Raw genomic sequence first — 56,583 nt, 5'->3', positions numbered from 1 at the left:
GTGCGCCATTTGCAGCGCCTGTACGACGACCTGATCGCGGCCTCGCAGAACAAGCCGGGCCTGCTCGGCAAACTGTTCGGCAAGAAAGACCAGGTGCCGGTCAAGGGCCTGTATTTCTGGGGCGGCGTGGGGCGTGGCAAGACCTACCTGGTGGACACCTTCTTCGAAGCGCTGCCGTTCAAGGAAAAGACCCGCACGCACTTCCACCGCTTCATGAAGCGTGTGCACGAAGAAATGAAGACCCTGAGCGGCGAGAAAAACCCGCTGACCATCATTGCCAAGCGCTTTGCCGCCGAGACCCGGGTGATCTGTTTCGACGAATTCTTCGTTTCCGACATCACCGACGCGATGATTCTCGGCACCTTGATGGAGGAGCTGTTCAAGAACGGCGTGACCCTGGTGGCCACTTCGAACATCGTGCCGGACGGCTTGTACAAGGACGGCCTGCAACGTGCGCGCTTCCTGCCGGCCATCGCCCTGATCAAGCAGAACACCGAGATCGTCAACGTCGACAGCGGTGTCGACTATCGCCTGCGTCACCTGGAGCAGGCCGAGCTGTTCCACTTCCCGCTGGACGAAGCGGCTCACGAGAGCCTGCGCAAGAGCTTCCGGGCGTTGACGCCGGAATGCACCCAGGCCGTTGAGAACGACGTGCTGATGATCGAGAACCGCGAGATCCGTGCGCTGCGTACCTGTGATGACGTGGCCTGGTTCGACTTCCGCGCACTGTGCGACGGTCCGCGCAGCCAGAACGACTACATCGAGCTGGGCAAGATCTTCCACGCCGTGTTGCTCAGCGGTGTGGAGCAGATGAGCGTCGCCACTGACGACATCGCCCGTCGCTTCATCAACATGGTCGACGAATTCTACGACCGCAACGTCAAGCTGATCATCTCGGCGGAAGTGGAACTCAAGGATCTCTACTCCGGCGGGCGTTTGAACTTCGAGTTCCAGCGCACCCTGAGCCGCTTGCTGGAAATGCAGTCCCACGAGTTCCTGTCGCGGGCGCACAAGCCTTAAGCGATACCCGGCGCGGCCGGCCACGAGCCGCGCGGTGTTCAGGATGCGGGGAAGGTCAACACTTCTCCGTCCCTGGGGATCCGCAGGCGTGCCTCGACGCCGGCCAACTGCGCCGCATCGGCCAGCGACCGGCGTGTCACGGGGCAGTGGCTGAGGGCTTCCAGGTGATTGGCGATCACCTGGCCCGCTGACAGCCGGGTGAATTCGATGACCTCTTCGATGCCCATGATGATCTCCCCTCCCAGATCGAAGTGTGCACCGCCCGCCGGCACGACGGACAGCTGCGGCCGATGCTCGGCAACGAACGCCTTGACGGCGGGTGTGAGCAGGGTGTCGCCGCTCAGGTAGAGGCTGGGCTCGCCCGGCATTTCAATCAGATAACCCACCCCATGTTCCATCAGCTTGCCGACCAGTCCTTGCCCGTGGGTGCAGCGTACCGTGCGAATCCGGCCGTCAAGGAAGGGGCTGGGGTGTTCGTGGTCGCTGGGCAACGGCTGCACATTCAAGTCATGGGTGGCCAGGTAGGCGGCGTCGTGGGGCGTGCAGATCACCGGCGTGCCGGTATCGCGCAGCCACTTTTTCGCGGCGCGATCCAGGTGATCGAAGTGACCTTTCTGGCAGTGGGTGATCAGACAATGGGTCACCGACTGCAGTGCCGCCGTTGCCGCGTCCGGCAAGTCGACCAAGGGGTTGCGCTGCCTGGCGCTGAATACCCGCAAGGGTGGTAGGGAGCGTTTTCGCGCCAGCATCGGGTCGACCAAAATACGGTGACGGCCAAACTCCAGGATAATCGTCGCATTGCGTAGCTGATGAATGTGCATGGTCATACCTCGGTAGAGAGGCTGCATTGTGTCCGGCCGGGCCATCACGCAGAATGGCAGGATTGGACATAATGGATTCTGTTTCTGCCATGCACCGCCCCCTTCGAATCGGTTTGCTTCTTTATCCCGGCTGCATACCGGCGGGGCTGTTGGCCTTTGCCGATTTGCTGCGCGCGGCCAATCGTCGTGCCGGGCAAGAACGCTTTGAAACGGTATTTGTCGCCTTGCAGGCGGGTACGGTGGCGTGTGCCGAGGGCTTGTCGCTGCTGGTGTCCGGGAGCCTGGCGGAGGCTGATGTCGATGCGCTGCTGGTCGCCGGTTTCTGGGCCGAGTCGTCCCAGCAGGTGGAGAAAGTCGTGGGCGACAACCAGGCATTGGTATCGGCCCTGTCGGCCTGTTCGAAGCAGATGCAGTTATGGAGTTACTGCACGGGTGTCTGCCTGATCGCCGCGAGCGGGCGCCTGGATGGCCAGGCGTCGACGGTGACATGGTGGTTGGCCGGCGCCATGGCCCAGCGTTATAGGAAAGTGAATTGGCAAAGCGAGCGTCACTGCGTGATCAACCCGTTGACCGCGACGGCGTCCGGAGTGAATGGTTATCTGCCGATTGCGCAGGCGTTGATCGAACGGGCTATCGGCGAGGAAATGTTTCACGACCTGGCCAAGCTGATGGTGCTGGCGCGTCCGGTCCAGGCTCACCCGGCCTTTGCGGCCATGAGCCTGATCGAGCAGTCCAGTCCTCTGCTGCGCCAGTTGCACAGGTGTGTCGAGAAATCGCCGGCGGAGCAGATCACCGTGCAGCGGCTGGCGGAGCAGCTCAGCCTGTCCCCGCGGACCTTGGCGCGAAAGGTCAGTGCCGAGACGGGCATGGCCGTGGCGGCTTATGCCCGCTGTATCAAGCTCAACCAGGTCAGCGAGCGGTTGATGCTGACGTCCGCGGCGGTCAATACCATCAGCGCCGACCTGGGTTTCAGCAGTGATTCCAACCTGCGTCGGATGTTCAAGGAACTGACCGATTTGACCCCGCTTGAGTACCGGCAGCGGTTTGGGCGGGGCTGAAAAAACACCAGGGTGACGGTGCTCGCCTACTCGCCAAAGTGGCAGAGATAGTCGGGTAGCTCAGCGGTCCGCTGACTGCCAATCAGCAGCCACAACAGAATCCTCGCCTTGCGCGGACACAGGAACCCCGCCATCTGCGCGCCGCGCTCGATCAGGTCGATTTCACCGCCGATAAAACCGTAGGAACGGGTCGCCGTTGAACCGGCACCGGTGCGCGTGGCGATGACCACCGGCATTTTCAGCGCCAATGGCGTGATCGCCCGGGCCCAGCCTTCGCTGACGTGACCGGCGCCGAAACCGGCGATCACCAGGCCGTCGTAGCCCAGCTCCGGCAACTTCTCCAGTATCAGCGTATCGGCCGACAGCGACGCTTCGAGCAGGGCGATCCGTTGCCCGGTGCGCGTCGGTGGCGGCAAGGTTTTCCTCGGGGCCGGGGCGTGCAGGTAACGGACCGTGTTTTCGACGATCAGGCCGCTGGGGCCGAACAGCGGCGAACTGAAAGCCTCCAGTGCCAGGGCATCGGTCTTGCGCACGCGGCTCGCGCTGTGGATCTGGCCATTGATCACCACCTGGACGCCACGTCCGCGGCTGGTGCTCGCCAGGGCGACCAAGCCGGCCTGCAGCAGGTTTGCCGGGCCGTCGGCACTGATCTCGGCGGTCGAGCGCATGGCGCCGGTCAACACCAGCGGCTCATCGTGGTCCCAGAGCAGTTCGAAAAGGAACGCGGACTCCTCCAGGGTGTCGGTGCCCTGGGTGATCACCACACCGTTGGCGCCTTGTTCGACTTGGCGCCTGGCCCAGTCCAGTACGCCGAGCAGAAAGTCGAAGTCCAGCGAAGCGCTGGGTTGCAGGCACAAGGTCTCGACGTGGATCCGTGCCCGTGTGGCGAGCAGGGGCACCTGTTCCAGCAGGGTCTGGCCGTTGACGCTGGGGATCACGCCCTGGTCCGGATGGGCGGCTTGCATGCTGACAGTGCCGCCCAGGGCGGCGATGGAAAGTTGAGGCAGGGACATGGTGCTCTCGCTGATAGAGGTCGGGAAGAGGCTCAATGTCGATCCGACTGGGATTTGAATGCAATGTTGAACCTGTAGGAGCCGGCTTGGTGCGGGCGGCGTTCCGACGATGGGGCCCTTGAGTCTTGCAGCGTCTATTCGGACGCCATCGCCGGCAATCGAGCGTCGACCGGCCGTTCCTACAAGATCCGTGTCAGCCAGCCGATCAAGGGAACGATCAGTAGCGTACTGAGCGCCATCGACAGCACATTACCGATGTACGGGTGCATGTGCCCGGGAACCCGCCGCGACAGGGCGACGGCCAGCGGCGGCGCGATCAGGGCGCCGAGCAGGGCGCTGACGATCACCACCAGTGCGCCGCCACCATGGACCAGCACGGCGGCCGGGGCGACCGAGACAATCGGGATGTAGGTCGGGTACCAACCCCGCGCCATCCATTGTCGCCGCCAGACCATCACGCCGATGGCCGAGGCCAGGGCCTGGGCCGCGAGTATCGGCAGCAACAGGTCCGAGCCGTAGACCGGTCCGGCGGAGTTGAGCCCGTAGGCCAGCAGGACCCCCAGCAGCAACCCCAGGCTCGCCCATTCATTCCCGAAGAACGGCGCTTCGGAAAAGTCGGCGAGTACCCGGCGCAGGCCCCAGATCAGCCCATGCCTGCCGGTTGGCTGAGCAGGCGCTGGCGCTGCGGCCACTGGCGCCTCGGGTTTCACCAGCACCGGCCAGTGCCGACAGAGGGTGAAAGCAATCACGCTGCCCATGGCCATTCCCAGCACATTGCCGATGACCGCCGGCAGGTTCAACGGATTGCAGACGAAATTGACCAGTAGCAGGCACAGCGGCGTCACCAGCAGCGCGCCCATGACGGCACCGTTGACGGCGATCCTCATGCCCGCGCCGAACAGCAACACGGTGGCGGCGGGCACGGAGACGAAGGCGGCGAAGGTCGGTTGCCAGCCATAACGGGGCACGGTCCAGCCCCACAGCAGGTTGCTCAACAGCAGGCCCAACAGCGAACTGCCGATCAGCCAGGGCCACAGGCCGCTGCCGTAGCAAATGGCAAAGCCCTGCCAGGCCTTGCCCCGGCGATGAGCCCAATGGGCCAGGCCGGCACCGGCCAGCAGGCCCAATGAGGCCAACTCATGCTTGTAGAACACCATTTCGCTGATATCGCCCATCACCCAGCGCAGCCAGGCACTGGGGGCGGGCAGGTTCTCCATCATGTGCAGGTAGCCGGCTCCGCCGAATGTATTGCCGAACAGCGTCAGCCAGGCAATCAGCAGAGCGGGCACGATCAGGCCCAGGATGAGCAGGCAGGCGAGCCGGCTCGGGTTGGAGGCATTGTTCATGTCGATGCCCCCTCAGCGCGGCAGGCCAGGGTGTCGGGTGTAGCCGAGCATGCCATCGTAGAGATCGATCCGGCGGTCCCTGGGCAGGTCGTTCAGGCTGTTCCAGATCGGCGCGCTGCGGGCGCTGGCCAGATCGATATCGGCGAACAGCACGGCCTCATCGACGGGCGAGGCCACCTTGCTGAGCGGCCAGCCGTTGGTTCCGGCGATCAGCGAGCAGCCGAGGAAGCGCTCGCCGCGATCGCTGCCGATGCGGTTGGCGGCGGCGATGAACACATTGTTGACGTGGGCGGCGGTGATGGTCAGGTAGGAGGCCATGCACTTGCCGGTCTCGTCGAACAGTGGCGGCGGGGTCCAGACCCAGTTGTTCAGGCTGCAGATGATATCGGCCCCTTGTTGGCTCAACAGCCGCGGTACTTCGGGAAACCAGATGTCCCAGCAGATCATTAGGCCGATCCGCCCGATGGGGGTGTCGAAGACCGGAAAACCCTGGTTCCCCGGGGTGAACCAGAGCTTCTCCTCATTCCACAGATGCGCCTTGCGGTACTTGCCGATAAAACCGTCCGGCCCGACCAGTACCGCCGTATCGAACAACTGCACGCCGTCACATTCGGCGACGCCGGCCGCCAGGTAAATCCGATGTTCTTGTGCGAATTTTATCCAGGCCTGCACGCTGGGCCCTGCCGGTACCGCTTCGGCATGGGCGAAAGCCTCCTGGCGGTTCTGGAAGCTATAGCCGGTATTGGCCAGTTCCGGCAGCACGATCAGGTCGGCACCGCCACGCATGGCCTGGCCCGCCAGCTCGAGGCTGCGGTCCAGGTTGTGCGGGGTGTGGGCCACACCGGCTTGGGGATCGAACTGCACGACGGCAACGCGGACGGGACTGACGGCGGGGCGGGATTCGTTCATTTGAGGTGCTCTCATTCTTGTTATTCAACCCGAATGGATTGATATGCCTATGAGAAGCCATTCAATGAATGATGTATGTCGGTTGCCCTCTGGTAAGTCAGTCGGGTATTTCCTAGCGCGATCTGGGAATGTTGAACGCTGTGGGTGGGTTGTTGGCAGGCGGTCGTCCGCTGTATTCGGGGTAGTGGTCCAGGCTGAAGCCGCCATTGAACTGTGCGCCGGTGCGTTGGCACAGGTGGATGGTGGCGTCGAGGGCGCCCCGCAGGCAGGGTTCGGTCCAGCCGGCGTCGACCGAGAAGGACTCGCCGCACAGGTAGAGGCCGGAGCGGGCGGCGTAGTGGCGGTTGTAGTTCATCAGGTCGATGGCCTCGTAATAGGTGCCGGGGCGGTAGAGTTTGGCGGCCCCCAGGGCGTTGCGATCACTCATCCAGCGATGCACCGCGGCCTTTTGCGTGTCGATATAAGGCGAGATCCGCCGATTGATGTTGCTGGCGTGCAGCAGTATCCGATCCAGCTCGCCGACGCATTTGTCGACCAGTTCCTGGTCCGAAAACAGCGCGAGTTTGGTCGCGTCGTCCTCCCAGGTATAACTCAGCAGGATGCAGTCGTAAGGGTAGGTGTCGTTGTAGCGGTAGGTGTACATGTCATGGATCAGGCTGTCGGTGACCAGCGCCTGGGGGATGCCGTGGGGCTCGGAGAAAAAGGTTTTTTTCAGCGGTGCAAACACCTTGCAGCTGGTTTCCCAGTGGGCGGTCTTGTAGGCGCTGCGGATGTGGAACGGCAGCATCTGTTCGTCGAACCCCCTGAGCTCCAGGGTGGTTTCAATCAGCCAGGACGGCAGGGTGAGAATCACCGAGTCGAACAGCTCGCTGCGCTGCTCGCGCCGCTGCGGATCGCTCCATTGCCAGGCATAGTCAACGCGAATCTGCTGGTTGGGCAGTTTGCTCAGGCCGTTGACCTGGGCCTGGGTGGCGAACCCGGCGCCGCGCTGTCGGCAATGTTCATAGAAGGACAGGCCGCTTTTTTCCACCGGCATGAACAGCAGGCATTCGTCCAGGGCGGCGACGCCCAGGTAGCGTGGGGCGTCGAAGGCCAGGCCGTTGCTGTCGAGCAGCGTGCCGGCCTGCAGGTGAGGCGAGGGCAGTGGATCGCCGCGTTCATCGACACGGCCGTGCATCAATTGCAGGCGATGGCTGAAGCCGAAGATCGCGGTGCGGATCGGGTACAGGCTGCAGGCGTCGTAGAACGCGCCCCAACTGCCGTCGCCGATACCGATGGCATAGAAGATCGCCGACTCTTCGGCACTCATGCCCACGCCGCCAAAGTTGCCCGGGTCGTCCGCTTGCCAGTGGCTGATGGCCGGCAGGCTGACGAGGTTGCGAAACGACAGGCTTTCATAACGCTGGACAATGGCCGACCACAGGCTTTCCCAACCCTCGCTGGCGTAGTGGGCCTGGACCTGGCGGGTCATGCGTTCGGCGAAGAGGCGCCATTTTTCGTGGACCTGTTTCAGCAGTTTTCCCGGTGGCGGGGTCTGGCCGTCCTGGTTGTCCCAGATCAGCATCCGCGGTGTGTCCTGACCCTCCAGGAGACCGTCGCGCAGAAAGATCCCGGTGCTGCTGACCTGGGCGCTGCCCGGGTTGGCGAAGTCCGAAAGGCGCAGGTCGAACCGCTGGGTGTAGTGCGCCAGCACGGAGCGCCCCTGCAGCGGCGTTTCGTCCGCGCGGTTGAAGTAGGGCAGGCGCATCGCGCCCATTTCGAAGGGCGTGGAACCGCGGGTGGCGGGCTGGCTTCTGTCGATCACGGTCAGGTGCCGGCCGCCGATTCGGCGGGATTGTTCGAGCAGGGTGATGTCGGTGAAGCCGCAGCGCAGCAACTCGTGGGCCGCCGTGAGGCCGGTGACGCCGGCACCGATGATGCAGATCCGGTGGGACTTGTCCGTGGCACGGGCGACGCCGCCGGGCTGCTCGACCAGTCGGCGATAGTCGAAGCACAGGTCCGGCGGATTGGGGAAGCGGGCGCGCCAGGCGCGGTTGTGTTCCACCGTCGGTGCAGGAAAAGAGGGCTGCTGTTGGGCCAATCCAATAGGCATGGTCGACGCTCCTTGTCAGTGGCAATCGGTAGTGATTGCCGGAGCGAGTCTACGAAGGCGAGGGCAGGGCGCTGTGGTAATTAATTATGCAAGGTCGTGCGCCTCTTTCGGCTAGGGTCGAAAGAGGCGCACGGGCTTCAAGCCGCTTGTTGGAACTGCTGGCGATACTGGTTGGGCGACAGCTCGGTATGCTGACGGAACAATCGGGCAAAGAAGCTGGCATCGTCATAGCCAACTTCGTAGCTGATGGTCTTGATGCTCTTGCGCGAGCCCGACAGCAGGCCCTTGGCGGTCTCGATGCGTAAGCGCTGCAGGTAGTGCAATGGCTTGTCGCCAGTGGCGGTCTGGAACCGGCGCATGAAGTTGCGAATGCTCATGCCGTGTTCCCGGGCGACATCCTCGAAGCGGAACTTGTCGGCGAAATGCTCTTCGAGCCATTGCTGGATCTGCAGGATGATCACGTCCTGATGCAGCTTCTGGCCGCCGAAGCCGATACGTCCCGGGGCGTAGCTGCGCTGGACCTCATAAAGGATATCGCGGGCCACGGCCTGGGCGACGTTGGCCCCGCAGAAACGTTCGATCAGGTAGATGTAGAGGTCGCAGGCCGAGGTGGTGCCGCCGGCGCAGTAGAGGTTGTCGGCGTCGGTCAGGTGCTTGTCCTGGTTCAACTGGACGTTGGGGAAGCGCTCGCTGAAGGCATTGAAGAAGCGCCAGTAGGTGGTCGCCTCCTTGCCGTCCAGCAGGCCGGCCTCGGCCAGCCAGAACACCCCGGTGGCCTCGCCACAGAGCACGGCGCCGCGGGCATGCTGCTCGCGCAGCCAGGGCATGACTTGCGGGTAACGCCGGCACAGGGTATCGAAGTCGTCCCAGAAGGCGGGCAGGACGATCACGTCGGCATTTCCCAGGCCGCCGTCCACCGGCAGGATCACATCGCTGAAGCTGCACACCGGCTTGCCGTCGGGGCTGACCAGGCGTGTCTCGAAGGCCTTGGTGAGTCCGTGGCCGAGCTGCTTGCCGTAGCGCAGGCTGGCCAGGTGGAAGAAGTCCTTGGCTTGCATGAGGGTGGAAGCGAACACCCGATCGATAGCCAGGATGCTGACGCGCCGCAAGGGCGTGGAGAGTGGATTAGCCATAATTCCGTTGTTCTTATTAGGATAAAGTTCTTATAGGGGAAAGTGGTCAACTGACGGCTGGATCGTCTTATTTTTTGTCGCATGTGTCCAGTGTTACCCGGCAAAACACTGGCATAGGCTCTGTGGGCCAATCCCGGCTTCAATGTCCTTGCAGGTGCCCCCATGATCCCCAGAACCCTGTTCAGTTCCGAGCACGAGCTGTTTCGCAGCAGTGTGCGCAAGTTTCTCGAGCAGGAGGCGCTGCCCTTCCATGCACAGTGGGAAAAACGCGGCTATATCGACCGTGAGCTGTGGAACAAGGCGGGGGCGGCGGGCATGCTCTGCTCCCATCTGCCGGAGGCCTACGGCGGCATGGCGGCGGACTTTCTCTACAGCGCCGTGGTGATCGAGGAAATCAGCCGGCTGGGCTTGAGCGGCATTGGTTTTTCGCTGCACTCGGACATCGTCGCGCCTTATATCCTGCATTACGGCAGCGAGGCGCTGAAGCTCAAGTACCTGCCGAAGCTGGTGTCCGGCGAGATGGTCACGGCCATTGCGATGACCGAGCCGGGGGCCGGCTCCGATCTGCAAGGAGTGAAGACCACGGCGGTGCTGGACGGTGACGAGTATGTGCTCAACGGCTCGAAGACCTTTATCACCAACGGTTTTCTCGCTGACCTGGTGATCGTCGTCGCCAAGACCGATCCGAAAGCCGGGGCCAAGGGCACCAGCCTGTTCCTGGTCGAAGCCGATACGCCGGGGTTCGCCAAGGGCAAGCGCCTGGAAAAGGTCGGCATGAAGGCCCAGGACACGTCCGAGCTGTTTTTCCAGGATGTGCGGGTGCCCCGGGAAAACCTGCTGGGGCAGGCTGGAATGGGCTTCGCCTATCTGATGCAGGAGTTGCCCCAGGAGCGCCTGACAGTGGCGGTGGGTGGCCTGGCGTCGGCCGAGGCGGCGTTGCAGTGGACGCTGGAATACACCCGCGAGCGCAAGGCCTTTGGCAAATCCATTGCCGACTTTCAGAACACCCGCTTCAAGCTGGCGGAAATGGCCACCGAGATCCAGATCGGCCGGGTGTTCGTCGACCGCTGCCTGGAGTTGCATCTGCAGGGGCAGCTCGATGTGCCGACGGCGGCGATGGCCAAGTACTGGGGCACCGACCTGCAATGCAAGGTGCTCGACGAATGCGTGCAGTTGCACGGCGGCTACGGCTTCATGTGGGAATACCCGGTGGCCCGGGCCTGGGCGGATGCGCGGGTGCAGCGTATCTATGCCGGGACCAATGAGATCATGAAGGAGATCATTGCCCGGTCGCTTTGACGGGCATTTTGTAGGAGCAGCCGGTCGACGCTCGATTGCTCGCGATGGACGTCAACGATGACGCGGGAAACCTGATACCCCGCGGTGTCCCGACTACCATCGCGAGCAAGCTCGCTCCTACAAGGGAGGGGGTTACGGCGCCGGGTTCGGGTGGTCCTTGTGGATCGCCTCGATGCCCGCCAGCACTTCATCGGATAGTTTCAGGTCGATGCTGGCAATATTGCTGTCCAACTGCTCCAGCGTCGTCGCGCCAATGATGTTGCTGGTGACGAACGGTTGTTGGGTCACAAACGCCAGGGCCATCTGCGCCGGATCCAGGCCATGTTCGCGGGCCAGGGCGACATAGCGGCTGCAGGCCGCCTCCGATTGCGGGTTGAAGTAACGGCTGAAGCGGCTGTACAGGCTCAGGCGCGCCTTGTCCGGTCGTGCTCCGCCTTCATACTTGCCCGACAGGAAGCCGAACGCCATCGGCGAGTAGGCCAGCAGGCCGCACTGCTCGCGCAGGGCCACTTCCGCCAGGCCCACTTCGAAGCTGCGGTTGAGCAGGTTGTAGGGGTTCTGGATCGACACCGCCCGCGGCCAGCCGCGGCGCTCGGCCTCGAGCAGGAATTTCATGGTGCCCCACGGGGTTTCGTTGGACAGGCCGATATGGCGGATCTTGCCGGCCTTGACCTGCTCGTCCAGGGCTTCGAGGATCTCCTCGATCGGCGTGAAGCTTTCATCGGCCTTGTGCTTGTAGCCCAGTTGGCCAAAGAAATTGGTGCTGCGCTCCGGCCAGTGCAACTGGTAGAGGTCGATCCAGTCGGTCTGCAGGCGCTTGAGGCTGGCATCCAGGGCTTCGACGATATGCCGGCGGTTGTGCTTGAGCTGGCCGTCGCGGATATAGTTGATGCCATTGCCGGGACCGGCGATCTTGCTCGCCAGGATCCAGTCGGCACGGTCGCCGCGCTGCTTGAACCAGTTGCCGATCATGCGTTCGGTGCTGGCGTAGGTTTCGGCCTTGGGCGGCACCGGGTACATCTCTGCGGTGTCGATGAAATTGATGCCCGCGCTTTTCGCCCGTTCGATCTGGGCAAAGGCTTGATCCTGGGTGTTCTGCTCGCCCCAGGTCATGGTCCCCAGGCAAATTGCGCTCACGTTCAGATCGGTCCGGCCTAGCTGGCGGTATTCCATTGGCTGCTCCTGTGGGAAAGCACCCATAAAAGCAGGTTGAAATTTTTTTGGCAATCTGCATAATTGCGCACCTCTTTATGCAGTGGAAGTGATGCGCCGCCGCCAAAGAATCTTGCCGTTGAACGGACGCGCCGACCCGAGCCCCCGAAAGCGTCTGTATCCGGCTGCCTTTGACCTTGTCAAAGTACGCACTATTCAGTAAGATCCGCCGTCTTATTTACAGGCGGCCCCTGAGGCTATAAAGAATGAAAACTTTTACTGCTAAACCGGAAACAGTTAAGCGCGACTGGTTTATCGTCGACGCTGCCGGTCAGACCCTGGGTCGTCTGGCCACCGAAATCGCGAGCCGCCTGCGTGGCAAGCACAAGCCTGAGTACACTCCGCACGTCGACACCGGTGACTACATCGTTGTGATCAATGCTGAGCAGGTACGCGTTACCGGTGCTAAAACCACCGACAAAATGTACTACTCCCACTCCGGTTTCCCGGGCGGCATCAAGTCGATCAACTTTGAAAAGCTGATCGCCAAGGCCCCTGAGCGCGTGATCGAGACCGCGGTCAAAGGCATGCTGCCTAAGAACCCGCTGGGTCGCGACATGTACCGTAAGCTGAAAGTCTATGCGGGCGCTGCTCACCCTCATACTGCTCAGCAGCCCCAAGAACTGAAGATTTAACGGAATAGTTCATTATGTCGGCGACTCAAAATTACGGCACTGGCCGTCGCAAGACTGCAACCGCACGCGTTTTCCTGCGTCCGGGCACTGGCAACATCTCCATCAACAACCGCTCCCTGGACACGTTCTTCGGCCGCGAAACTGCCCGTATGGTCGTTCGCCAGCCGCTGGAACTGACTGAGACTGTCGAGAAGTTCGACATCTACGTCACCGTCATCGGTGGTGGTGTCAGTGGTCAAGCTGGCGCAATCCGCCACGGTATCACTCGCGCCCTGATGGACTACGACGAGACTCTGCGCAGCGCCCTGCGCAAAGCCGGCTTCGTAACCCGCGATGCTCGTGAAGTTGAACGTAAGAAAGTCGGTCTGCGTAAAGCGCGTAAGCGTCCGCAGTACTCGAAGCGTTAATTCGTTCTTCGTTCCAAAAGAAGCCCGGTTTCCTCGCGAAACCGGGCTTTTTTTATGGGCGAAATATTTTCCTGTGACAACTTGCCACATCCGTAGAGCCCCTATACTACAAGGCTTAGGGCAGGGTGGGCCGGGTAATTACCTTGTCATACGTGGGGCTTTTCATTACCATTCGGCAAAATTTTTATAAGTACAAAGTTTGACTTAGTAGATGCCTGATTTAACAGGCCACAAAGCTGATGGGAGAGGACTGAATGAGTAGCAATGACGGCGTGAATGCGGGCCGGCGTCGCTTCCTCGTAGCAGCCACATCCGTGGTAGGAGCTGCAGGAGCGGTGGGGGCTGCGGTCCCGTTCGTGGGGTCATGGTTTCCCAGTGCCAAGGCGAAAGCCGCAGGGGCACCGGTGAAGGTGAATATCAGCAAGGTCGAACCCGGGCAGCAGATGATTGCCGAGTGGCGAGGTCAGCCGGTGTTTATCGTGCGCCGTACCCCGGAGATCCTGGCAAATCTCAGCAAGATCGAGGGTCAATTGTCTGATCCCGAATCCAAGAGTTCCGTACAGCCCACCTATGTCGACCCGAAAAACCGGTCGATCAAGCCAGAGGTCCTGCTGCTGATCGGTATCTGCACCCACCTGGGGTGCTCACCGACATTCCGTCCGGAAGTGGCGCCCGCCGATCTGGGCAAAGACTGGGTCGGTGGCTATTTCTGCCCTTGCCACGGTTCCCACTACGATCTGGCTGGCCGCGTCTACAAGTCGCAACCCGCGCCTTTGAACCTGCCGGTTCCACCGCATTCCTATGAGTCCGACACGATCATTGTCGTTGGCGTCGATAAGGAGAAAGCGTGATGAGCAAGTTCATGGATTGGGTCGATGCACGTTTTCCCGCCACCAAGATGTGGGAAGACCACCTCAGCAAGTATTACGCTCCAAAAAACTTCAACTTCTTCTATTTCTTTGGCTCCCTGGCGCTGCTGGTGCTGGTCAACCAGATCGTCACCGGTGTCTGGCTGACCATGAGCTACACCCCGTCGGCGGAAGAGGCCTTCGCCTCCGTCGAATACATCATGCGCGACGTCGAGTACGGCTCGATCCTGCGCCTGCTGCACTCCACCGGCGCTTCGGCGTTCTTCATTGTGGTCTACCTGCACATGTTCCGTGGCCTGCTCTACGGTTCGTACCAGAAACCCCGTGAGCTGGTGTGGCTGTTCGGCATGCTGATCTACCTGGCGCTGATGGCCGAGGCCTTCATGGGCTACCTGCTGCCGTGGGGCCAGATGTCCTACTGGGGGGCCCAGGTGATCATCTCGCTGTTCGGCGCGATCCCGGTCATCGGCAACGACCTGACCCAGTGGATTCGTGGTGACTACCTGATTTCCGGGATTACCCTGAACCGCTTCTTCGCCCTGCACGTGGTGGCCTTGCCGATCGTGATCCTGGGCCTGGTGGTGCTGCACGTGCTGGCGCTGCACGAAGTCGGTTCGAACAACCCGGACGGCGTCGACATCAAGAAGCTCAAGGACGAAAACGGTGTGCCGCTGGATGGCATCGCCTTCCACCCGTACTACACCGTGAAGGACATCGTCGGCGTGGTGGTGTTCCTGTTCATCTTCTGTTCCATCGTGTTTTTCTTCCCGGAAATGGGGGGGTATTTCCTCGAAAAACCCAACTTCGAAGTGGCCAACGCGTTCAAGACGCCTGAGCACATCGCCCCGGTCTGGTACTTCACCCCGTTCTACGCGATCCTGCGGGCGGTTCCGGACAAACTCATGGGCGTCATGGCCATGGGCGCGTCGATCGCCGTGCTGTTCGTCCTGCCGTGGCTGGATCGTAGCCCGGTCAAGTCCATGCGCTACAAGGGCTGGCTGAGCAAGATCTGGTTGTGGGTGTTCTGCATCGCCTTCGTGACCCTCGGCTGGTTGGGCGTGATGCCGCCGACGCCGGAGCGTACGCTGCTGTCGCGGGTGTGCACCGTCCTGTATTTCGCCTACTTCATTCTGATGCCGTTCTATACCCGGCTCGAGAAGACCAAACCGGTTCCGGAAAGGGTGACTGGCTGATGAAAAAATTATTTGCAGTGTTGATGCTTGCGGCCCTGCCGCTCCTGTCTTTCGCCGCCGAGCATGGCGGTCCGGAACTTGAAAAAGTCGATATCGACGTTTCCGACAAGGCGGCCATGCAGGATGGTGCGCGGACCTTTGCCAACTATTGCATGGGTTGCCACAGTGCCAAGTTCCAGCGTTATGAGCGTGTCGCCGACGACCTGGGGATTCCCCATGACCTGATGCTCAAGAACCTGGTGTTCACCGGCGCCAAGATCGGCGACCACATGACCATCGGCATGCAGCCGGCTGACGCCAAGGCCTGGTTCGGGGCGGCACCGCCCGACCTGACCCTGGTTGCCCGTGTGCGCGGTACCGACTGGCTCTACGGCTACCTGCGGTCTTTCTACGAAGATCCGACGCGTCCCTGGGGCGTGAACAACAAGGTCTTCCCGAACGTCGGCATGCCTAACGTGCTGGTGGGGCTGCAGGGGCGTCAGGTGATCGGATGCAAGCAGGTTCAAATCGTCGAGGACGGCAAGAAGCAGTATGATCCGCTGACCGGTACGCCTTTGACCCATGAGGCGTGCGATCAGTTGACCATCGTGCCGAAAACCGGCGCCTTGAGCGAAGAGCAATTCGATGAGAAGGTCAAGAACCTGGTGACCTTCCTGGCCTACTCGGCCAACCCGGTGAAGCTGGAGCATCAGCGCATCGGTACCTACGTTTTGCTGTACCTGGCCTTCTTCTTCGTGTTCGCTTATCTGCTCAAGCGCGAATACTGGAAGGATGTGCACTGATAACGTTGTAATATAGCGGTCAATCGTGCGCGCCCAAGGGTGCCTCTGAAGATGTAGCAAGTGGGTACGGACGGGGTGGGGCCGGCAACGGTTTCACCCTGTCCGGCCTGCGGCTACGGGAGGCTTCCCTTGGGCGCGCGCGTTTTTCCGTTTCGACAAATTCAACAAGCGAGGAGGACCGCCATGGGCGTGACCAATCGGTTGGCCTGTTACTCCGACCCCGCCGACCACTATTCCCATCGGGTGCGCATCGTACTTGCAGAGAAGGGTGTCAGCGCCGAAATCATCAGTGTGGAGGCGGGGCGTCAGCCGTCGAAGCTGATCGAAGTGAACCCCTACGGCAGCCTGCCCACCCTGGTCGATCGTGACCTGGCGTTGTGGGAGTCGACGGTGGTGATGGAATATCTGGATGAGCGTTATCCGCATCCGCCGCTGCTGCCGGTTTATCCTGTGGCACGAGCCAACAGCCGTTTGTTGATCCATCGCATCCAGCGTGACTGGTGTGCGCTGGTGGATGTGATTCTGGATCCGCGCAGCAAGGAGCCGGCGCGTGTGCAGGCGCGCAAGGAGCTGCGTGAGAGCCTGACAGGGGCGTCACCGCTGTTTGCCGACAAGCCATTTTTCTTGAGTGCCGAGCAAAGTCTGGTGGACTGCTGCCTATTACCGATACTCTGGCGTCTACCGATTCTGGGTATTGAATTGCCGCGGCCCGCCAAGCCGTTGCTCGATTATATGGAGCGCCAGTTCGCGCGTGAGGCTTTCCAGGCAAGCCTGTCTGCTGTCGAACGCGATATGCGCTAAGGAGCTGTTTTATGAACTCCAGTCGCCCTTATTTGATTCGTGCCCTGTACGAATGGATAGTGGATAACGATTGTACGCCGCACATACTGGTCAACTCCGAGTATCCCTCGGTCCAGGTGCCGCAAGGTTTTGCCAGTGACGGACAAATCGTCTTGAACGTTTCCCCCAGTGCGGTGCGTCACTTGCACATGGACAACGAGGCGGTCAGCTTCGAAGGCCGTTTCGGGGGTGTGCCGCATACGCTTTACGTACCGATCAGCGCCATTCTCGGGATCTACGCCCGGGAGAATGGCCAGGGCATGGTCTTCGAGCTGGAAGCGCCCCTGGAGGGCGATGACGGGGTCGAGCCGGACGACGACGGTCCGCCGCCAGGTTCCGAGCCGCCGCGCCCCAGCGGTCGGCCAAGCTTGAAGGTGGTGAAGTAATAAAAAAGGCGACCCATCCGGGTCGCCTTTTTTTCGTCTGGATCGCAACCCTGTAGGAGCCGGCTTGCCGGCGATGGCGGCCGATCAGGCGATGCAAGGCTCACTGGCCTCATCGTCGGAACGCCGCCCGCAGCAAGCCGGCTCCCACAGTAGTTAGCGAATCAGTCGATGTACTCGAACAGCTTGACGATCTTCTGCACGCCGCTGACGCCCTGCACCAGGTTGGTAGCGCGATTGGCTTCATCCCGGGTGACCAGGCCCAGCAGGTAGACGATGCCGTTCTCGGTGACGACCTTGATGCGCGAGCCGGGAATGGCATTGTCGGCCAGCATCTGGGTCTTGATCTTGGTGGTCAGCCAGTTATCGCTGGTGCGTGCCGCCAGCGAGGACGGTTCGAGGACCTGCAGTTCGTTGTTGACCTTCTTCACCCGTTGGACCGCCGCCGCGGCCTGTTCGGCCTTGGCCTTGAGGTCTTCGCGAGGGGTCTGGCCGGCGAGCAGCACAATCCCGTTGTAGCTGGTGACGACAATGTGCGAGCCGTTTTCGAGGGCGGGGTCGGCCTTGGCGACGTTGACCGCGACCTTGGTGTCGATCAGCGAATCGTCGATCTTGCTGCCCAGGGTACGGGTGCCGCGATCATCGTTGATCGGTTCGTCGCGGGTGGCGGTCAGCACCGAACTGCAGCCGCTGAGGCCCAGGCACAGGGTCACGGCCAGCAGGCTAAGGCGATTGATGGTCATTCTTCACTCCCGAACAATTGGCTGTCGATCAGATCGCAGAGGCAATGGATCGCCAGCAGGTGGACTTCCTGAATACGTGCGGTGACGTTGGCTGGGACGCGAATCTCGACATCTTCAGGCAGCAGCAGGGAAGCCATACCGCCGCCATCGCGTCCCGTCAAGGCTACGACAATCATTTCGCGGTCATGTGCGGCCTGGATGGCCTGAATGATGTTGGCGGAGTTGCCGCTGGTGGAAATCGCCAGCAGGACGTCGCCCGGTTGGCCCAGGGCGCGGATCTGTTTGGAGAAGACTTCGTTGTAGCTGTAGTCGTTGGCGATCGAGGTGAGGGTCGAGCTGTCGGTGGTCAGGGCAATGGCCGGCAGGCTCGGTCGCTCGCGCTCGAAGCGGTTGAGCAGTTCCGAGGAAAAGTGCTGGGCATCGCCGGCGGAACCGCCGTTGCCGCAGGAGAGCATTTTGCCTTCGTTGAGCAGGGCATTGACCATGACCTGGCTGGCTTGCTCGATGTGAGGTGCAAGAACGTCCATCGCCTGCTGCTTGGTGTCGATACTGGCCTGGAAAAGCTGGCGAATTCGGGATTGCATATCCATCTATGTGACCTTAAGTAGGGCGGCTGGTCGAGCGCGGACCGGGTTTTCCCGGTGGCTGCCCGGCACAAGAATGTGCAGCCCGCAAAGCAAAGAGCAAAATCGGTGTGTGAAAAGAGACATCGGGCCGACAGCCTGGATCAGCTGTCGAAGGCATTCCGTAGCCAGTTCAACTGGGGCGCCGTCTCGACCGGGCCGTCTATGGCCACCACGTCGAAACGGCAAGGGCATTGGGCCCAGCGTGACTCGCGTTGCAGGAAATACTGCGCGGCGAATATTACTTTTTTGCGCTTGCGGGCATCGATGCTGCCCAGTGCGCCACCCCATTGGGTGTTTTTCCTGTAACGAACTTCGACGAATACTACTGTATCGCCGTCGAGCATGACCAGATCCAGCTCGCCCCGTTTACATGACCAGTTCTGCGCCAGCAGGCGCAGACCCTGTTGTTCAAGATGCCGCAGCGCGAGGCGCTCGGCATCCTTGCCATGTTCCAGATGGGCGGCTGGCGCCATCAGCGCGGCGTATCCGGCAGGCGCTGGACCTGGCCGCTGACGAACTGCGCCCAAGGCAGCTGGCGTTCGACCCGTTGCGCCGCGTCCATGCTCAGGCTGCCGGAGAGGCCGTCGATGCGGCTGTCGGGCAGGGCCTTGAGCTGGCCCAGGCGCGGAGCCAGGCGATAGGCGTCGACACCCATGGCGTACAGGCGACCGAGGGCGCCGCCGGCCTGCGGCCACTGTGCGGTGACCTGCCGGCGCAGCGGGTCGTTGGCGTCCAGCAGCCAGGGGGTTTCGCAGAAGCGAATGCCGTTCATGTCGTTGTACTGGTTCTGGTCACCGGTGGCGCTGAACACATGGGAGGTGGCGTATACCGGCACGTCACCGGCGTACTGGAAGTTCAGGGTCGGCTTGATCTGTTGCGCCTGCTGCGGAGTCGCGGCGAGGAAGATGAACTCGATGTCCTGGCGACGCGACGGCTGGGCGGCGACCTGGCCACCGACCGTGCTTTGCAGGCTCTTGGCGCGGCCTTCGCTCTGGCGCAGTTGGAACAGCTCGGCGATCTGCTGGGCCAGGGCGACCGGCTGGTCGACGCGCTCGATACCGACCACGGTGCCGCCGTTGGTTTCCCAGTTCTGACGGAAGGCCTTGAGGACGCGATCACCCCATTCGCCTTTCGGCACCATGACGGCAGCGCGGTGCAGGCCGTCGGCGCGGGCGCGACGGGCCACTTCGCGGGCTTCGTCTTCGGCGGCCAGGCCGAACTGGAACAGTTGTGCCGGGTTCTGCGCGCTTTCGCTGTAGTTCAGCGCCAGGGTGGTGATCGGCAGTTGCGGGCGAGCGCTGAGCTGCTTGACCAGTGGCTTCTCCAGCGGGCCGATCACCAGCTGCACGCCGGAGGCCTGGGCCTTGCGATAGAAGTCATCCAGGGAGCCGATGCGCGAGCTGTCGTAGAACTCGATGGCGGGTGGCTTCTGGCCGGCCTGTTGGGCCTGGTAGTGAGCGGCCATGAAGCCTTCACGCAGGGCCTTGCCTACCGAGGCCAGCGGGCCGTCCTGCGGCAGCAGCAGGGCAATCTTGCTCAGCGGCTGGCTGGCCAGTTCCTTGAGTTTCACCAATGCCAGCGGCAATTGCTGGGCGGCCGGGTGCTTGGGGTTCTGTGCGCGCCAGGTGTCGATGGCGGCCTGCTGCTGCTCCAGGGTGCCGGACGACTTCACCGCCCGCGCCAGGCTCAACCAGCCGCTGAGGTCGTCGTTGCCGGTGGGCTGCAACTGGTCGGTCGGCAGGGCCGCGATCAGTGCCCAGATGGCTTCATGGTTGTTCCTGGCCGCGTCGCCGCTGAGCAGCGGGGCGATGAAGATGCGCTCGCGGGCAGCGGCCAGGGTCTGGCCGTCGGCTTCGAGGGCGCGGGCGCGCACGGTCTGGGTACGCACCTGCAGGTCCACCGGGAGTTCGCCGAGGCGTTCCAGGCTCGGATGGCTCAAGGCGGTCAGTGCCGCCTTGGGCTGGTTGCGGGTCATGGCCAGTTCGGCCGCCAGGGTGCTGGCGTACACCTGTTGCGCCGGCTTGAGGGTGTTCAGGGGCACCTGCGCAAGAATCTGCGCGGCACGCCCGCTGTCTTTCTGGTGGTAGGCCAGGTCGGCAGCGCTCAGGCGCAGCATGGCGGCCTGTTCCGGTGTCTTGCTGGAGGCCGCCTGTTCGAGCAACTGCTCGATGCTGGCATTCGGGGTCCGTGGGAGTTCGCCAAGGCTGGAGGAGGGCGAGCTGGCGCAAGCCGCCAGCAGGGCAGCGAGGCAGAGGGCAGAGAACAGCCGCAGGCAAGCGATCATGTAGTGTTCCTGTTACTCGATCATATGAGCGTGGAATTGTACCCAAGCACTGGCCGGGGCGCGATGTTACTGGCGTGAAACGGTCAAATTAGGTCGTACAAAGCGTGTCGCGGCGCACGAATCGCGCGCTTGCCGGGCGTGCACCCGCCGTTGTGAAGCGTATCGGCAGGACGGCTACGCGCTACAATGGCGTTTTCGTTCTTCTCGAGGTGTGCGCTTTGACTGCTCCAGGTGCTTTGAATTCCGCTGTCGGCTCGCTTTATGTGGTGGCGACGCCCATTGGCAACCTGGATGACATCAGTGCGCGAGCCATGAAAGTGTTGCGCGAGGTGTCCCTGATTGCTGCGGAAGACACCCGCCACTCACTCAGATTGCTGCAGCACTTCGGGATTACGACACCGCTTGCGGCCTGTCACGAGCACAACGAACGTGACGAAGGCAGCCGTTTCATCGCCAGGTTACTGGCGGGTGAGGACGTGGCCCTGATTTCCGATGCGGGCACGCCGTTGATTTCCGATCCCGGTTATCACCTGGTGCGTCAGGCGCGGGCGGCAGGTGTCAGTGTAGTCCCGGTTCCCGGAGCTTGCGCGTTGATCGCCGCGCTCTCGGCGGCCGGTCTGCCTTCCGACCGTTTCATCTTCGAAGGTTTCCTGCCGGCCAAGGCGGCGGGGCGGCGCGCGCGCCTGGAGTTGCTGAAGGAAGAGCCGCGCACGCTGATCTTCTATGAGGCACCGCATCGGATTCTCGAATGCCTGCAGGATCTGGAGGCGGTCTTCGGCGCCGAGCGCCCGGCGCTGCTGGCCCGCGAACTGACCAAGACCTTCGAAACCCTCAAGGGCTTGCCCCTGAGTGAGCTGCGCGCCTTTGTCGAGGTGGACGCCAACCAGCAGCGCGGCGAGTGCGTGGTGCTGGTCGCCGGCTGGACGGCGCCGGAAAACGACGACGCGGTCGGTAGCGAGGCGCTGCGTATCCTCGACCTGTTGCTCCAGGAGATGCCGCTCAAGCGGGCCGCGGCCCTGGCGGCGGAGATCACCGGGGTGCGCAAGAACCTGCTGTACCAGGTGGCGCTGGATCGGCAGAAAAATGCCTGACTGATCCGGGTGTGGGTTGGATCCTATCAAGGTGTGGGATCCGTCCTGGCAGTGTTTGCCAGGACAGCGCCGACCCGCGCAACGCCTTTAAAGCTTGTCCTTCAGGGCATGTGTCGGTAACCTTCGCAGCGGAGAGTCGATTGGACAGTCGCTGCCCCCTATGAAAATTAGGGGGGGGAGGAAAGTCCGGGCTCCATAGGGCGGAGTGCCAGGTAATGCCTGGGAGGCGTGAGCCTACGGAAAGTGCCACAGAAAATAACCGCCTAAGCGCTTCGGCGCCGGTAAGGGTGAAAAGGTGCGGTAAGAGCGCACCGCACGACTGGCAACAGTTCGTGGCTAGGTAAACCCCACTCGGAGCAAGACCAAATAGGGTTCCTAGGCGTGGCCCGCGCTGGAACCGGGTAGGTTGCTAAAGATGTCCAGTGATGGCCATCGTAGAGGAATGACTGTCCTCGACAGAACCCGGCTTACAGATCGACTCTCCACCTCTTTCCTTCCCTGCACGCAATCGCTGGCAGAAGCGCATTTGTAATACCGAAAAAATCTTACTCTTGATAAATCACTTTAACTTCCACGCTCAAGATTCTCAGGGTGTTGAAGTTCGTCTCCAGAAACACTCTCCCGATTGTCGAAATACCCCCCTTTATGCTCCTAAATCTCCGTTCTGTAAGGCTTTTCCTTAGGACCGCGCCTTGACGGTGTGGTGGGCGCATTCCTATAGTGTGCGCAAGTGGAGGAAAGTGGCATGAAGTGGGTTTTTTGGACGTAAAACGCTAATATTTGGAGAAACGCAACTGTGTTTCGCGGAGCTAACGCTATCAGTCTCGATGCCAAGGGCCGTCTCGCCATGCCGAGCCGGTACCGTGACGAGCTCGATTCGCGTAGTTCCGGCCAATTGATCGTTACCATCGATGCCGCGGACCCCTGTTTGTGCGTATACCCGCTCGACGAGTGGGAACTGATTGAAACCAAGCTGCGTGCGTTGCCGTCGTTGCGGGAAGAGAACCGCCGGCTGCAACGTTTGCTGATTGGTAATGCTGTCGACCTCGAGCTCGACAGCAGCGGCCGTTTCCTGGTGCCGCCGCGCCTGCGCGAGTACGCGAAGCTGGACAAGCGCGCGATGCTGGTAGGCCAACTGAACAAGTTTCAACTGTGGGACGAGGACGCCTGGAACGCTATATCTGCAGCGGACCTGGCGGCTATTCAACAACCGGGCGCCATGCCTGATGAACTGCGTGATCTGATCCTGTGACTATTGATAGCGGCTTCAACCACATCACCGTACTGCTTGACGAAGCCGTCGAGGCTCTCGCCGTACGCCCTGATGGCTGCTATCTGGACGGCACCTTCGGCCGTGGCGGGCACAGCCGGCTGATCCTCAGCAAGCTGGGGCCGGGTGGTCGACTTCTCGGATTCGACAAGGATCCTCAGGCGATTGCCACCGGGCAAGCGCTAGCGGCCGAAGACGGCCGCTTTGTCGTTGTACAGCGCAGCTTTGCCGAGCTGGGCTCGGAAATCGCCGAACGCAACATGGCCGGCAAGGTCAACGGCATCCTGCTGGACCTGGGGGTGTCCTCACCCCAGCTCGACGATCCCGAGCGTGGCTTCAGTTTCATGAATGACGGCCCGCTGGACATGCGCATGGACCCGTCCCGTGGCGTCAGTGCCGCCGAGTTCATCGCCACCGCGCCGGCGGAAGAAATTGCCCGGGTGTTCAAGGAGTACGGCGAAGAGCGTTTCTCCGGTCGCATGGCCCGGGCGCTGGTCGAGCGTCGTGAAATCAAGCCCTTCGAGCGCACCGCCGACCTGGCCGAAGTGCTGAAGGCCGCCAACCCGGCCTGGGAAAAGGGCAAGCACCCGGCAACCCGGGCTTTCCAGGGCCTGCGCATCCACGTCAACAACGAACTGGGCGATCTCGAAATCGGCCTCGAAGCGGCGCTCGACGCCCTGGAAGTCGGCGGTCGTCTGGTGGTGATCAGCTTCCATTCGCTGGAAGACCGCATCGTCAAACTGTTCATGCGGCGCCTGGTCAAGGGCGAAAGCGACAACCTGCCACGCAACCTGCCGGTCCGCCACCAGGCTTTCGAGCCGCGGATCAAGGTGCATGGCAAGGCCCAGTTCGCTTCTGAAGCGGAACTCAAAGCCAACCCACGTGCGCGCAGCGCCGTGATGCGTGTCGCGGAGAAGTTGCGGTGAGCAAGCTCTACGCCAAGCCACTTCCGGGCGGAAGCTTTTTCATGTTCCTGCTGTTTATCGCCGTGCTGGTATCCGCCATCGGCGTGGCCTACAGCGCGCACTGGAACCGTCAGTTGCTCAACTCGCTCTACAACGAGCTGAGCGTGCGCGACAAAGCCCAGGCCGAATGGGGGCGCCTGATCCTCGAGCAGAGCACCTGGACCGCCCACAGCCGGATCGAAACCCTGGCCACCGAACAACTGAAGATGCGCATTCCCAGCCCGTCCGAAGTCAGGATGGTGGCGCCATGATGAAACTCGAAGGCGCGCTCTATCCGTGGCGCTTCCGCGTGGTGCTCGGTGCACTGGCGATCATGGTCGGTTATATCAGCTGGAAGATCGTCGACCTGCAGGTCATCGACCGGGCGTTCCTGATCGGTCAGGGCGATGCGCGCAGCATGCGCCACATCCCGATCCCGGCGCACCGTGGCCTGATCACCGACCGTAATGGCGAGCCCCTGGCCGTCAGTACCCCGGTGACCACGCTGTGGGCCAACGCCAAGGAAATGCAATTGGCCAAGGACCGCTGGCCGGCGCTGGCCATGGCCCTTGGGCAGGATCCGAAGCTGCTGACCGAACGCCTGGAACAACAGGCCAACAAGGAATTCATCTACCTGGTCCGGGGCCTGACCCCGGAGCAGGGCCAGGCCGTGCTCGACCTCAAGGTGCCCGGTGTCTACGGCATCGAGGAGTTCCGGCGGTTCTATCCGGCCGGCGAAGTGGCGGCCCACATGGTCGGCTTTACCGACATCGACGACCACGGTCGCGAAGGCGTGGAACTGGCCTATGACGAGTGGCTGGCCGGGGTGCCGGGCAAGCGACAGGTGATCAAGGACCGGCGCGGCCGGCTGATCAAGGATGTCCAGGTCACCAAGAACGCCAAGGCCGGCAAGCCCTTGGCGTTGTCGATTGACCTGCGCCTGCAATACCTGGCCAACCGCGAGCTGCGCAACGCCCTGGTGGAAAACGGCGCCAAGGCCGGCAGCCTGGTGATCATGGATGTGAAGACCGGCGAGATCCTCGCCATGGTCAACCAGCCGACCTACAACCCGAACAACCGTCGCAACCTGCAACCGGCGATGATGCGCAACCGCGCGATGATCGACGTGTTCGAACCGGGTTCGACCATGAAGCCGATCTCCATGAGCGCGGCCCTGGAAACCGGACGCTGGAAGCCCAGCGATACGGTGGAGGTCTATCCGGGCACTCTGCAGCTGGGCAAATACACCATTCGTGACGTGTCCAAGACCGAAGGCCCGGTACTCGACCTGACCGGCATCCTCATCAACTCCAGTAACGTGGGCATGAGCAAGGTCGCCTTCGATATCGGTGGCGAAGCGATTTTCCGCGTGATGCAGAAGGTCGGCCTCGGCCAGGACACCGGCCTGGGCTTCCCGGGCGAGCGGGTTGGCAACCTGCCGAACTACCGCGAATGGCGCAAGGCCGAGACCGCGACCCTGTCCTACGGCTACGGCCTGTCGATCACCGCGATCCAGCTGGTGCACGCGTTCTCGGCCCTGGCCAACAATGGCAAGATCGTACCGCTGACCCTGATCAAGTCCGACAAGATCCCCGAGGGTACCCAGGTTATCCCGGAAAATGTCGCCAAGACCATGCAAGGTATGTTGCAACAAGTGATCGAGGCGCCGCGCGGTGTCTATCGTGCGCAGGTGCCGGCCTATCATGTGGCCGGCAAGTCGGGTACGGCGCGCAAGACCTCGACGGCCTCCAAGGGCTATGAGGAAAACGCCTACCGTTCCCTGTTCGCCGGTTTCGGCCCGATGAGCGACCCGCGCTATGCCATCGTGGTGGTGATCGATGAACCGAGCAAGGCCGGTTACTTCGGTGGCCTGGTCTCGGCGCCGGTCTTCAGCAAAGTCATGTCCGGCACCCTGCGCCTGATGAACGTCATCCCCGACAACCTGCCGACAACGCCGCAACAGCAGGCCGTTGTCGCGCCTGTCCCGGTCAAAGGAGGACGTGGTTGATGTCCCTGAGCCTGAACAAGATTTTTGCCCACGCCGGTCGCGATCTGCTGATTCGCGAGCTGGCGCTGGACAGCCGCAAGGTCCGCGCCGGCGACCTGTTCCTGGCGGTACCGGGTGCCAAGGTCGACGGTCGCAATCACATTGCCGACGCCTTGCAGCGCGGCGCGGCGGCGGTCGCCTATGAAGTCGAAGGCGCCACCGTGCTGCCGATCACCGATGTGCCGCTGATCCCGGTCAAGGGCCTGGCCGCGCAACTGTCCGATATCGCCGGGCGTTTCTATGGCGATCCGAGCCGCCAGTTGAACCTGGTGGGCGTGACCGGCACCAACGGCAAGACCAGTGTCAGCCAGTTGATCGCCCAGGCCCTGGATCTGCTGGGCCAGCATTGCGGCATTCTCGGCACCCTCGGCACCGGCTTCCACGGTGCGCTGCAGAGCGGGATGCTGACCACGCCGGACCCGATTGCCGTCCAGGCGAGCCTGGCCGACTTGAAGAAGGCCGGGGCCAAGGCCGTCGCCATGGAAGTGTCTTCCCACGGCCTGGACCAGGGCCGGGTGACCGCGCTGGCGTTCGACGTGGCGGTGTTTACCAACCTGTCCCGCGATCACCTGGATTATCATGGCAGCATGCAAGCCTATGGCGCGGCCAAGGCCAAGCTGTTCAACTGGGCCGACCTGAGCTGCCGCGTCATCAATATCGACGACGAGTTCGGTCGCCGACTGGCCGCTGAGGAACATGAATCGCGCCTGCTGACCTACAGCCAGGAAGACCCTGGTGCCTACCTGTATTGCCGCGAAAGCCAATTCAGCGATGACGGTGTGCGCGCCACGCTGGTGACGCCACAGGGCGAGCATCACCTGCGCGCGTCGCTGCTCGGACGCTTCAACCTGAGCAATCTGCTGGCGGCGGTCGGTGCCTTGTTGGGCCTGGATTACCCGCTGGACGAGATCCTGCGGGTATTGCCGCAGCTCGAAGGGCCGGCCGGTCGCATGCAGCGCCTGGGCGGCGGTGCCCGGCCATTGGTGGTGGTCGACTACGCCCACACCCCGGATGCCCTGGAAAAAGTTCTGCTGGCCCTGCGTCCCCACGCCAAGGGCAAGTTGCTTTGCCTGTTCGGCTGCGGCGGCGACCGTGATCGCGGCAAGCGCCCGCTGATGGCGGAAGTGGTCGAGCGTCTGGCCGATGGCGTGCTGGTCACCGATGACAACCCGCGCACCGAAGACCCTTCGCGGATCTTCGACGATATCCGCACGGGCTTTGTAGACGCGGACAAGGTCCGGTTCGTCGCCGGTCGCGGTCTGGCCATCGCCGAGCTGATTGCCGGTGCTTCGGTCGATGATGTGATCGTCCTGGCCGGCAAAGGCCATGAGGATTATCAGGAAATCAACGGCGAGCGCCATGACTTCTCCGATCTGGTCGAGGCCACCAAGGCCCTGGACGCCTGGGAGGCTGCTCATGCTTGAAGCGATGAAGCTCAGTGAAGTGGCCGGCGCGCTGTCGGCTCGCCTGGTGTCGAGTGATGCCAGCTTCAACGGCGTGAGCATCGACAGCCGGGCGATTCAGCCGGGCCAGTTGTTCGTCGCGCTGGCCGGGCCGCGTTTCGACGGTCACGATTACCTGGAGGATGTCGCCGCCAAAGGCGCCGTCGCGGCCTTGGTCGAGCGCGAAGTGACGGGTAGCAAGCTGCCACAGTTGCTGGTCGCCGACAGCCGTCTGGCCCTGGGCCAACTGGGCGCATTGAATCGAGCCGCCTTTACTCGGCCGGTGGCGGCCATCACCGGTTCCAGCGGCAAGACCACGGTCAAGGAAATGCTCGCGAGCATCCTGCGTACCGGTGGGCCGGTCCTGGCGACCCGCGGCAACCTGAACAACGACCTGGGCGTGCCGCTGACCCTGCTCGAACTGGCCCCGGAGCACAGCGCCGCGGTGATCGAGTTGGGGGCGTCGCGTGTTGGCGAGATTGCCTATACCGTCGCCATGACCAAGCCCCATGTGGCCGTCTTGAACAATGCCGGAACCGCCCATGTCGGCGAGTTCGGTGGCCCCGAGAAGATCGTCGAGGCCAAGGGCGAGATCATTGAAGGACTGCAGGCCGATGGCATTGCGGTCCTCAACCTGGACGACAAGGCCTTCGGACTCTGGAAAACCCGTGCCGGCGGTCGCAAGGTCCTGAGTTTCGCCCTTGAAAATACCGCCGCCGACTTCCACGGCGGACAGATTACCCGCGATCCGCGCGGTTGCCCGGGTTTCGAACTGCACAGTCCGCTGGGCAGTGACCGGGTCCAGTTGAACCTGCTGGGCAACCATAATGTGGCCAATGCCCTGGCCGCCGCCGCGGCCGCTCATGCCCTGGGCGTTGCCCTGCCGGGTATCGTCGCCGGGCTGGAAGCGGTGCAGCCGGTCAAGGGGCGTGCGGTAGCGCAATTAGCAATCAATGGCATTCGTGTCATTGACGACACATACAACGCCAACCCTGCCTCAATCTGCGCCGCCGTTGATATACTCGCCGGCTTTTCCGGCCGCACCGTTCTGGTGCTCGGAGATATCGGCGAGTTGGGCGCGTGGGCGGAGCAAGGACATCGTGAAGTAGGCGCTTATGCCGCCGACAAGGTTTCAGCGCTGTATGCGGTGGGACCGATGATGGTTCATGCCGTCAACGCCTTTGGCCCACACGCCCGTCATTTCGCCACCCAGGCCGATCTGATCGAAGCGCTGGGCACCGAGCAAGACACTGACACCACCATTTTGATCAAGGGCTCGCGCAGCGCTGCGATGGAAAACATCGTGGCGGCTTTGTGCGGGCCTGCTTCTGACGAACACAAGGGAGAGAAGCATTAATGCTGCTGCTGCTAGCGGAGTACCTGCAACAGTTCTACAAAGGCTTCGCGGTCTTTCAGTACCTGACCTTGCGCGGGATTCTCGGGGTACTGACCGCGTTGTCTCTGTCACTGTGCCTGGGTCCCTGGATGATCCGTACGTTGCAGAACCGCCAGATCGGCCAGGCCGTGCGTAACGACGGCCCGCAATCGCACCTGTCCAAGTCGGGTACACCGACCATGGGCGGCGCCTTGATTCTCTCGGCCATCGGTATCAGCACCCTGCTGTGGGCCGACTTGCACAACCGTTATGTCTGGGTGGTCCTGCTGGTGACCCTGCTGTTCGGTGCCATCGGCTGGGTGGACGACTACCGCAAGGTGATCGAGAAGAACTCCCGTGGCTTGCCGAGCCGCTGGAAATATTTCTGGCAATCGGTGTTTGGCCTGGGGGCGGCGATCTTCCTGTTCATGACCGCGCAAACCCCGGTCGAGACCACCCTGATCGTGCCGATGCTCAAGGATGTCAGCATTCCCCTGGGCGTGGGCTTCGTGGTGCTGACCTACCTCGTCATCGTCGGTTCGAGCAACGCGGTCAACCTGACCGACGGCCTCGACGGCCTGGCGATCATGCCGACGGTGATGGTCGGCGGCGCGCTGGGGATCTTCTGCTACCTGTCGGGTAACGTGAAGTTCGCCGAATACCTGCTGATTCCCTACGTCCCGGGCGCGGGCGAACTGATCGTGTTCTGTGGCGCGTTGATCGGTGCCGGCCTGGGCTTTCTCTGGTTCAACACCTATCCGGCCCAGGTCTTCATGGGCGACGTCGGCGCACTGGCGCTGGGCGCGGCCCTGGGCACCATCGCGGTGATCGTTCGCCAGGAAATCGTCCTGTTCATCATGGGCGGTGTGTTCGTGATGGAAACCCTGTCGGTGGTGATCCAGGTGGCTTCTTTCAAACTGACCGGTCGCCGTGTATTCCGCATGGCGCCGATTCACCACCACTTTGAACTCAAGGGCTGGCCCGAGCCGCGGGTGATCGTCCGTTTCTGGATCATCACCGTGATTCTGGTGCTGATCGGCCTTGCCACGTTGAAGCTGAGGTAGAACCCGTGTCGCTGATCGCTTCTGACCACTTCCGCATCATTGTCGGCCTCGGCAAGAGCGGCATGTCCCTGGTTCGCTTCCTGGCGAGCCGGGGCGTTGCCTTTGCGGTGGCCGATACGCGGGACAACCCACCGGAGCTGGCCACGCTGCGCCGTGACTACCCGCAGGTGGAAGTGCGTTGTGGCGAGCTGGACGTCGAATTCCTCTGCCGTGCCGACGAGCTCTACGTGAGCCCCGGCCTGGCCCTGGCGACTCCGGCCCTGCAGGCCGCGGCCGCCCGTGGGGTGAGATTGTCCGGCGACATCGAGCTGTTCGCGCGTAACGCGAAGGCGCCGATTGTCGCCATCAGCGGTTCCAATGCGAAAAGCACCGTCACCACCCTGGTGGGCGAGATGGCGGCGGCGGCCGGCAAGCGGGTCGCGGTCGGCGGCAACCTCGGTACCCCGGCGCTGGACCTGCTCAGCGACGACGTCGAGCTGTACGTGATGGAGCTGTCGAGCTTCCAGCTGGAAACCACGGACCACCTCGGTGCCGAAGTGGCCACCGTGCTCAATGTCAGCGAAGACCATATGGACCGCTACAGCGGCCTGCCGGCCTATCACCTGGCCAAGCACCGGATCTTCCGTGGGGCCAGGCAGGTGGTGGTCAACCGCCAGGACGCGCTGTCCCGGCCGTTGATGAGCGAAGGCCTGCCGTGCTGGACCTTCGGCCTGGGCAAACCGGACTTCAAGGCCTTCGGCCTGCGCGAAGAGAACGGCGAGAAGTACCTGGCCTTCGAATTCCAGAACCTGATGCCGGTGAGCGAGCTGCGTATCCGCGGCGCCCACAACCAGGCCAATGCCCTGGCGGCTCTGGCCCTGGGCCATGCGGTCGGGCTGCCGTTCGATGCCATGTTGTCGAGCCTGCGCACGTTCGCCGGCCTCGAACATCGCTGCCAATGGGTGCGCGAGTTGAAGGGCGTGAATTACTACAACGACTCCAAGGCCACCAACGTCGGTGCGGCCCTGGCTGCCATCGAAGGCCTGGGGGCCGACATTGCCGGCAAGCTGGTGCTGATCGCCGGTGGCGACGGCAAGGGCGCGGATTTCGCCGGCCTGCGCGGCCCGGTCGCGGCCAACTGCCGGGCGGTGGTGCTGCTCGGTCGGGATGCCGAGCGCCTGGCCGAGGCCCTGGGCGATAGCGTCCCGCTGATCCGTGTGCAGACCCTTGAAGAGGCGGTGCAACGCTGTGCCGAACTGGCCGAGTCGGGTGACGCGGTGCTGCTGTCGCCGGCCTGCGCGAGCCTGGACATGTTCAAGAATTACGAAGAACGCGGGCGCCTGTTCGCCCAGGCCGTGGAGGGGTTGGTATGAATTTCAACATTCTCAAGCCCTATCCGTCGCCGATCATCAGTGGGCATGGCATCGACGTCGATTTCGCGATGCTCGCCGGCTGCCTGGGGCTGCTGGGGCTGGGCCTGGTGATGATCACCTCGGCGTCGTCCGAAGTCGCCGCCGTGCAGTCGGGCAATGCGCTGTACCACATGATTCGCCACCTGATCTATCTGGTGCTGGGCCTGGGCGCCTGCATCGCCACCATGATGGTGCCAATCGCCACCTGGCAGCGCATGGGTTTCATGATGCTGGTGGGGGCCTTCGGCCTGCTGGTCATGGTGCTCCTGCCGGGCATCGGTCGCGAGGTGAACGGTTCGATGCGCTGGATCGGTTTCAGCTTCTTCAACGTGCAGCCTTCGGAAGTCGCCAAGGTCTTCGTGGTGATCTACCTCGCCGGTTACCTGGTACGGCGGCAGAAGGAAGTGCGGGAAAGCTGGATGGGCTTCTTCAAGCCGTTCATCGTCTTGCTGCCGATGGCCGGGCTGTTGCTGATGGAACCGGACTTCGGGGCCACCGTGGTGATGATGGGCGCGGCAGCGGCGATGCTGTTCCTCGGCGGGGTCGGGCTGTTGCGCTTCGGCCTGATGGTCCTGCTCGCGGTGGTGGCGGTGGTGGTGCTGATCAAGGCGCAACCCTACCGGATGGCGCGCCTGACCACCTTTACCGACCCCTGGGCCGACCAGTTCGGCTCTGGCTACCAGTTGACCCAGGCGCTGATCGCCTTCGGTCGCGGCGAATGGCTCGGCGTGGGCCTGGGCAACAGCGTGCAGAAGCAGTTCTACCTGCCCGAGGCCCACACCGACTTCGTGTTTTCCGTGCTGGCCGAAGAGCTGGGTGCGGTGGGTTCGCTGGCCACGGTCGCGCTGTTCGTCTTCGTCAGTGTGCGGGCCATGTACATCGGCCTGTGGGCGGAAAAGGCCAAGCAGTTCTTTGCCGCCTATATGGCCTACGGCCTGGCGTTCCTGTGGATCGGTCAATTCCTGATCAATATCGGTGTGAACGTCGGCCTGTTGCCGACCAAGGGCCTGACCCTGCCGTTCCTCAGTTACGGCGGCAGTTCGCTGGTGATCTGCTGTGCCTGTCTCGGCTTGTTGCTGCGTATCGAGTGGGAGAGTCGAACCCACCTGGGCAGTGAAGAGATGGAGTTCGATGAAAGCGACTTCGCCGAGGAGTCGCCCCATGGACGCTAAAGTGCTGATCATGGCCGGCGGTACCGGCGGGCACGTGTTCCCGGCGCTGGCCTGTGCGCGGGAATTCCAGGCGCGGGGCTTCGACGTGCACTGGTTGGGCACGCCGCGTGGCATCGAGAACGACCTGGTGCCGGGTGCCGGTCTGCCGCTGCATCTGATCCAGGTCAGCGGCCTGCGGGGCAAGGGCAAGCTGTCGTTGCTCAAGGCGCCGTTCGTCCTGCTCAAGGCGGTGTGGCAGGCGCGCAAGGTCATGCGTGAACTCAAGCCCGTGTGCGTGCTGGGCTTTGGCGGCTACGTCACCGGCCCCGGCGGCGTGGCCGCGCGGATGGCCGGTATCCCGGTGATCGTTCACGAACAGAACGCCGTGGCCGGTACCGCCAATCGGCTGCTGGTGCCGTTGGCGACCCGGGTCTGCGAAGCTTTCCCGAATACCTTCGGCGCCTCGGGCAAACGGCGGACCACCGGTAATCCGGTGCGCAGCGAACTGTTCCTGGAAACCCCGCGCCAGGCCCTGGCCGGACGCCGCGCGCGCTTGCTGATCCTCGGCGGCAGCCTGGGGGCAGAGCCGTTGAACAAGCTGTTGCCCGAAGCCTTGGCGCAGGTGCCGGCCGAGTACCGCCCGGAAGTGTTCCACCAGGCCGGGCGCAATCACGACGAAATCACCGCCGAACGCTACCAGGCGGTCGGCGTCGAGGCGCAAGTGGCGCCCTTTATCAAAGACATGGCCCAAGCCTATGGCTGGGCCGACCTGGTGGTCTGCCGCGCCGGCGCCTTGACCGTCAGTGAACTGGCCGCCGCCGGTCTGCCCTCGTTGCTGGTGCCCTTGCCCCATGCGATCGACGATCACCAGACCCGCAATGCCGAATATCTGGCCGGGGAGGGCGCTGCCTTCCTGCTGCCGCAAAGAACGACTGGCGCCGCCGACCTGGCGGCACGCCTGACAGAGGTTTTGATGCAACCGGAACGACTGAACAGCATGGCGCTTACCGCCCGCCGTCTGGCCAAGCCAGATGCCACCCGCACCGTGGTCGAGATCTGCCTGGAGGTGGCCCATGGTTGAGAGTCAGAAAGCCATACCGCAACCGGAAATGCGCCGTATCCGCCGTATCCACTTCGTCGGTATCGGTGGCGTGGGCATGTGCGGTATCGCCGAAGTGTTGTTGAACCTGGGCTATGACGTCTCCGGTTCCGACCTCAAGACATCGCCGGTGACCGAGCGCCTGGAATCCTTCGGTGCCCACATCTATATCGGCCACCGCGCCGAGAACGCCGCCCAGGCCGATGTGCTGGTGGTGTCCAGCGCCGTGAACAAGTCCAACCCGGAAGTCGCCACGGCCTTGGAGCGGCGTATTCCTGTGGTGCCTCGGGCCGAGATGCTGGCCGAGCTGATGCGCTATCGCCACGGCATCGCCGTCGCCGGTACCCACGGCAAGACCACCACCACCAGCCTGATCGCCTCGGTGTTCGCCGCCGGTGGCCTCGATCCGACCTTTGTCATCGGTGGCCGGCTGAATGCCGCGGGCACCAATGCCCAGCTCGGCACCAGCCGCTACCTGATCGCCGAAGCCGATGAAAGCGACGCCAGCTTCCTGCACCTGCAGCCGATGGTGGCCGTGGTCACCAACATCGACGCCGATCACATGGACACCTACGAAGGCGACTTCAGCAAGCTGAAGAAAACCTTCGTCGAGTTCCTCCATAACCTGCCGTTCTACGGTCTGGCCGTGGTGTGCCTGGACGACCCGGTGGTGCGTGAGATCCTCCCGCAGATCGCCCGTCCCACCGTGACCTACGGGGTGCACGAAGATGCCGACGTGCGCGCGATCAATATCCGCCAGGCCGGCATGCAGACCCACTTCACCGTGCTGCGCCGCGACCGCGAGCCGCTGGACGTGTCGGTGAACATGCCGGGCAACCACAACGTGCTCAACTCCCTGGCGACCATCGCCATCGCCTCTGACGAGGGCATCAGCGACGAAGCTATCGTCCAGGGGCTGTCAGGTTTTCAGGGCGTTGGACGACGCTTCCAGGTCTACGGCGAACTGCCGGTGGACGGCGGCAGCGTGATGCTGGTGGACGACTACGGTCACCACCCGACCGAAGTCGCGGCGGTGATCAAGGCCGTGCGCGGTGGCTGGCCGGAGCGTCGTCTGGTGATGGTCTACCAGCCACACCGCTACACCCGTACCCGCGACCTGTACGACGATTTCGTCCAGGTGCTGGCCGACGCCAATGTCCTGCTGCTGATGGAAGTCTATCCGGCCGGCGAAGAAGCGATTCCGGGCGCGGACAGCCGCCAGCTGTGCCGCAGCATTCGCCAGCGTGGCCAGCTCGACCCGATCTATATCGAGCGTGGCGTGGACCTCGCACCGCTGGTCAAGCCGCTGTTGCTGCCCGGTGACATTCTGCTGTGCCAGGGCGCCGGCGATATCGGTGGCCTTGCCCCGCAACTGCTCAACAGCCCGCTGTTCGTCAGTGCCGTAGCCAGCCAGGGGAAATCGAAATGAGTGCTGCCTACGCCAACCTGTTCTCGACCGTCGATCCGAAAGCCTTCGGCCGCGTCGCCGTGCTGTTCGGCGGCAAGAGCGCCGAGCGCGAGGTGTCGCTGAAGTCCGGCAACGCGGTGCTGCAAGCACTGCAAAGCGCTGGAGTCGACGCCTTCGGTATCGATGTCGGCGACGATTTGCTGCAACGCCTGCTCAACGAGAAGATCGACCGCGCCTTTATCATCCTTCACGGCCGCGGCGGTGAAGACGGCAGCATGCAAGGCTTGCTGGAGTGCGTGGGGATTCCCTACACCGGCAGCGGCATCCTCGCCTCGGCCCTGGCCATGGACAAGCTGCGCACCAAGCAGGTCTGGCACAGCCTGGGGATTCCGACCCCGCGTCACGCCGTGCTGGGCTGCGAGGCCGACTGTATTTCAGCCGGCGCGGAACTGGGTTTCCCTTTGATCGTCAAACCTGCTCATGAAGGCTCCAGTATTGGGATGGCCAAGGTGACCTGCGTCGACGATCTGATCGCCGCCTGGAAAGCCGCCGCCACCTACGATTCGCAAGTATTGGTCGAACAGTGGATTCAAGGTCCGGAATTCACCATTGCCACCCTGCGCGACCAGATCCTGCCGCCGATTGCCCTCGGCACCCCGCATTCGTTCTACGACTACGACGCCAAGTACCTGGCTTCCGATACCCAGTATCGGATTCCCTGTGGCCTCGACAGTACCAAGGAAAAGGAACTGATGGACCTCACGGCCAAGGCCTGCGAGGCGCTCGGTATCGCCGGCTGGGGCCGGGCCGACGTGATGCAGGATGCCGACGGACAATTCTGGTTCCTGGAAGTCAACACCGCGCCGGGCATGACCGACCACAGTCTGGTCCCCATGGCGGCACGGGCAGCCGGTCTGGATTTCCAGCAGTTGGTGCTGGCGATCCTGGCGGCAAGCTTTGAGGGAAGAGGTTAATCCTATGCACGGCGCGCAGATTCGTCATCAGCCACCCGCTTCCGGCCGTAACAAGCCGGTGCAGCGGGGTGCCAGCCGGATGGTGGCTAAAGAGCCGATGTCGGTGCGCCTGCCCAAAGCCAATTTCGGTTTTCTGAAAAGCCTGATGTGGCCGGTACTGCTGGTGGCCCTGGGCTTCGGTACCTACGAAGGTGCCCAGCGCCTGTTGCCCTATGCGGATCGGCCGATCAGCAAGATCAACGTGCAGGGCGACCTGAGCTACATCAGCCAGCAGGCGGTACAGCAGCGGATCGCGCCGTACGTCGCGTCGAGCTTCTTCACCATCGACCTGGCGAGCATGCGCGCGGAGCTGGAAACCATGCCGTGGATCGCCCACGCCGAGGTCCGGCGTGTGTGGCCGGACCAGGTGGTGATCCGCCTGGAAGAGCAATTACCGGTGGCCCGCTGGGGCGACGGGGCGTTGTTGAACAACCAGGGCCAGGCGTTCGCGCCACGGGAACTGGCGAACTACGAACATCTGCCGCAGCTGTTCGGTCCCCAGCGGGCCCAGCAGCAGGTGATGCAGCAGTATCAGGTGTTGAGTCAGATGCTGCGTCCGCTGGGCTTTTCGATTGCCCGGTTGGAGCTGCGTGAACGGGGCAGCTGGTTCCTGACCACCGGCGCGGGAAGCGCGGGGCCGGGGATCGAGCTGTTGTTGGGCCGCGACCATCTGGTCGAGAAGATGCGCCGTTTCATTGCCATTTATGAAAAAACGTTGAAAGAACAGATTACGAACATTGCCAGCATCGATCTGCGCTACTCCAACGGCCTGGCCGTCGGATGGCGGGAACCTGTGGCGCCCGCGACGGCCAAACCCGCCGTTGCGAAGAATTGAGAAGAGGCAGGACCATGGCAAATGTGCAAAGCGGCAAAATGATCGTCGGACTGGATATCGGCACTTCCAAGGTGGTGGCGCTGGTGGGCGAGGTCGCGGCCGATGGCACGCTGGAAATCGTCGGTATCGGTACCCATCCTTCTCGCGGCCTGAAGAAGGGCGTGGTGGTGAACATCGAGTCCACCGTGCAGTCGATCCAGCGCGCCGTGGAAGAAGCTCAACTGATGGCGGGCTGCCGGATCCACTCGGCCTTCGTCGGCGTGGCGGGCAATCACATCCGTAGCCTGAACTCCCACGGCATCGTCGCGATCCGTGATCGCGAAGTCAGCTCGGCGGACCTCGAGCGCGTGCTGGATGCGGCCCAGGCCGTGGCGATCCCGGCGGACCAGCGGGTGCTGCACACCCTGCCGCAGGACTACGTGATCGATAACCAGGAAGGCGTGCGCGAGCCCCTGGGCATGTCCGGCGTCCGTCTGGAAGCCAAGGTCCACGTGGTCACCTGCGCGGTGAACGCGGCGCAGAACATCGAGAAATGCGTGCGTCGCTGCGGCCTGGAAATCGACGACATCATCCTCGAGCAACTGGCGTCCGCGTACTCGGTGCTGACCGACGACGAGAAAGAGCTGGGCGTGTGCCTGGTGGACATCGGCGGCGGCACCACCGACATCGCGATTTTCACCGAAGGCGCGATCCGTCACACCGCGGTGATCCCGATTGCCGGCGACCAGGTGACCAACGACATCGCCATGGCCCTGCGCACTCCGACCCAGTACGCCGAAGAGATCAAGATCCGCTACGCCTGCGCCCTGGCGAAACTGGCCGGTGCCGGTGAAACCATCAAGGTGCCGAGCGTCGGCGATCGTCCGCCGCGCGAGCTGTCCCGCCAGGCCCTGGCCGAGGTGGTGGAACCGCGTTACGACGAGCTGTTCACGCTGATCCAGGCCGAGCTGCGTCGCAGCGGCTACGAGGACCTGATTCCGGCCGGCATCGTGCTGACCGGCGGCACCTCGAAGATGGAAGGCGCGGTCGAACTGGCCGAAGAAATTTTCCACATGCCGGTGCGTCTGGGTGTTCCGCACACGGTCAAGGGCCTGTCGGACGTGGTCCGCAACCCGATCTATTCAACTGGGGTGGGGCTGTTGCTGTACGGGCTGCAAAAGCAGTCGGACGGCATTTCCCTGTCCGGCTACAACGGCGGCAACAGAAACGACTATCGCGATGAAGATCAGAAAGCACCTGTACTGGAGCGTTTGAAACGCTGGGTCCAGGGCAACTTTTAAAGTTTCAAAGCAGTAGAAGTAGGCGAAAAAACTAGAGAATGAAAGGAGAGGGAACATGTTCGAACTCGTAGACAACGTCCCACAGAGTCCGGTAATCAAGGTTATCGGCGTAGGCGGTGGCGGCGGCAACGCCGTTAACCACATGGTCAAGAGCAACATCGAAGGCGTCGAGTTCATCTGCGCCAACACCGATGCCCAGGCCCTGAAGAACATTGGCGCGCGGACTATCCTGCAACTGGGTACCGGCGTGACCAAGGGTCTGGGTGCCGGCGCCAACCCGGAAGTCGGTCGCCAGGCCGCGCTGGAAGATCGCGAGCGCATCGCCGAAGTGCTGCAGGGCACCAACATGGTGTTCATCACCACCGGCATGGGTGGCGGTACCGGTACCGGTGCGGCGCCGATCATTGCCGAAGTGGCGAAGGAAATGGGCATCCTCACCGTTGCGGTGGTGACCCGTCCGTTCCCGTTCGAAGGCCGCAAGCGCATGCAGATCGCCGATGAAGGCATCCGCGCGCTGAGCGAAAGCGTCGACTCGTTGATCACCATCCCCAACGAGAAGCTGCTGACCATCCTGGGTAAAGACGCAAGCCTGCTGTCGGCTTTCGCCAAGGCTGACGATGTGCTGGCCGGTGCCGTTCGCGGTATCTCCGACATCATCAAGCGTCCGGGCATGATCAACGTCGACTTCGCCGACGTACGTACCGTGATGAGCGAAATGGGCATGGCGATGATGGGCACTGGCTGCGCCAGCGGTCCTAACCGTGCACGTGAAGCCACCGAGGCGGCGATCCGCAACCCGCTGCTGGAAGACGTCAACCTGCAAGGCGCGCGCGGCATCCTGGTGAACATCACCGCCGGTCCCGACCTGTCCCTGGGCGAGTACTCCGACGTGGGTAGCATCATCGAAGCCTTCGCTTCCGAAGCGGCGATGGTCAAGGTCGGTACCGTGATCGATCCGGACATGCGCGACGAGCTGCACGTGACTGTGGTTGCCACCGGCCTGGGTGCGCGTATCGAGAAGCCTGTGAAGGTCATCGACAACACCCTGCAGACCAGCCAGTCGGCTGCCGCCCAGGCGCCCGCGCCGGCGCGTCAGGAACTGCCGTCGGTCAACTACCGTGATCTCGACCGTCCGACCGTCATGCGCAACCAGGCCCAGGCCGGTGCTGCGACTGCCGCGAAGATGAACCCGCAGGACGACCTGGACTATCTGGATATCCCGGCTTTCCTGCGTCGCCAGGCTGATTGATGGAATGTATCAGGAGTATTAGGGTGATTGGTGTTCAGCAAAGGCCTGGTCTGCTATTATCGCCAGCCTTTGTTGATACCTGTTCGCAATTTGCGCTGAAGCGGCCCATGCCATGATTAAACAACGCACCCTGAAAAATATTATCCGTGCCACAGGTGTCGGCCTGCACTCCGGCGAGAAGGTCTACCTGACCCTCAAGCCAGCGCCTGTGGATACCGGCATCGTGTTTTGTCGTGCCGACCTCGACCCTGTGGTGCAGATTCCTGCTCGCGCGGAAAATGTTGGCGAAACCACGATGTCGACCACGTTGGTCAACGGTGACGTCAAGGTGGACACGGTGGAGCACCTGCTCTCGGCCATGGCCGGCCTGGGCATCGATAACGCCTACGTCGAGCTCTCCGCGTCCGAAGTCCCGATCATGGATGGTAGCGCTGGACCCTTCGTATTCCTGATTCAATCTGCCGGCCTGGAAGAACAGGACGCAGCCAAGAAGTTCATCCGCATCCTGCGTGAAGTCACAGTGGAAGACGGCGACAAGCGCGCCACTTTCGTGCCTTTCGAAGGTTTCAAGGTGAGCTTCGAGATCGATTTCGATCACCCGGTGTTCCGTGACCGCATCCAGAGTGCCAGCGTGGATTTTTCCAGCACTTCGTTCGTAAAAGAAGTCAGCCGCGCCAGGACCTTTGGTTTCATGAGTGATATCGAGTACCTGCGCAAGCACAACCTCGCACTCGGCGGTAGTGTGGAAAACGCCATCGTGGTCGATTCGGATGGTGTACTGAACGAAGACGGCCTTCGTTACGAAGACGAATTCGTCAAGCACAAGATCCTCGACGCCATTGGTGACCTCTACCTGTTGGGCAATAGCCTGATTGGTGAGTTCAAGGGCTTCAAGTCCGGTCACGCGCTGAACAACCAGCTCCTGCGCAAGCTCATCGAGCAGAAGGATGCCTGGGAAGTGGTGACCTTCGAAGACGCCAGCACCGCGCCGATCTCTTACATGCGTCCCGTTGCGGCCGTGTAACGACTCTCTCCTTTTGTCGTACTTGAAAGCCGCCTTCGGGCGGCTTTTTTTATGCCCGCGTTCTTGTAGGCGCGAGGCTCGCATGCACCGCCCGGTCGCGGCCCTCGTGCTTGGCCTGGTACAGCGCCTGGTCGGCCTTGCGCAGCAACTGCTCCACCGTGCCTTCGCTGGGCGGGGACGTGGTGCTGGCACCGATGCTGACGGTGATCGCTTGCGCGTCCCCCTTGAAGGGCGCCTGTGCGGCCATGGCCGCCCGGATCTTTTGCGCCAGGTTCAACGCGCCGTGCTCGTCGGTTTCCGGCAACACCACGGCGAACTCTTCGCCGCCATAACGCGCGGCCATGTCGCCAGGACGCCGAATGCTGTCGCCGATCACCTGCGCCAGCTGCCGTAGGGCCTGGTCGCCGACCGGGTGGCCGTGGCGGTCGTTGAAGGCCTTGAAATGATCGGCATCGATCATCAGCAGCGACAGGGGTTTGCCCGAGCGTTGCGCCCTGGCCCACTCGCGCTGCAGGGCTTCGTCCAGCGCCCGGCGATTGGCCACGCCGGTCAGCGAGTCGGTTGCCGCCAGTTCGGCGAGTTCCTCTTCGGCGCGCAGGCGCAAGCGCAGTTCCCGGGACAGCAGCCAGGTCAGCCAGAGCACGATGAGGCAGAGAACGCCCGTGGCCAGGCCGACCAGCGACGCGGTATGCCGCCAGGCGCGATAGACATCATCGGTGGAGAGCGCGACCACCACGATCAGCGGCAACTCACCCACCTGGGAGAAGGTATAGAGCCGTTCGGCGCCGTCGACGCTGGAGACGCTGGTAAAACTGCCTTCGCCCTCGTGCAGGATGCGGATGAAGTTGGGGCGATTGCCGAAGTTCTTTCCGACCAGTTCCTCGGCCAGTGGTGGCTGTTGGGCCAGGAGAATACCCGCCGTGCTGATCAGGTTGACCGAACTGCCCTTGCCGACATTCAAGGTCTTGAACAGCGCGTCGAAGTAACTCAGGCGCATGGCGGCCGCGGCGACCCCGAGAAACTCCCCATCTGCCGAGGACACCCGGCGGCTGAAACCGATCAGCCAGGGATGGGGCGCCCGGCGAGCCTTGAACGGGCGACTGATCATCAGTCTCGGGCTCGGGTCGTGCAGATGAGCCTGGAAGTATTCACGGTCGGAGAAATTATCCATTCTCGGCTTGATCGAGAGCGAGTCGGCAATGACATCGCCCTGGCGATCGAGCAGGAGAACGTCGCCTCTGTGGGAGGTGGTCGAGGACCGGTCGAACAGCGCCAGATGACGAACCTGGGGCGGCACGCTCGCCAGGTCCGGGCGTTGCGAGGCCTCGATCAGGCCCTTGACCGCCTGGTCGTAGAGTTCCACGTTGCGCAGCACATCGGCATCGATCAGTTGCACGATATTGCTCGCTGCCCGGGCGGCGGCCTGGGCAGCACTGCCGCGCTCGCGGACCAGCAGGTAGGTCACGATGGCGAGAATGGCAACGACCGTGAGCGTGCTACCCAGGATCAGCAGGAGCTGCGGGTTGGCGGGTTTTGCCGAGTGGTGGTTGATAATGGCACTCTCATCGCATGGGTTTATTGGCGCATGTATACGGCCCACGCAAGAAAAACGCCAGTCTGAAGCGACGTGTCTGTGGAGTTTCAGCTCTGGAAAACCTCGATCGGGTCGGCCTGGGGCCGATCCAGTTCGCTACCGGTTCAGGCCGGCAGGTGGAGGCCAAAGGTGTTGACCCCATCCTGGCTGCGCACGAACACGTCGCCACCATGCATCAGGGCGATGGCCTTGACGATCGCCAGCCCCAGTCCATGGTTGGCGCCACTGTTGCTGCGCGAGGCATCGACCCGGTAGAAGCGTTCGAACAGCCGCGCGAGATGCTCCCCGGCAATGGCTTCGCCAGGGTTGGAGACGGCAATCGCCACCTGCTCGCCCTCGCGCTCGATGCGCACCTCGATCACCTGCCCCGGCGCCGTGTGTTGCACCGCATTGCTCAGCAGATTGATCAGGGCCCGGCGCAAATGGGCGATCTCGATCCGCACCTGGGCATCGCCGCTGACCCGTACCTGGACCTGGGCGTCCTCCAGGATGAAATCCAGATAGTCGAGGGTGGTCGCCACCTCGCCGGCCAGCGAGGTGCTGATCAGCTTGGTGGCCTTGCTGCCCTGGTCGGCACTGGCCAGGAACAGCATGTCGTTGATGATCGAACGCAGGCGCTCCAGTTCTTCGAGGTTCGATTGCAGGACCTCGAAATAATGCTCCGCCGAGCGTCCGCGGGTCAGTGCCACCTGGGTCTGGCCGATCAGGTTGGTCAGCGGCGAGCGCAGTTCATGGGCCACGTCGGCGTTGAACGACTCCAGTCGCGAATAGGCTTGCTCGACGCGCTCCAGGGTCGAGTTGAAGGAATTGACGAACTGGCTGAGTTCCGGTGGCAGCGGCGACAGCTGCAGGCGCCCGGACAGCCTCGGCGGCGCCAGTTTCTGCGCCTCTTCCGAGAGCTTGATCAGGGGTTTCAGGCCGATCCGCGCCACCCAGTAACCCAACGCGGACGCCAGCGCGATGCCGATGATGGCCAGACCGATCAGGGCGATCAGCAAGTGATGTTGGGTCTGGCGGAAGGTTTCGGTATCGATGGCGATCAGAAACTTCAGCGGCGGACGCGGTCCCTTGGCCGGCAAGGCGTTGACCAGCACCTTGAACGGGTAGGCGTGCCCCGGCAAGCGCAGGTTGCGCATGCCGGCGGGGCCTTCGGCGAAGGTGCGAACCAGAGCGTCGGGAGTGCCATACTCGTAATTTTCATCGCCACTGACCACCCAGAAACGAATGCGCATGTCCTCTTCGCCCAACTGTTTGAGCTTGGCGCTCACCTTGGCCCAATGCTCCAGGGTGCTGTCGTGATTGAGCGATGACAGCAGCACACTGGAGCGCGCCTCCAGCTCGGCTTCCGGCAACAGACCCAGGCTTTTGTCCACCTGCTGGTACAGGGCCCCGCCGATCAACAGGAACACCAGCAGCGCCACGCCGCTGAACAGGCCGCTCAGGCGCAGGGCGATGCTGTTAGTCGGCACCGCGGCTCTCCAGCACGTAGCCCATTCCGCGAATGGTGTGCAGCAGTTTCTGTTCGAACGGGCCGTCGAGCTTGGCCCGCAGGCGCTTGATCGCGACTTCGACGACGTTGGTGTCGCTGTCGAAATTGATGTCCCAGACCATCTCGGCAATGGCGGTCTTGGAGAGGATTTCGCCCTGGCGCCGAGCCAGCACGCTGAGCAGCGAGAACTCCTTGGCGGTCAGGTCCAGGCGTACCCCGGCGCGGCTGGCCTTGCGGCTGATCAGGTCGACCCAGAGGTCGGCGACACTGATCTGCACCGGCTCGTGGCCGCCGCCGCTGCGCCGGGTCAGGGCCTGCAGGCGGGCCACCAGTTCGAGGAAAGAAAAGGGTTTGCCCAGGTAGTCGTCGGCGCCTTCGCGCAGGCCGCGAATACGGTCTTCGACGCGCTCGCGGGCGGTGAGCATGATCACCGGCGTCTGCTTGCGCGCGCGCAGTGCCTTGAGCACGCCGAAGCCGTCCAGTTCCGGCAGCATCACGTCGAGCACGATGACCGCATAGTCGCTTTCCAGCGCCAGGTGCAGGCCGCCGACGCCATCCCGGGCGAGGTCCACCGTGTAGCCCTGTTCGGTCAGGCCGCGATGCAGGTAGTCGGCGGTTTTTTCTTCGTCTTCGATAATCAGAACGCGCATGAACCCGCCTCAGAGAGTGATCGCCGGCGCGGGCGCCGGTGTCGGCCGATGGAAGAGCCGCTCAAGCCACAAGTATATGACGGGGGTGGTGAACAACGTCAGCGCCTGGCTCACCAGCAGCCCGCCGACCACGGCGATCCCCAGTGGCTGGCGCAATTCGGCGCCGGTGCCGTGGCCGATCATCAGCGGCAGGGCGCCGAGCAGGGCGGCCAGGGTGGTCATGATGATCGGGCGGAACCTTGTGATACAGGCCTTGTAGATCGCCTCATCGGGCGACAGGCCACTACGCTGGGCCTCAAGGGCGAAGTCGATCATCAGAATGCCGTTCTTTTTCACGATGCCGATCAGAAGCACCAGGCCGATCAGCGCCATGATCGAGAAGTCCTGGCCCAGCAGCCACAACATGATCAGCGCGCCGAGACCGGCGGACGGCAGGGTGGAAATGATCGTCAGCGGGTGCACGAAACTTTCGTAGAGCACCCCGAGGATGATGTAGACCGCCACCAGCGCAGCGAGGATCAGCCACGGCTGGCTGGCCAGGGAGCTCTGGAAGGCCTGGGCCGCGCCCTGGAAGTTACCGCTGATGGAGGCCGGCATGCCGATTTCGTTCTTCACCTGGTTGAGCATCAGCACCGCATCGCCCAGGGCCACGCCGGGCATCAGGTTGAACGACAGGTTGGCGGCCGGGAACATGCCGTCATGGGCGATGGACAACGGTCCGCTGCTGGGCACGTCGAAGCGCGCCAGGGCCGACAGCGGGACCATCTCACCGGTCAGCGGCGAGCGCAGGTAGAAGTAGTTCAGGCTTTCGGCCTTGCCGCGCTGCGCGGCATCCAGCTCGAGGATCACGTTGTACTGGTTGGTCTCGGTCTGGTACTCGTTGATCTGCCGCTGGCCGAAGGCGTCGTAGAGGGCTTCGTCGACATCGCTGGCGGTCAGGCCGAAACGCGCGGCGGCGCTGCGGTCGATGTTGATATGGGTGATGCTGCCGCCCAGTTGCAGGTCGTTGGACAGGTCGCGAAACGCCGGGTTGGCCCGCAGTTTCTCCGTCAGGCGCTGGGTCCAGGTATTGAGCGTGTCGCCGTCATTGCTCTTGAGCACGTATTGATACTGGGCCCGGCTCGGCCCGGAGCTGAGGTTGATGTCCTGGCCGGCCCGCAGGTAGAGGACGATGCCGGGAATCTTCATCAGTTTTGGGCGAATGCGGTCGATAAAGGCGCTGGCGGACACATCCCGCTGGTCCTGGGGCTTGAGTGCGATAAAGAAGCGGCCGTTGGCGATGGTCTGGTTGCTACCGGAAACGCCCACCGAGTGGGAGAAGGCCTGCACCGCCGGGTCGGCCGCGACAATCTCGGCCAGGGCCTTGTGCTTGGCCACCATGTCGTTGAAGGAAACGTCGGCGGCAGCCTCGGTGGTGCCGAGGACGAAGCCGGTGTCCTGGATCGGGAAGAAGCCCTTGGGAATGAACACGTAGCCGGCAATGGCCAGGCCCAGGGTCAGGCAGAACAGCCCGAACATCAGTTTCTGGTGCGCCAGGGCGCGGCGCAGGCCCCGTTCGTAGACGGCCAGCAGGCGTTCGCCGAAACCGGGTTTGGCATTTTCGTGATGCACCGGCGCGCGCATGAACAGCGCGGCCAGGGTCGGTGCGAGGGTCAGCGAGACCACCACCGAAATCAGGATGGTCGAGGTGGCGGTCAGGGCGAACTCCTTGAACAGGCGTCCGACCACGCCGCCCATGAACAGCAGCGGAATGAACGCGGCGACCAGCGAGAAGCTGATCGAGACCACGGTAAAGCCGATTTCCCCGGCCCCCTTGATCGCGGCTTCGCGCATGCCGTCGCCGGCTTCGAGGTGGCGATGGATGTTTTCCACCACGACAATCGCGTCGTCCACCACGAAGCCCACGGCGATGACGATCGCCACCAGGGTCAGGTTGTTCAGGCTGAAGCCCATGACGTACATCAGGGCAAAGCTGGCCACCAGGGACACGCCGAGCACGGCGGAGACGATCAGGGTCGCCGACAACTGGCGCAGGAACAGCGCCATCACCGCCACCACCAGCAGGATGGCGATCAGCAGGGTCATTTCCACTTCATGCAGCGAGGCGCGGATGGTCTGGGTCCGGTCGATCAGCACCTTGACCTGCACCGAGGCCGGCAGCATGGCTTGCAGTTCCGGCAGGGCGGCCTGGATACGGTCCACGGTCTCGACGATGTTGGCCCCCGGTTGGCGCGAGATCACCAGGTTCACCCCTGGCTCGTCACCGGACCAGGCTTGCACGTAGGCGTCCTCGGGACCACGGATCACCCGGGCGACATCCTTGAGCTGGACCGGTGCGCCATTCTTGTAGGAAACGATCAGCTGCTGGTATTCCTCCGGCTGGAACAGTTGGTCGTTGGTCGACAGGGTGGAGATGCTCGACTTGCCGTACAGCGCGCCCTTGGCCAGGTTGAGGCTGGTCTGCTGGATTGCCTGGCGGATGTCCGCCAGGGTCAGGCCGATGGCCGCCAGCTTGTCCGCCGAGGCCTGGACCCGGATGGCCGGGCGCTGCTGGCCGGTGATGTTGATCTGGCCGACGCCATCAATCTGGCTGAGCTGGCGGGCCAGCAGGGTTTCGGCGTAGTCGCTGAGCTCGGTGCCGGGCATCCGGCTGGAGCTGACACTGAGGATCAGCACCGGGCTGTCGGCCGGGTTGACCTTGCGCCAGGTGGGCAGGGTCGGCATGTCCTTGGGCAGCTTGCCCGAAGCGGTGTTGATTGCTGCCTGGACTTCCTGGGCGGCGGTGTCGATGCTTTTACTGAGGGTGAATTGCAACGTCAGGGTGGTGGTGCCCAGGGCGCTGCTGGAGGTCATCTGGGTCATGCCGGGGATGGCGCTGAATTGCACCTCCAGCGGCGTGGCGACTGAAGACGCCATGGTTTGCGGGCTGGCACCGGGGAGCTGGGCCGACACCTGGATGGTCGGGAACTCCGCTTCCGGCAACGGCGCCAGGGGCAGGCGCGGGAAAGCGATCGCACCGAGCAGCACCAGGGCGAAGGTCAGCAGGAGGGTCGCCACCGGATGATCGATGCACCAGGCTGAAACGCCGCGACTGTCCTTGATCATGGCTTGGACTCCATGGCGCTCTGTCGGTCAGCGACCTTGGTTTCGCCCAGCACTTCGATCCGCGAGCCGGGCTTGAGCCGCGACTGGCCATCGCTGACCAGCACATCGCCGGCCTGCACGCCGGTGATGATGTTCAGGTCGCTGTCCTGGTAGGCCATCTGCACCGCGACCACTTCCACGCCGCTGCCTTTGACCCGGTAGACGAAGTAGTTGTCCAGGCCGCGCTGGACCACCGAGGGCGGCACCACCAGGGCGTCGCGCTCCAGGGCGGTCTGGATCTTGATGTTCACCAGTTGGCCCGGCCAGAGTTTCTGGGTCTTGTTGCTGAATTCGGCCTTGGCCTTGATGGTCCCGGTGCCCGCCGCGACCTGGTTGTCGATCAGGGTCAGGTGGCCTTCGCCCAGCAGCAGGCCGCTGTGCCCGTCGTCCCCGAGGAAGGCGCTGACCGGTGCCGGCGGGGTGGTGGCGAGCAAACCTTGCAGCGTCGGCAGCATCTGCTGGGGCAGGGAGAACTCCACGGCAATCGGGTCGATCTGGGTCACCGAGAACAGGCCCTGGGCATCGCTCATGCGCAGGAAGTTGCCTTCGTCCACGGCACGAATGCCGACCCTGCCGCTGACCGGCGAGTGGATCTGGGTATAGGAGAGCTGGACCTGCGCCGCGTTAATCGCCGCCTGGTTGCCTTGGGCGGTGGCCTTCAACTGATTGACCAGCGCTTGTTGCTGGTCGTAGGTCTGCTTGGAAATACCGTTGTCGACCGTCAGCAACTTGTAGCGCTTGAGGTCGACCTCCGCCACCTGCAACTGCGCCTGGCTTTGCGCCAGCTGGGCCTTGGCCTGCGCCAGGCTGGCCTGGATCGAACGGTCATCCAGGGTTGCCAGCAGGTCGCCTTCCTTGACCAGTTGTCCTTCCTTGACCAGCAGCCGGGTGAGGATGCCGTCGATCTGCGGGCGGATCACCACGCTGTGCAACGACAGCACCGAGCCGATACCGCTGACATAACGCGGCACGTCCTGCTGGATCACGCTGACCACCTTGACCGGCACGCTGGCACTGGCGGTGGGCTTGGCCTGGGACGGTCGGGTCAGCGTCCAGATCGCGGCAGCGGCCAGGAGCACCACCAGGCCAAGGATCAACGCGGTTTTCTTCGGGATACGCATGCTGTCAGGGCGCCGGGACAAAGGGATAGGGGGGAATGCTGGCAGAACAGTCGTTCCTTTATAACCCCCTGACCGGGTCAGCAAGGTGACGGCCACCTGACAGGGCTGTCAGAAAACTGTCTGTCTTATAACCCGTCGGCTATTAAAGCGCCTATCGCTTTGGGCGATAACGTTAAAGAGTATCCAGGGCGGACAATCAATGGCGATATATCCTACAGATGATTCCTTAATTTCTGGTGCAGTGGCTTGCAGTGATCTTTACTTGCTAATGCCGACCCTGTTTTGGGAGTGTTGGAAATGAACGGGAAAATAATAAGTCTCGGCGTCCTGTTGCTGATCACCGGCGGTTTCAACGTACCGACAGCGAAGAGCGCCGGGCTGATCAGGTTTTCCGGACAGATCGTGGAGTCCGGTTGCGAAGTCGGGACGCAGGCAACAGGCAATGTCGGGCCGCAGAGTCGATGGCTCAAAGTCTCTTCTGCATTGAGTTTGAATGTCGATACGGCAGCCAATGCCTGTCGCGAGGGTCGGGTGCCTTTTAGCGTGAGCTATCAGCCCCTGGCGGCGAGTGTCGCGACCCGACAGACGGCGGGGCAAGGCGTGGTGATCATCACGTACAACTGAGTTGTACGTGCGCTCACGCGCCAGGTGTTGTCGATGGCGTGTATAGACGGGCCGCCAGGCGGGTAAAAATCCGGCGACCTGCGGGAGCGCGCATGCCCGGAACTTGGCGATATTGAACAAATAGTGCTGTTTGCAACTATCTGCACTGGCATCAGATCAATATCAAGGTACTTTGTCATTGTGTTTTGCGGGTGAGCTGTTTCGTGAAAGTGGTTTGAATATTAAACACTGATTGTTCCTGTTTCTTTGAGTTTGGAATGACGCCGAACTCTGACAGTATTGGCATGCCTCTTTGTAAGCGCGGTCTTAGTTGTCCAGTCGCGAAGGGCTTACAGCGTTATATAGTCTTCGGGTCTATAGTGCTCGCCACCCAAGTGATGGGTGCAAACGAATTAACTCGAAGGATTGTGTTCGCATGAAAAAGATCTCTATGACCCTGGCTTTATTGGCGGCGACCCTGGGGGCAATCACTACCGCACACGCAGCCAACGGTGGCACGCTGAACTTTACCGGTGCCTTGACCAACACCAGTTGCGAAGTGTCTTCCGGTGGCGGTTCGGCCGATAACATCCCGGTGGACCTGGGGCGGGTGTCCTTTGCCGATATCGGTAACCGCACCGACTCGCGGCTGGGCACTGCGAAAAACATCGACCTGGTGGTGACCTGCCTGCAACCCGCGGCGGAGAACACCGTGCATATGTCGTTCCGGCCCGCGCAAACCGACGCCAACGATCCTTACCTGTTGACCACCGCCGGTGCCGCCAAGGGTGTGGGGATCGGTCTGGTACGCCGCGACAGCGACGCCTTCCTCAATATCCAGGATCCCACCGACACCATTGACGGCGTCCTCCAGCCCAGCGGTACCGGCTCGAGCGGTGCACTGGCCCTGAGGGCGGTGTTCGTCAAGAACGGTGTGGCCACGGTACCCGGTGGCGCAACCGGCACCGTGCCTTTTGTCCTGACTTATAACTAAGCGGTTTTCTTGAACGGAGCTTTTCACAGCTCCGTTCTTTTGTTCATTGAAAGGGGTAGTTCACATGCGGAACGTTTTTGCTCCGGTGATCGGTATTGTCCTGGCCATGTCGATAGGAGCCGATGCGCGGGCGGGTATTGTGTTGAATACGACACGGGTGGTTTACCCGGCGCAAGACAAGGAAGCGGTACTCAGTGTACTGAACAACAACTCATCGGCCATCTTGCTGCAGTCCTGGCTCGAAGCCGATGAAGGGGTCACGCAAGAGCCGCCCTTCGTGGTGGTGCCCCCCCTGGTGCAACTGCCCTCGGGCGGTCGGCAGACGGTTCGCCTGATTCATTCCGGGGCGGCGATGCCGCCGGACCGTGAGTCGCTGTTCTGGTTGAATGTGCAAGAGATTCCCCAGGCCAGCGAGCAGGAGAATGTCCTGCAGATCGGCATCCGCCAGCGTATCAAGGTGTTCTACCGTCCGGGCCGGCTCAACGAGGATGTCGAGCAGGCGCCCGGGCTACTGCGCTGGAGCCTTCGCCGTGGCGGCGTCCTGAATGTCGTCAACACCGGGCCCTATCACCTGACGCTGGTGGACATCCAGTTGCTGTCCGGCGGGCATCGGGTCCTGCAGCAGAAGCATTCGATGCTGGCCCCGGGGCAGTCCGTCAACTATGAGCTGCAGGAACATGCCCAGGCCCAGAACGCCCAGTTGAATTTCAGTGTCATCAACGACCACGGGGCGCTGGTGCGTTATCGGTTGTCCTCGGGTGACTGGACCCAGGGCCAGGCGCAACCGCTGGACAGTTAGCGTCCTCGATCGTTATCCGATTTTTCTTTCAATGCCGGGCCCCGTGCGCAGGTCAGGGCGTTGCGCGCGCGGAAAAGGAATTCGCCTGGAACACACTTCAAGCTATTGAGTGAAGGTTGCAAATGGACTGGCTTTATCAGCGAACAAAGGAAGTTCTCGGGTTATCACGTCATGGGCGCGCCGGAGGTTTCGTCCGCGCCCTGCTTGAGCAGGCACGAGGTCCATGGGGCTTCAAATGGTCATTGGGGGTGGTGCTGATCGCGCCGGGCTCTGCCTTTTCCGAACCGTCGGGCGATGAAAGCAGGCAGGGACCGCGCTTCAATACCGCCTTCATCCACGGCGGCGAACAGGCGGCGGACCTCAAGGCCTTTCTGGAGGGCAACAGCGTACTGCCGGGGACCTACCGGGTGGACATCTACCTCAATCGCAACCTCAGCGCGCGTCGCGACCTGTTATTTGTCCGCAACGCCGCGACCGGCCAGGTCGAGCCTTGCCTGACGTTGCCGGTGCTCGACGACCTGGGGCTGGACCTGGAGCGCCTGCGCAGCCTCGGGGTGGTGACCGAGGGCGGGGCGCCCGAGCAGTGTTTCGATTGGCGCCGCCTGGACCAGGCCAGTGTCGACTACCAGCCCAATAGCCTGCAACTGAACATCAGCGTGCCGCAGATCGCCTTGCGCCGCAGCGCCCGTGGCTATATCTCGCCGCAACTGTGGGATCGCGGCGTGAACAGCGGATTCATTGACTACAGCTTTATTGGCAACCGCCGCGAGGTGACCGGGGTGCGCACCGACAGCTATTACCTGGGGCTGAACAACGGTTTGAACCTGGGCGACTGGCGTCTGCGCAACCAGTCCTCGCTGTTGCAGGGTACCGATCAATCGGCGCGTTGGAGCAGCAACAGCACCTTCGCCCAGCGCGACCTGACCGCCTGGAAGAGCCAATTGACCCTGGGCGAGACCTATACCGACTCGCGGATCTTCGACAGCGTGCGCTTTCGCGGTGTCCAGGTGGCCACCGACGACGGCATGCTGCCGGACAGCGAACGGGTGTATGCGCCGACCATCCGCGGCGTGGCCGAGAGCAACGCGACGGTGGAGATCCGCCAGAACGGCTACCTGCTGTACAGCGCCAATGTGGCGCCCGGGCCTTTCGAGATCCGCGACTTCTACCCCAGTGGCTCCAACGGCGATCTGCTGGTGACCGTGATCGAGGCCGATGGTCGGCGCCGCACCTTTACCCAGGCGTTCGCCTCCCTGCCGATCATGGTGCCCGAGGGCACCTTCAGCTACAGCGTCGAAGCCGGGCAATACGACAGCAACAGCAGCGGCTACCAGACCCCCGGCTTTGCCAGTACCACCCTGATCTACGGCCTGACCGAGCACCTGACCGGCTATGGTGGCCTGCAACTGGCCGGGGACTATCAGGCCAGCAACCTGGGGGCGGGGGTCAATACCGGGCTGGGGGCGATCTCGGCGGACCTGACCCATTCGGTCAGTCGCCAACCGGCGACAGATCTGGGCGGGCAGAGCGTACGTCTGCGCTACGCCAATACCGTGAATGCCACGGGTACGACCTTTGCCATTGCCGGTTATCGCTATTCCAGCGAGCAATACCGTACGTTCGACCAGCATGTGCAGGAGCGCAGCCAGCCCGGATTGATCCTGCAGGGGCGGGCCAGGGACCGCTTGGATCTCAACCTCAACCAACCGTTGGGCACCGGGACCTTGAGTGTCTCGGCCCTGGAACAGCGTTTCTGGGACCTGCCCGGCACTTCCCGGCAGTACAACCTGACCTACGGCGGCTATTGGCGCGACCTCAACTACAGCCTGTCGCTGGACCGCGCCGAAGTGCTGGATATCAACGGCCAGGCCGGTACCGACCATCAATTGACCCTGACGCTTTCGCTGCCGCTGGGCAGTCATGAGCGGTCGACCCGCGCCTCGTTTACCGGTACGCACGACAGCCAGGGCGGCTCCAGCGCCCTGGCCGGATTGACCGGGCGGCTGCCGGAGAGTCGCGACACCTTCTATTCGGTACTGGCCGGCAATGACGGCAGCGGCGCCGGTGCGGGTTCGGCCAGCCTGAACAGCACCACGTCCATGGGGCGTTTCGAAGCCGGCTACAGCCATGGCCGCGACTTCAACAGCTGGAACCTCGGGGCCCGGGGTTCGCTGGTGGCCCATGGCGGTGGCATCAACCTCGGCCAGTCGCTGGGCGACACCTTTGTGCTGGCCCAGGTGCCCGGTATCAGCGGCGCCCGTTTCAACAACTTCAGCGGTGTCGAAACCGGCGCCAACGGCTATGCGGTGGTGCCTTATGCACAACCCTACCGGGCCAACTGGATCAGCCTGGATACCCGCGACCTGGGCGCCGATGTGGAGGTGGATAACGCCATCGCCCAGGTGGTTCCGCGGCGTGGCGCGGTGGTGCTGGCGAGCTTCAAGGCCAATGCCGGGCGGCGGGTGCAGTTCGAACTGAGCCAGGCCGATGGCAGCCCGATTCCCCTGGGGGCGAGTGTCCAGGATGCCGACGGCCGGACATTGGCGGTGGTTGATCCGAGTAGTCGTGCGCTGGTGCTCAGTGAGCAGGAGCAAGGTGTCTTGACCGTCAGTTGGTCGGATCGGAGCTGCCAGTTTTCGTTCAAGCTGCCCCCCAGGGACCCGCAACGAACCTACGAACGGATTCGAGGTGTGTGCCGGTGAAGGGCCTGAACCTGATGCTGGTGCTGCTGGGCTTGCTGGCGGGCGGCCCGCTGCAGGCCGCGGTGTCCCTCAGCGGTACGCGGCTGGTGTTCGACGGGCGCTTCCGCGAGGTGAGCATCGAAGCCCGCAACCGTGGCACGGAGGAGGTCCTGTTGCAGGCCTGGTTGAGCGACGCGAACGAGGGGCCGGAGCCGTCGGTGAACCTGCCCTTTGTGCTGACGCCGCCGTTGGTGCGGCTGGCACCTGAACATCGCCAGGTCTTGCGCCTGATGTACGAAGGGCTGGGCATGCCGGTGGGGCGTGAGTCGCTGCTGCACCTGTATGTGCTGGAGATTCCCCGCAGCCGTCCGGGCGACGGGCTGCTGAACATCGCGATCCGCCAGCGGATCAATGTGCTGTACCGCCCGCCGGGGCTGCCGGGCGATCCGGCGGCCACCCCGCAGCGCCTGAACTGGACGCTGGTGCGTGATGACAGTGGCGTCCATCGGCTGCGGGTGGAGAACCCGACGGTGTTCCACGCCGCCCTGTTGAACATTCAGATCGAGGAGGACCCGCTCCAGGGCACCTCCCAGCCTTTGGGGGACGATCTGCTGGTCCCGCCGGGAGAACGTCGGGAGCTGATCCTGGCCCGTTCCCCGGCGCAGCACCTGCGCTTCAAGGCACTGACCGACTATGGCGGCCAGCGCGTCTACCGCGCACGGCTGGCCTTCGGTACCCCCTTCAATGCATCACTGAGTGCCGACACCGCCCATTCCGAACAGAAGGTTTCATCCCATGACTAAGCTTGATTACCGTGCCTGGTTGCGTCCGTTGCTGTGCCTCGGACTCTTGAGTCCGGCCAGCGCGTTTGCCCTGACCTGCACGTTGCAGGGCAGTGCTGCCACCCTTGTCAACGCCGACCTGGGCAGCACGGTCGCGATACCGGCCTCGTCCCCCAATGGCAGCGTGATCTGGCGCTCGGAACCGTTCAACCTGGCGGTCGATTGCGCCCGGGACACCCCCCAGGGCGGGGACGAGGAGGTGTTCATCTACCTCAACCCGGCCGGCCAGGTGATCGGCCAGGGCATCCGTGCCGGCTTGACCCATGACGGTGTCGATCATCGCCAGAACAGTGGGCGCATCGCCACCGGGCGGCGGGTGCCGGGCTGCCCCGAGGGGGCGTGCCCGCCCTTGAGTTTCAACCTGGCCTTCTCGGTGTTCATCGAGAAGTTCGGGCCCACGCCGCCTTCGGGGGTGGCGAGCAACCTGCAGGACTATCGCCTGTTTCAACTGGACGGGGGGGCGGGACCGAGTGCGGCTGGGCGTTCGCTCAATTATGTGATCAACAACCTGGCGGGCCTGCGTTTCGTCGCCTGTGATGCCGAGCTGCAGGTGATTCCCGAGACCGTCGACTTCGGACGGGTCGCCATCGAGCGGGTGGTCATGGGCCAGGTGGCCGCGCGTCGTCCATTCGCCCTGCACACCAGCCGAACCTGTGACACCGCGTTCAGCCTGGACGCCCGCTTGAAACCGGTGTCGGGCAGCGTGTCCGGGGACTTGCTGATTCCCCAGGGCAATGACGGGGTGGGGATCCGGATCGTCCGGGCGGACGGTGGGCAGGGGATTCCCTATAACCGCTCCTTTCATCTGGCCGAGCTGCTGGGCGAAACCCGGGCGGCCATGGCCCGGTTCGACGCCGAGCTGGTGTGGAACAGCGACCGGCCCAAGGCCGGGCCGTTCTCCGCCGGGGTGGTGGTCGATTTGTTCTATAAATGACCGTGGGCGGCGGCGCGGGCAGGGCGCTCGCAGGTATACTGCGGACTTTCGGTTCGACCTGATCCGTCCCGCCTTTTCGGAGCTTCCATGACTTCCCCTGAACAACCGTCCGTTTCCGTTAACCCGGGTGAGGAACCTGTGGTCGAGGCCGAGCTTGCGGTCGGTGAAAAGCCCGCCATCCCGGCTTTCAGCTTTCCGTTCAAGCCCGCTGAATTCGCCGCGGCGAAAAAGACCGGCCAGACCTGGCACCAGAAAGGTGGCAAGGACGGGCATCACGAGAGGCCGGGCCGCGCGCCCAATGGCACGCGGCGGTCCATGGGCAAACGCTGAGTCGCGCTCGGCGTTTCACCGCGATACATCGCCCTACGCCCTCCTGCAGGAGCCGGCTTGCTGGCGATGAGGGGCAAGACGGTATCTACAAGGGGGGATTGTCGTCGAATTGTCAGGATATGGGCTAAATGCCAGTATCATGAGCTGGATCAGTGTTTTGCTTTTCCGTGCGCTTAGAGTCGACGCCCTGCCGACTCCTCTCACTCTCCGAGCGCGCTTTCGATGAAGATCAATCTCCCGATTACCGGGCGAAATGTAGACGTCGCCTTTGATGCCAACATCCTTTCGACCACCGATCTGGACAGCGCGATAACCTACGCCAATCCCGACTTCATCAGGATCAGCGGTTACAGCCGCGAGGAGTTGCTGGGTTCGCCGCATAACCTGCTGCGCCATCCGGACATGCCCGGCGAGGCGTTCGCGCATATGTGGCAGACCCTCAAGGGCGGGCGCTCGTGGATGGGGCTGGTGAAGAATCGCTGCAAGAATGGCGATCACTACTGGGTCAGTGCCTACGCCACCCCCGTGACCCGCGACGGCCAGACGGTGGAATACCAGTCGGTGAGGACCCGGCCCGGCGCCGGGCAGATCGAGGCCGCCGAGCGCTGGTACGGCTGGTTGCGCAACGGGCGCTTGCCCTGGCGTCAGCGCCTGCCCCGCCTGAGCCTGCGGACCCGGCTCTGGGCGCAGTCCAGCGTGGCCTTCGCGGTTGTCCTGATGCTGGGGCACGGTTTTGCCGGGCTGTCGGTGGAGGTCGAACTGGGGCTCTGGGCCCTGGGCAGTATGCTGGTCGGCGCGCTGACCCATTGGGCCCTGCGCCCGTTTGCGCAACTGACGGCGCGCGCCGGGGAGATTGCCGACAACCCCTTGAGCCAGGCGATCTATACCGGCCGTCGCGACGAGTTCGGCCAGATCGGCTTTGCCCTGAACATGCTGGAGGCCCAGGTCGGTGCGGTGGTGGGGCGTATCGGCGATGCCTCGCTGCGCCTGTCCGGGCATGCCCAGGCGCTGGCCCGGGATATTCAAAGCAGTCATGGCAGCACCCTGGATCAAC

The 56,583-nt window shown here is 63.0% G+C and carries 51 protein-coding genes, 1 other RNA gene and 1 pseudogene (2 of these 53 only partly in view); 37 read left to right on the top strand and 16 right to left on the bottom strand.

The genetic code is table 11. From position 1 onward, the window contains the following. On the top strand, positions 1–1,020 hold the 3' portion of the coding sequence (gene zapE / locus UCMB321_RS22685; RefSeq protein ID WP_040070789.1) for a cell division protein ZapE. Its footprint begins 75 nt before the window's first position; the window shows 1,020 of its 1,095 coding nt (coding positions 76–1,095); the start codon falls outside the window, past its left edge; its stop codon occupies positions 1,018–1,020. A gap of 38 nt (positions 1,021–1,058) precedes the next feature. On the opposite strand, the gene UCMB321_RS22680 is transcribed toward zapE, so the two are convergent. Then, entirely contained in the window at positions 1,059–1,841 is a 783-nt protein-coding gene (locus UCMB321_RS22680; RefSeq protein ID WP_040070848.1) for an MBL fold metallo-hydrolase, read from the bottom strand. Positions 1,842–1,912: 71 nt separating this feature from the next. On the opposite strand from UCMB321_RS22680, the gene UCMB321_RS22675 reads away from it, so the two are divergent. Next, positions 1,913–2,899: a GlxA family transcriptional regulator gene (locus UCMB321_RS22675; protein ID WP_245220840.1), complete on the top strand. Its 987-nt coding sequence runs from the start codon at positions 1,913–1,915 to the stop codon at positions 2,897–2,899. 26 nt (positions 2,900–2,925) lie between these two features. Here UCMB321_RS22675 and UCMB321_RS22670 read toward each other — a convergent pair whose 3' ends face one another. From UCMB321_RS22670 to UCMB321_RS22650, 5 genes are all read right to left on the bottom strand, one after another. Then, entirely contained in the window at positions 2,926–3,912 is a 987-nt protein-coding gene (locus UCMB321_RS22670; protein WP_040070786.1) for an asparaginase, read from the bottom strand. Positions 3,913–4,091: 179 nt separating this feature from the next. Beyond that, positions 4,092–5,258, bottom strand: a complete 1,167-nt coding sequence (locus tag UCMB321_RS22665) for a hypothetical protein (protein WP_040070784.1) — start codon at positions 5,256–5,258, stop codon at positions 4,092–4,094. Between the two features lie 12 nt (positions 5,259–5,270). After that, positions 5,271–6,167 (bottom strand): nitrilase family protein, encoded by an 897-nt coding sequence (locus UCMB321_RS22660; protein WP_040070782.1) that lies wholly within the window; start codon positions 6,165–6,167, stop codon positions 5,271–5,273. 112 nt (positions 6,168–6,279) lie between these two features. Then, complete coding sequence (locus UCMB321_RS22655) at positions 6,280–8,259, bottom strand: flavin monoamine oxidase family protein (protein ID WP_052451342.1); 1,980 nt, start codon at positions 8,257–8,259, stop codon at positions 6,280–6,282. Between the two features lie 137 nt (positions 8,260–8,396). Then, positions 8,397–9,293 (bottom strand): GlxA family transcriptional regulator, encoded by an 897-nt coding sequence (locus tag UCMB321_RS22650; RefSeq protein WP_209437201.1) that lies wholly within the window; start codon positions 9,291–9,293, stop codon positions 8,397–8,399. Positions 9,294–9,554: 261 nt separating this feature from the next. Here UCMB321_RS22650 and UCMB321_RS22645 point away from each other — a divergent pair, with 261 nt between their 5' ends. After that, a complete protein-coding gene (locus tag UCMB321_RS22645) occupies positions 9,555–10,691 on the top strand; it encodes an acyl-CoA dehydrogenase family protein (protein ID WP_040070780.1) in 1,137 nt (378 codons plus the stop codon). Positions 10,692–10,823: 132 nt separating this feature from the next. On the opposite strand, the gene UCMB321_RS22640 is transcribed toward UCMB321_RS22645, so the two are convergent. Further along, positions 10,824–11,864 (bottom strand): NADP(H)-dependent aldo-keto reductase, encoded by a 1,041-nt coding sequence (locus UCMB321_RS22640; RefSeq protein ID WP_040070778.1) that lies wholly within the window; start codon positions 11,862–11,864, stop codon positions 10,824–10,826. A gap of 245 nt (positions 11,865–12,109) precedes the next feature. On the opposite strand from UCMB321_RS22640, the gene rplM reads away from it, so the two are divergent. From rplM to UCMB321_RS22605, 7 genes are all read left to right on the top strand, one after another. Beyond that, on the top strand, positions 12,110–12,538 hold the full coding sequence (gene rplM, locus UCMB321_RS22635; RefSeq protein ID WP_040070777.1) for a 50S ribosomal protein L13: 429 nt from the start codon (positions 12,110–12,112) through the stop codon (positions 12,536–12,538). A gap of 14 nt (positions 12,539–12,552) precedes the next feature. Then, complete coding sequence (gene rpsI, locus UCMB321_RS22630; protein ID WP_007956794.1) at positions 12,553–12,945, top strand: 30S ribosomal protein S9; 393 nt, start codon at positions 12,553–12,555, stop codon at positions 12,943–12,945. Positions 12,946–13,199: 254 nt separating this feature from the next. Next, complete coding sequence (gene petA / locus UCMB321_RS22625) at positions 13,200–13,796, top strand: ubiquinol-cytochrome c reductase iron-sulfur subunit (RefSeq protein ID WP_040070775.1); 597 nt, start codon at positions 13,200–13,202, stop codon at positions 13,794–13,796. Further along, complete coding sequence (locus UCMB321_RS22620; RefSeq protein ID WP_040070774.1) at positions 13,796–15,007, top strand: cytochrome b; 1,212 nt, start codon at positions 13,796–13,798, stop codon at positions 15,005–15,007. Before petA ends, UCMB321_RS22620 begins: the two co-directional genes overlap by 1 nt. Continuing rightward, entirely contained in the window at positions 15,007–15,789 is a 783-nt protein-coding gene (locus UCMB321_RS22615; protein WP_040070773.1) for a cytochrome c1, read from the top strand. The genes UCMB321_RS22620 and UCMB321_RS22615 overlap by 1 nt, the downstream gene beginning before the upstream one ends. Before the next feature lie 183 nt (positions 15,790–15,972). Continuing rightward, the gene (locus tag UCMB321_RS22610) at positions 15,973–16,590 is read left to right on the top strand and encodes a glutathione S-transferase N-terminal domain-containing protein (protein WP_040070771.1); all 618 of its coding nucleotides are present in this window, start codon (positions 15,973–15,975) and stop codon (positions 16,588–16,590) included. Positions 16,591–16,601: 11 nt separating this feature from the next. Then, positions 16,602–17,015: a ClpXP protease specificity-enhancing factor gene (locus UCMB321_RS22605; RefSeq protein ID WP_040070770.1), complete on the top strand. Its 414-nt coding sequence runs from the start codon at positions 16,602–16,604 to the stop codon at positions 17,013–17,015. 161 nt (positions 17,016–17,176) lie between these two features. On the opposite strand, the gene UCMB321_RS22600 is transcribed toward UCMB321_RS22605, so the two are convergent. The 4 genes from UCMB321_RS22600 to UCMB321_RS22585 form a co-directional block, all read right to left on the bottom strand. Next, a complete protein-coding gene (locus UCMB321_RS22600) occupies positions 17,177–17,755 on the bottom strand; it encodes a BON domain-containing protein (RefSeq protein WP_040070769.1) in 579 nt (192 codons plus the stop codon). Continuing rightward, positions 17,752–18,345: a phosphoheptose isomerase gene (locus UCMB321_RS22595; RefSeq protein ID WP_040070768.1), complete on the bottom strand. Its 594-nt coding sequence runs from the start codon at positions 18,343–18,345 to the stop codon at positions 17,752–17,754. Before UCMB321_RS22595 ends, UCMB321_RS22600 begins: the two co-directional genes overlap by 4 nt. A 137-nt stretch (positions 18,346–18,482) precedes the next feature. Further along, positions 18,483–18,854: a YraN family protein gene (locus UCMB321_RS22590; RefSeq protein WP_040070766.1), complete on the bottom strand. Its 372-nt coding sequence runs from the start codon at positions 18,852–18,854 to the stop codon at positions 18,483–18,485. Further along, on the bottom strand, positions 18,854–20,665 hold the full coding sequence (locus UCMB321_RS22585; protein WP_040070765.1) for a penicillin-binding protein activator: 1,812 nt from the start codon (positions 20,663–20,665) through the stop codon (positions 18,854–18,856). The genes UCMB321_RS22590 and UCMB321_RS22585 overlap by 1 nt, the downstream gene beginning before the upstream one ends. Positions 20,666–20,901: 236 nt before the next feature. Here UCMB321_RS22585 and rsmI point away from each other — a divergent pair, with 236 nt between their 5' ends. The 18 genes from rsmI (at position 20,902) to lpxC (ending at position 40,348) form a co-directional block, all read left to right on the top strand. Further along, positions 20,902–21,756: a 16S rRNA (cytidine(1402)-2'-O)-methyltransferase gene (gene rsmI / locus UCMB321_RS22580; protein ID WP_040070764.1), complete on the top strand. Its 855-nt coding sequence runs from the start codon at positions 20,902–20,904 to the stop codon at positions 21,754–21,756. A 132-nt stretch (positions 21,757–21,888) separates the two neighbouring features. Continuing rightward, positions 21,889–22,242, top strand: an RNA gene (gene rnpB, locus UCMB321_RS29590) — RNase P RNA component class A. Positions 22,243–22,552: 310 nt separating this feature from the next. Further along, positions 22,553–23,008 (top strand): division/cell wall cluster transcriptional repressor MraZ, encoded by a 456-nt coding sequence (mraZ, locus tag UCMB321_RS22575; RefSeq protein ID WP_040070763.1) that lies wholly within the window; start codon positions 22,553–22,555, stop codon positions 23,006–23,008. After that, positions 23,005–23,952, top strand: a complete 948-nt coding sequence (rsmH, locus tag UCMB321_RS22570; RefSeq protein WP_040070761.1) for a 16S rRNA (cytosine(1402)-N(4))-methyltransferase RsmH — start codon at positions 23,005–23,007, stop codon at positions 23,950–23,952. Before mraZ ends, rsmH begins: the two co-directional genes overlap by 4 nt. After that, positions 23,949–24,242, top strand: coding sequence for a cell division protein FtsL (gene ftsL / locus UCMB321_RS22565; protein ID WP_040070760.1), 294 nt, complete (start codon positions 23,949–23,951; stop codon positions 24,240–24,242). The genes rsmH and ftsL overlap by 4 nt, the downstream gene beginning before the upstream one ends. Next, the gene (locus UCMB321_RS22560; protein WP_167337459.1) at positions 24,242–25,978 is read left to right on the top strand and encodes a peptidoglycan D,D-transpeptidase FtsI family protein; all 1,737 of its coding nucleotides are present in this window, start codon (positions 24,242–24,244) and stop codon (positions 25,976–25,978) included. Before ftsL ends, UCMB321_RS22560 begins: the two co-directional genes overlap by 1 nt. Next, on the top strand, positions 25,978–27,441 hold the full coding sequence (locus UCMB321_RS22555; protein ID WP_040070757.1) for a UDP-N-acetylmuramoyl-L-alanyl-D-glutamate--2,6-diaminopimelate ligase: 1,464 nt from the start codon (positions 25,978–25,980) through the stop codon (positions 27,439–27,441). Before UCMB321_RS22560 ends, UCMB321_RS22555 begins: the two co-directional genes overlap by 1 nt. Then, entirely contained in the window at positions 27,434–28,816 is a 1,383-nt protein-coding gene (locus tag UCMB321_RS22550; RefSeq protein WP_040070755.1) for a UDP-N-acetylmuramoyl-tripeptide--D-alanyl-D-alanine ligase, read from the top strand. Before UCMB321_RS22555 ends, UCMB321_RS22550 begins: the two co-directional genes overlap by 8 nt. Continuing rightward, on the top strand, positions 28,816–29,898 hold the full coding sequence (gene mraY / locus UCMB321_RS22545; protein WP_040070754.1) for a phospho-N-acetylmuramoyl-pentapeptide-transferase: 1,083 nt from the start codon (positions 28,816–28,818) through the stop codon (positions 29,896–29,898). The genes UCMB321_RS22550 and mraY overlap by 1 nt, the downstream gene beginning before the upstream one ends. Positions 29,899–29,903: 5 nt before the next feature. Continuing rightward, positions 29,904–31,250, top strand: coding sequence for a UDP-N-acetylmuramoyl-L-alanine--D-glutamate ligase (murD, locus tag UCMB321_RS22540; RefSeq protein WP_040070753.1), 1,347 nt, complete (start codon positions 29,904–29,906; stop codon positions 31,248–31,250). Further along, positions 31,247–32,461: a putative lipid II flippase FtsW gene (gene ftsW, locus UCMB321_RS22535; RefSeq protein WP_040070751.1), complete on the top strand. Its 1,215-nt coding sequence runs from the start codon at positions 31,247–31,249 to the stop codon at positions 32,459–32,461. Before murD ends, ftsW begins: the two co-directional genes overlap by 4 nt. Beyond that, the gene (gene murG, locus UCMB321_RS22530; RefSeq protein WP_040070749.1) at positions 32,451–33,521 is read left to right on the top strand and encodes an undecaprenyldiphospho-muramoylpentapeptide beta-N-acetylglucosaminyltransferase; all 1,071 of its coding nucleotides are present in this window, start codon (positions 32,451–32,453) and stop codon (positions 33,519–33,521) included. The genes ftsW and murG overlap by 11 nt, the downstream gene beginning before the upstream one ends. Beyond that, on the top strand, positions 33,514–34,968 hold the full coding sequence (gene murC / locus UCMB321_RS22525; protein ID WP_040070747.1) for a UDP-N-acetylmuramate--L-alanine ligase: 1,455 nt from the start codon (positions 33,514–33,516) through the stop codon (positions 34,966–34,968). Before murG ends, murC begins: the two co-directional genes overlap by 8 nt. After that, the gene (locus UCMB321_RS22520) at positions 34,965–35,921 is read left to right on the top strand and encodes a D-alanine--D-alanine ligase (protein ID WP_040070745.1); all 957 of its coding nucleotides are present in this window, start codon (positions 34,965–34,967) and stop codon (positions 35,919–35,921) included. The genes murC and UCMB321_RS22520 overlap by 4 nt, the downstream gene beginning before the upstream one ends. Positions 35,922–35,925: 4 nt before the next feature. After that, positions 35,926–36,795, top strand: coding sequence for a cell division protein FtsQ/DivIB (locus UCMB321_RS22515; protein ID WP_040070743.1), 870 nt, complete (start codon positions 35,926–35,928; stop codon positions 36,793–36,795). A gap of 14 nt (positions 36,796–36,809) precedes the next feature. After that, positions 36,810–38,075: a cell division protein FtsA gene (ftsA, locus tag UCMB321_RS22510; RefSeq protein ID WP_040070741.1), complete on the top strand. Its 1,266-nt coding sequence runs from the start codon at positions 36,810–36,812 to the stop codon at positions 38,073–38,075. 55 nt (positions 38,076–38,130) lie between these two features. Next, entirely contained in the window at positions 38,131–39,324 is a 1,194-nt protein-coding gene (gene ftsZ, locus UCMB321_RS22505; RefSeq protein ID WP_040070740.1) for a cell division protein FtsZ, read from the top strand. 112 nt (positions 39,325–39,436) lie between these two features. Beyond that, positions 39,437–40,348, top strand: a complete 912-nt coding sequence (lpxC, locus tag UCMB321_RS22500) for a UDP-3-O-acyl-N-acetylglucosamine deacetylase (RefSeq protein ID WP_040070738.1) — start codon at positions 39,437–39,439, stop codon at positions 40,346–40,348. A 49-nt stretch (positions 40,349–40,397) separates the two neighbouring features. Here lpxC and UCMB321_RS22495 read toward each other — a convergent pair whose 3' ends face one another. The 5 genes from UCMB321_RS22495 to UCMB321_RS22475 form a co-directional block, all read right to left on the bottom strand. After that, complete coding sequence (locus UCMB321_RS22495) at positions 40,398–41,900, bottom strand: GGDEF domain-containing protein (RefSeq protein ID WP_040070845.1); 1,503 nt, start codon at positions 41,898–41,900, stop codon at positions 40,398–40,400. A 146-nt stretch (positions 41,901–42,046) separates the two neighbouring features. Continuing rightward, positions 42,047–43,411, bottom strand: a complete 1,365-nt coding sequence (locus UCMB321_RS22490) for a heavy metal sensor histidine kinase (RefSeq protein WP_040070736.1) — start codon at positions 43,409–43,411, stop codon at positions 42,047–42,049. Further along, positions 43,401–44,081: a heavy metal response regulator transcription factor gene (locus tag UCMB321_RS22485; RefSeq protein WP_040070734.1), complete on the bottom strand. Its 681-nt coding sequence runs from the start codon at positions 44,079–44,081 to the stop codon at positions 43,401–43,403. The genes UCMB321_RS22490 and UCMB321_RS22485 overlap by 11 nt, the downstream gene beginning before the upstream one ends. Positions 44,082–44,090: 9 nt before the next feature. Next, positions 44,091–47,186, bottom strand: a complete 3,096-nt coding sequence (locus UCMB321_RS22480; protein ID WP_040070732.1) for a multidrug efflux RND transporter permease subunit — start codon at positions 47,184–47,186, stop codon at positions 44,091–44,093. Next, positions 47,183–48,346 carry an efflux RND transporter periplasmic adaptor subunit gene (locus UCMB321_RS22475; RefSeq protein ID WP_040070844.1) on the bottom strand — a complete coding sequence of 388 codons (1,164 nt, stop codon included), beginning with the start codon at positions 48,344–48,346 and terminating at the stop codon, positions 47,183–47,185. The genes UCMB321_RS22480 and UCMB321_RS22475 overlap by 4 nt, the downstream gene beginning before the upstream one ends. Before the next feature lie 297 nt (positions 48,347–48,643). Here UCMB321_RS22475 and UCMB321_RS22470 point away from each other — a divergent pair, with 297 nt between their 5' ends. The 9 genes and pseudogenes from UCMB321_RS22470 to UCMB321_RS31870 form a co-directional block, all read left to right on the top strand. Continuing rightward, complete coding sequence (locus tag UCMB321_RS22470) at positions 48,644–48,970, top strand: hypothetical protein (protein ID WP_040070731.1); 327 nt, start codon at positions 48,644–48,646, stop codon at positions 48,968–48,970. Positions 48,971–49,385: 415 nt separating this feature from the next. Then, positions 49,386–49,943, top strand: a complete 558-nt coding sequence (locus UCMB321_RS22465) for a fimbrial protein (RefSeq protein ID WP_040070729.1) — start codon at positions 49,386–49,388, stop codon at positions 49,941–49,943. A gap of 64 nt (positions 49,944–50,007) precedes the next feature. Further along, on the top strand, positions 50,008–50,742 hold the full coding sequence (locus UCMB321_RS22460) for a fimbrial biogenesis chaperone (protein WP_040070728.1): 735 nt from the start codon (positions 50,008–50,010) through the stop codon (positions 50,740–50,742). A 122-nt stretch (positions 50,743–50,864) separates the two neighbouring features. Next, positions 50,865–53,444 (top strand): fimbria/pilus outer membrane usher protein, encoded by a 2,580-nt coding sequence (locus UCMB321_RS22455; protein ID WP_084615134.1) that lies wholly within the window; start codon positions 50,865–50,867, stop codon positions 53,442–53,444. A 14-nt stretch (positions 53,445–53,458) separates the two neighbouring features. Beyond that, positions 53,459–54,226: a fimbrial biogenesis chaperone gene (locus UCMB321_RS22450; RefSeq protein ID WP_084615137.1), complete on the top strand. Its 768-nt coding sequence runs from the start codon at positions 53,459–53,461 to the stop codon at positions 54,224–54,226. Then, positions 54,219–55,199: a fimbrial protein gene (locus tag UCMB321_RS22445; RefSeq protein WP_040070725.1), complete on the top strand. Its 981-nt coding sequence runs from the start codon at positions 54,219–54,221 to the stop codon at positions 55,197–55,199. Before UCMB321_RS22450 ends, UCMB321_RS22445 begins: the two co-directional genes overlap by 8 nt. A gap of 87 nt (positions 55,200–55,286) precedes the next feature. Beyond that, on the top strand, positions 55,287–55,529 hold the full coding sequence (locus UCMB321_RS22440) for a hypothetical protein (RefSeq protein ID WP_040070723.1): 243 nt from the start codon (positions 55,287–55,289) through the stop codon (positions 55,527–55,529). 222 nt (positions 55,530–55,751) lie between these two features. Further along, positions 55,752–56,033: pseudogene (locus UCMB321_RS31875) on the top strand (PAS domain-containing protein); the annotation flags it as partial. A 279-nt stretch (positions 56,034–56,312) separates the two neighbouring features. After that, positions 56,313–56,583, top strand: partial view of a methyl-accepting chemotaxis protein gene (locus tag UCMB321_RS31870; RefSeq protein WP_425338605.1) — the start only. It continues 752 nt past the right edge of the window; only the first 271 of its 1,023 coding nucleotides appear in the window; the start codon lies at positions 56,313–56,315; its stop codon lies off the right edge, out of view.

Origin of the sequence: Pseudomonas batumici, assembly GCF_000820515.1 — a bacterium.
Taxonomy (GTDB): Bacteria; Pseudomonadota; Gammaproteobacteria; order Pseudomonadales; family Pseudomonadaceae; genus Aquipseudomonas; species Aquipseudomonas batumici.
The sequence above is the reverse complement of the archived record's forward strand: the minus strand, read 5'-3'. Positions and strand labels throughout refer to the sequence as shown.

Bases quoted from the DNA above. Each gene is read 5' to 3' on its own strand.
- UCMB321_RS22550 (WP_040070755.1), top strand. From the start codon at position 27,434: ATGCTTGAAGCGATGAAGCTCAGTGAAGTGGCCGGCGCGCTGTCGGCT.
- UCMB321_RS22445 (WP_040070725.1), top strand. From the start codon at position 54,219: ATGACTAAGCTTGATTACCGTGCCTGGTTGCGTCCGTTGCTGTGCCTC.
- UCMB321_RS22560 (WP_167337459.1), top strand. From the start codon at position 24,242: ATGAAACTCGAAGGCGCGCTCTATCCGTGGCGCTTCCGCGTGGTGCTC.
- murC (WP_040070747.1), top strand. From the start codon at position 33,514: ATGGTTGAGAGTCAGAAAGCCATACCGCAACCGGAAATGCGCCGTATC.
- UCMB321_RS22610 (WP_040070771.1), top strand. From the start codon at position 15,973: ATGGGCGTGACCAATCGGTTGGCCTGTTACTCCGACCCCGCCGACCAC.
- UCMB321_RS22595 (WP_040070768.1), bottom strand. From the start codon at position 18,345: ATGGATATGCAATCCCGAATTCGCCAGCTTTTCCAGGCCAGTATCGAC.
- UCMB321_RS22475 (WP_040070844.1), bottom strand. From the start codon at position 48,346: ATGCGTATCCCGAAGAAAACCGCGTTGATCCTTGGCCTGGTGGTGCTC.
- petA (WP_040070775.1), top strand. From the start codon at position 13,200: ATGAGTAGCAATGACGGCGTGAATGCGGGCCGGCGTCGCTTCCTCGTA.
- UCMB321_RS22680 (WP_040070848.1), bottom strand. From the start codon at position 1,841: ATGCACATTCATCAGCTACGCAATGCGACGATTATCCTGGAGTTTGGC.
- UCMB321_RS22520 (WP_040070745.1), top strand. From the start codon at position 34,965: ATGAGTGCTGCCTACGCCAACCTGTTCTCGACCGTCGATCCGAAAGCC.
- UCMB321_RS22645 (WP_040070780.1), top strand. From the start codon at position 9,555: ATGATCCCCAGAACCCTGTTCAGTTCCGAGCACGAGCTGTTTCGCAGC.
- rplM (WP_040070777.1), top strand. From the start codon at position 12,110: ATGAAAACTTTTACTGCTAAACCGGAAACAGTTAAGCGCGACTGGTTT.
- mraY (WP_040070754.1), top strand. From the start codon at position 28,816: ATGCTGCTGCTGCTAGCGGAGTACCTGCAACAGTTCTACAAAGGCTTC.
- UCMB321_RS22460 (WP_040070728.1), top strand. From the start codon at position 50,008: ATGCGGAACGTTTTTGCTCCGGTGATCGGTATTGTCCTGGCCATGTCG.
- murG (WP_040070749.1), top strand. From the start codon at position 32,451: ATGGACGCTAAAGTGCTGATCATGGCCGGCGGTACCGGCGGGCACGTG.
- rpsI (WP_007956794.1), top strand. From the start codon at position 12,553: ATGTCGGCGACTCAAAATTACGGCACTGGCCGTCGCAAGACTGCAACC.
- UCMB321_RS22465 (WP_040070729.1), top strand. From the start codon at position 49,386: ATGAAAAAGATCTCTATGACCCTGGCTTTATTGGCGGCGACCCTGGGG.
- UCMB321_RS22440 (WP_040070723.1), top strand. From the start codon at position 55,287: ATGACTTCCCCTGAACAACCGTCCGTTTCCGTTAACCCGGGTGAGGAA.
- ftsA (WP_040070741.1), top strand. From the start codon at position 36,810: ATGGCAAATGTGCAAAGCGGCAAAATGATCGTCGGACTGGATATCGGC.
- UCMB321_RS22670 (WP_040070786.1), bottom strand. From the start codon at position 3,912: ATGTCCCTGCCTCAACTTTCCATCGCCGCCCTGGGCGGCACTGTCAGC.
- UCMB321_RS22485 (WP_040070734.1), bottom strand. From the start codon at position 44,081: ATGCGCGTTCTGATTATCGAAGACGAAGAAAAAACCGCCGACTACCTG.
- UCMB321_RS22675 (WP_245220840.1), top strand. From the start codon at position 1,913: ATGGATTCTGTTTCTGCCATGCACCGCCCCCTTCGAATCGGTTTGCTT.
- UCMB321_RS22470 (WP_040070731.1), top strand. From the start codon at position 48,644: ATGAACGGGAAAATAATAAGTCTCGGCGTCCTGTTGCTGATCACCGGC.
- UCMB321_RS22640 (WP_040070778.1), bottom strand. From the start codon at position 11,864: ATGGAATACCGCCAGCTAGGCCGGACCGATCTGAACGTGAGCGCAATT.
- lpxC (WP_040070738.1), top strand. From the start codon at position 39,437: ATGATTAAACAACGCACCCTGAAAAATATTATCCGTGCCACAGGTGTC.
- UCMB321_RS22660 (WP_040070782.1), bottom strand. From the start codon at position 6,167: ATGAACGAATCCCGCCCCGCCGTCAGTCCCGTCCGCGTTGCCGTCGTG.
- UCMB321_RS22590 (WP_040070766.1), bottom strand. From the start codon at position 18,854: ATGGCGCCAGCCGCCCATCTGGAACATGGCAAGGATGCCGAGCGCCTC.
- UCMB321_RS22515 (WP_040070743.1), top strand. From the start codon at position 35,926: ATGCACGGCGCGCAGATTCGTCATCAGCCACCCGCTTCCGGCCGTAAC.
- ftsW (WP_040070751.1), top strand. From the start codon at position 31,247: ATGAATTTCAACATTCTCAAGCCCTATCCGTCGCCGATCATCAGTGGG.
- UCMB321_RS22665 (WP_040070784.1), bottom strand. From the start codon at position 5,258: ATGAACAATGCCTCCAACCCGAGCCGGCTCGCCTGCCTGCTCATCCTG.
- UCMB321_RS22615 (WP_040070773.1), top strand. From the start codon at position 15,007: ATGAAAAAATTATTTGCAGTGTTGATGCTTGCGGCCCTGCCGCTCCTG.
- UCMB321_RS22620 (WP_040070774.1), top strand. From the start codon at position 13,796: ATGAGCAAGTTCATGGATTGGGTCGATGCACGTTTTCCCGCCACCAAG.
- UCMB321_RS22600 (WP_040070769.1), bottom strand. From the start codon at position 17,755: ATGACCATCAATCGCCTTAGCCTGCTGGCCGTGACCCTGTGCCTGGGC.
- ftsZ (WP_040070740.1), top strand. From the start codon at position 38,131: ATGTTCGAACTCGTAGACAACGTCCCACAGAGTCCGGTAATCAAGGTT.
- UCMB321_RS22585 (WP_040070765.1), bottom strand. From the start codon at position 20,665: ATGATCGCTTGCCTGCGGCTGTTCTCTGCCCTCTGCCTCGCTGCCCTG.
- UCMB321_RS22455 (WP_084615134.1), top strand. From the start codon at position 50,865: ATGGACTGGCTTTATCAGCGAACAAAGGAAGTTCTCGGGTTATCACGT.
- UCMB321_RS22655 (WP_052451342.1), bottom strand. From the start codon at position 8,259: ATGCCTATTGGATTGGCCCAACAGCAGCCCTCTTTTCCTGCACCGACG.
- UCMB321_RS22450 (WP_084615137.1), top strand. From the start codon at position 53,459: ATGCTGGTGCTGCTGGGCTTGCTGGCGGGCGGCCCGCTGCAGGCCGCG.
- UCMB321_RS22555 (WP_040070757.1), top strand. From the start codon at position 25,978: ATGTCCCTGAGCCTGAACAAGATTTTTGCCCACGCCGGTCGCGATCTG.
- UCMB321_RS22480 (WP_040070732.1), bottom strand. From the start codon at position 47,186: ATGATCAAGGACAGTCGCGGCGTTTCAGCCTGGTGCATCGATCATCCG.
- UCMB321_RS22605 (WP_040070770.1), top strand. From the start codon at position 16,602: ATGAACTCCAGTCGCCCTTATTTGATTCGTGCCCTGTACGAATGGATA.